Origin of the sequence: Bartonella doshiae NCTC 12862 = ATCC 700133 (assembly GCF_000278155.1) — a bacterium.
Lineage (GTDB): Bacteria > Pseudomonadota > Alphaproteobacteria > Rhizobiales > Rhizobiaceae > Bartonella > Bartonella doshiae.
On sequence record NZ_JH725096.1, the window covers coordinates 1 to 57,671 of the forward strand.

At 38.2% G+C, this 57,671-nt stretch carries 39 protein-coding genes, 1 tRNA gene and 4 pseudogenes (1 of these 44 running past the window's edge); 20 read left to right on the forward strand and 24 right to left on the reverse strand.

Annotated elements, in window-relative coordinates:
- Both MCS_RS04810 and MCS_RS04815 read left to right on the forward strand, forming a co-directional pair.
- The coding region (locus tag MCS_RS04810; RefSeq protein WP_004856119.1) for a type ISP restriction/modification enzyme at positions 1-3,851 on the forward strand (3,851 nt) is incomplete at its 5' end.
- Positions 3,852-4,500: 649 nt separating this feature from the next.
- Positions 4,501-4,903, forward strand: a pseudogene (locus MCS_RS04815) (hypothetical protein).
- 1,634 nt (positions 4,904-6,537) lie between these two features.
- On the opposite strand, the gene ilvD reads toward MCS_RS04815, so the two are convergent.
- From ilvD to MCS_RS04830, 3 genes are all read right to left on the reverse strand, one after another.
- Positions 6,538-8,376, reverse strand: coding sequence for a dihydroxy-acid dehydratase (ilvD, locus tag MCS_RS04820; protein ID WP_004856121.1), 1,839 nt, complete (start codon positions 8,374-8,376; stop codon positions 6,538-6,540).
- Positions 8,377-8,890: 514 nt separating this feature from the next.
- Positions 8,891-8,966: transfer RNA gene (locus MCS_RS04825), tRNA-Ala, on the reverse strand.
- A gap of 117 nt (positions 8,967-9,083) precedes the next feature.
- Positions 9,084-9,464 carry a TIGR02300 family protein gene (locus MCS_RS04830; RefSeq protein ID WP_004856122.1) on the reverse strand — a complete coding sequence of 127 codons (381 nt, stop codon included), beginning with the start codon at positions 9,462-9,464 and terminating at the stop codon, positions 9,084-9,086.
- A 186-nt stretch (positions 9,465-9,650) separates the two neighbouring features.
- Between MCS_RS04830 and aroA the strand changes: the two genes are divergently transcribed.
- From aroA to pncB, 5 genes and pseudogenes are all read left to right on the forward strand, one after another.
- Entirely contained in the window at positions 9,651-10,979 is a 1,329-nt protein-coding gene (gene aroA, locus MCS_RS04835; RefSeq protein WP_004856123.1) for a 3-phosphoshikimate 1-carboxyvinyltransferase, read from the forward strand.
- Positions 10,976-11,623 (forward strand): (d)CMP kinase, encoded by a 648-nt coding sequence (gene cmk / locus MCS_RS04840; RefSeq protein ID WP_004856124.1) that lies wholly within the window; start codon positions 10,976-10,978, stop codon positions 11,621-11,623. The genes aroA and cmk overlap by 4 nt, the downstream gene beginning before the upstream one ends.
- A 132-nt stretch (positions 11,624-11,755) precedes the next feature.
- Positions 11,756-13,456 (forward strand): 30S ribosomal protein S1, encoded by a 1,701-nt coding sequence (gene rpsA, locus MCS_RS04845; protein WP_004856125.1) that lies wholly within the window; start codon positions 11,756-11,758, stop codon positions 13,454-13,456.
- A 232-nt stretch (positions 13,457-13,688) separates the two neighbouring features.
- Positions 13,689-22,236: pseudogene (locus tag MCS_RS04850) on the forward strand (glycoside hydrolase family 94 protein).
- Positions 22,237-22,367: 131 nt separating this feature from the next.
- Positions 22,368-23,672 carry a nicotinate phosphoribosyltransferase gene (pncB, locus tag MCS_RS04855; RefSeq protein WP_004856137.1) on the forward strand — a complete coding sequence of 435 codons (1,305 nt, stop codon included), beginning with the start codon at positions 22,368-22,370 and terminating at the stop codon, positions 23,670-23,672.
- Between the two features lie 322 nt (positions 23,673-23,994).
- Here pncB and MCS_RS04860 read toward each other — a convergent pair whose 3' ends face one another.
- The 10 genes from MCS_RS04860 to nth all read right to left on the reverse strand — a co-directional run bounded on the left by MCS_RS04860 (position 23,995) and on the right by nth (position 33,710).
- Positions 23,995-24,381, reverse strand: a complete 387-nt coding sequence (locus MCS_RS04860; protein WP_024864141.1) for a YbaN family protein — start codon at positions 24,379-24,381, stop codon at positions 23,995-23,997.
- 384 nt (positions 24,382-24,765) lie between these two features.
- A complete protein-coding gene (locus MCS_RS04865; RefSeq protein WP_004856139.1) occupies positions 24,766-25,671 on the reverse strand; it encodes a metal ABC transporter permease in 906 nt (301 codons plus the stop codon).
- Positions 25,668-26,534 carry a metal ABC transporter permease gene (locus MCS_RS04870; RefSeq protein WP_004856140.1) on the reverse strand — a complete coding sequence of 289 codons (867 nt, stop codon included), beginning with the start codon at positions 26,532-26,534 and terminating at the stop codon, positions 25,668-25,670. The genes MCS_RS04865 and MCS_RS04870 overlap by 4 nt, the downstream gene beginning before the upstream one ends.
- Positions 26,531-27,361 (reverse strand): manganese/iron ABC transporter ATP-binding protein, encoded by an 831-nt coding sequence (locus MCS_RS04875; protein WP_004856141.1) that lies wholly within the window; start codon positions 27,359-27,361, stop codon positions 26,531-26,533. Before MCS_RS04875 ends, MCS_RS04870 begins: the two co-directional genes overlap by 4 nt.
- The gene (locus tag MCS_RS04880) at positions 27,358-28,266 is read right to left on the reverse strand and encodes a metal ABC transporter substrate-binding protein (protein ID WP_004856142.1); all 909 of its coding nucleotides are present in this window, start codon (positions 28,264-28,266) and stop codon (positions 27,358-27,360) included. Before MCS_RS04880 ends, MCS_RS04875 begins: the two co-directional genes overlap by 4 nt.
- 279 nt (positions 28,267-28,545) lie before the next feature.
- Entirely contained in the window at positions 28,546-30,969 is a 2,424-nt protein-coding gene (gene pheT / locus MCS_RS04885) for a phenylalanine--tRNA ligase subunit beta (RefSeq protein WP_004856143.1), read from the reverse strand.
- 42 nt (positions 30,970-31,011) lie between these two features.
- Positions 31,012-32,085, reverse strand: a complete 1,074-nt coding sequence (gene pheS / locus MCS_RS04890) for a phenylalanine--tRNA ligase subunit alpha (RefSeq protein WP_004856144.1) — start codon at positions 32,083-32,085, stop codon at positions 31,012-31,014.
- 95 nt (positions 32,086-32,180) lie between these two features.
- Positions 32,181-32,582, reverse strand: coding sequence for a 50S ribosomal protein L20 (gene rplT, locus MCS_RS04895; protein ID WP_004856145.1), 402 nt, complete (start codon positions 32,580-32,582; stop codon positions 32,181-32,183).
- Positions 32,583-32,615: 33 nt separating this feature from the next.
- Positions 32,616-32,819, reverse strand: coding sequence for a 50S ribosomal protein L35 (rpmI, locus tag MCS_RS04900; protein WP_004856146.1), 204 nt, complete (start codon positions 32,817-32,819; stop codon positions 32,616-32,618).
- A gap of 150 nt (positions 32,820-32,969) precedes the next feature.
- Positions 32,970-33,710, reverse strand: coding sequence for an endonuclease III (gene nth / locus MCS_RS04905; RefSeq protein ID WP_004856147.1), 741 nt, complete (start codon positions 33,708-33,710; stop codon positions 32,970-32,972).
- A gap of 116 nt (positions 33,711-33,826) precedes the next feature.
- Here nth and MCS_RS04910 point away from each other — a divergent pair, with 116 nt between their 5' ends.
- Together MCS_RS04910 and MCS_RS04915 are read left to right on the forward strand one after the other, a co-directional pair.
- Entirely contained in the window at positions 33,827-34,258 is a 432-nt protein-coding gene (locus MCS_RS04910) for an Hsp20 family protein (protein WP_004856148.1), read from the forward strand.
- Between the two features lie 30 nt (positions 34,259-34,288).
- On the forward strand, positions 34,289-34,540 hold the full coding sequence (locus MCS_RS04915) for a BQ00720 family protein (protein WP_004856149.1): 252 nt from the start codon (positions 34,289-34,291) through the stop codon (positions 34,538-34,540).
- Positions 34,541-34,891: 351 nt separating this feature from the next.
- Here MCS_RS04915 and MCS_RS04920 read toward each other — a convergent pair whose 3' ends face one another.
- Complete coding sequence (locus tag MCS_RS04920) at positions 34,892-35,479, reverse strand: transglycosylase SLT domain-containing protein (protein ID WP_004856150.1); 588 nt, start codon at positions 35,477-35,479, stop codon at positions 34,892-34,894.
- Between the two features lie 103 nt (positions 35,480-35,582).
- Positions 35,583-36,767 (reverse strand): DNA recombination protein RmuC, encoded by a 1,185-nt coding sequence (locus MCS_RS04925; RefSeq protein ID WP_004856151.1) that lies wholly within the window; start codon positions 36,765-36,767, stop codon positions 35,583-35,585.
- A 90-nt stretch (positions 36,768-36,857) separates the two neighbouring features.
- On the opposite strand from MCS_RS04925, the gene def reads away from it, so the two are divergent.
- The 3 genes from def to truA are packed head-to-tail and all read left to right on the forward strand — an operon-like array spanning position 36,858 to position 39,065.
- On the forward strand, positions 36,858-37,391 hold the full coding sequence (gene def, locus MCS_RS04930) for a peptide deformylase (RefSeq protein WP_004856152.1): 534 nt from the start codon (positions 36,858-36,860) through the stop codon (positions 37,389-37,391).
- Positions 37,391-38,320: a methionyl-tRNA formyltransferase gene (gene fmt / locus MCS_RS04935; RefSeq protein ID WP_004856153.1), complete on the forward strand. Its 930-nt coding sequence runs from the start codon at positions 37,391-37,393 to the stop codon at positions 38,318-38,320. Before def ends, fmt begins: the two co-directional genes overlap by 1 nt.
- Position 38,321: 1 nt before the next feature.
- Complete coding sequence (truA, locus tag MCS_RS04940) at positions 38,322-39,065, forward strand: tRNA pseudouridine(38-40) synthase TruA (RefSeq protein WP_004856154.1); 744 nt, start codon at positions 38,322-38,324, stop codon at positions 39,063-39,065.
- A gap of 32 nt (positions 39,066-39,097) precedes the next feature.
- Here the strand turns inward: truA and MCS_RS04945 are convergent, their stop codons facing one another.
- Positions 39,098-39,961, reverse strand: a complete 864-nt coding sequence (locus MCS_RS04945; protein ID WP_004856156.1) for an LOG family protein — start codon at positions 39,959-39,961, stop codon at positions 39,098-39,100.
- A gap of 106 nt (positions 39,962-40,067) precedes the next feature.
- On the opposite strand from MCS_RS04945, the gene dapD reads away from it, so the two are divergent.
- Positions 40,068-40,916 (forward strand): 2,3,4,5-tetrahydropyridine-2,6-dicarboxylate N-succinyltransferase, encoded by an 849-nt coding sequence (gene dapD / locus MCS_RS04950; protein WP_004856157.1) that lies wholly within the window; start codon positions 40,068-40,070, stop codon positions 40,914-40,916.
- Between the two features lie 79 nt (positions 40,917-40,995).
- On the opposite strand, the gene lepA is transcribed toward dapD, so the two are convergent.
- The 5 genes from lepA to dnaK form a co-directional block, all read right to left on the reverse strand.
- Positions 40,996-42,801 (reverse strand): translation elongation factor 4, encoded by a 1,806-nt coding sequence (gene lepA / locus MCS_RS04955; protein WP_024864142.1) that lies wholly within the window; start codon positions 42,799-42,801, stop codon positions 40,996-40,998.
- A 111-nt stretch (positions 42,802-42,912) separates the two neighbouring features.
- Entirely contained in the window at positions 42,913-43,827 is a 915-nt protein-coding gene (locus MCS_RS04960; RefSeq protein WP_004856159.1) for a DMT family transporter, read from the reverse strand.
- A 34-nt stretch (positions 43,828-43,861) separates the two neighbouring features.
- Positions 43,862-44,767, reverse strand: coding sequence for an acetylglutamate kinase (gene argB / locus MCS_RS04965; protein WP_004856160.1), 906 nt, complete (start codon positions 44,765-44,767; stop codon positions 43,862-43,864).
- A 900-nt stretch (positions 44,768-45,667) separates the two neighbouring features.
- On the reverse strand, positions 45,668-46,810 hold the full coding sequence (gene dnaJ, locus MCS_RS04970) for a molecular chaperone DnaJ (protein WP_004856161.1): 1,143 nt from the start codon (positions 46,808-46,810) through the stop codon (positions 45,668-45,670).
- 157 nt (positions 46,811-46,967) lie between these two features.
- Positions 46,968-48,866 (reverse strand): molecular chaperone DnaK, encoded by a 1,899-nt coding sequence (gene dnaK / locus MCS_RS04975; protein ID WP_004856162.1) that lies wholly within the window; start codon positions 48,864-48,866, stop codon positions 46,968-46,970.
- Between the two features lie 696 nt (positions 48,867-49,562).
- Between dnaK and MCS_RS04980 the strand changes: the two genes are divergently transcribed.
- The gene (locus tag MCS_RS04980) at positions 49,563-50,111 is read left to right on the forward strand and encodes a copper chaperone PCu(A)C (protein ID WP_004856163.1); all 549 of its coding nucleotides are present in this window, start codon (positions 49,563-49,565) and stop codon (positions 50,109-50,111) included.
- Positions 50,112-50,237: 126 nt separating this feature from the next.
- Here the strand turns inward: MCS_RS04980 and lysM are convergent, their stop codons facing one another.
- A complete protein-coding gene (gene lysM / locus MCS_RS04985; protein ID WP_004856164.1) occupies positions 50,238-50,693 on the reverse strand; it encodes a peptidoglycan-binding protein LysM in 456 nt (151 codons plus the stop codon).
- 375 nt (positions 50,694-51,068) lie between these two features.
- On the opposite strand from lysM, the gene MCS_RS04990 reads away from it, so the two are divergent.
- From MCS_RS04990 to thpR, 6 genes and pseudogenes are all read left to right on the forward strand, one after another.
- Positions 51,069-51,791, forward strand: coding sequence for a response regulator transcription factor (locus tag MCS_RS04990; RefSeq protein ID WP_004856165.1), 723 nt, complete (start codon positions 51,069-51,071; stop codon positions 51,789-51,791).
- Positions 51,792-51,830: 39 nt separating this feature from the next.
- Positions 51,831-53,614: pseudogene (locus tag MCS_RS04995) on the forward strand (stimulus-sensing domain-containing protein).
- A gap of 23 nt (positions 53,615-53,637) precedes the next feature.
- Positions 53,638-54,102 (forward strand): HPr kinase/phosphatase C-terminal domain-containing protein, encoded by a 465-nt coding sequence (locus MCS_RS05000; protein WP_004856167.1) that lies wholly within the window; start codon positions 53,638-53,640, stop codon positions 54,100-54,102.
- 142 nt (positions 54,103-54,244) lie between these two features.
- Entirely contained in the window at positions 54,245-54,634 is a 390-nt protein-coding gene (locus MCS_RS05005) for a PTS sugar transporter subunit IIA (RefSeq protein ID WP_004856168.1), read from the forward strand.
- Positions 54,635-54,657: 23 nt separating this feature from the next.
- A complete protein-coding gene (locus MCS_RS05010; protein WP_004856169.1) occupies positions 54,658-54,963 on the forward strand; it encodes an HPr family phosphocarrier protein in 306 nt (101 codons plus the stop codon).
- 646 nt (positions 54,964-55,609) lie between these two features.
- Positions 55,610-56,131: pseudogene (thpR, locus tag MCS_RS08705) on the forward strand (RNA 2',3'-cyclic phosphodiesterase).
- A gap of 129 nt (positions 56,132-56,260) precedes the next feature.
- Here thpR and grpE read toward each other — a convergent pair.
- Entirely contained in the window at positions 56,261-56,911 is a 651-nt protein-coding gene (gene grpE, locus MCS_RS05015; RefSeq protein WP_004856170.1) for a nucleotide exchange factor GrpE, read from the reverse strand.
- 119 nt (positions 56,912-57,030) lie between these two features.
- Positions 57,031-57,671, reverse strand: the 3' portion of a protein-coding gene (hrcA, locus tag MCS_RS05020) for a heat-inducible transcriptional repressor HrcA (RefSeq protein ID WP_004856171.1). Its footprint extends 430 nt past the window's final position; the window shows 641 of its 1,071 coding nt (coding positions 431-1,071); its start codon lies off the right edge, out of view; it ends in the stop codon at positions 57,031-57,033.

A 57,671-nucleotide genomic window follows, 5' to 3' on the forward strand; every position in this document is an offset into this window, starting at 1 on the left:
CTCGTATCTTTAGTGACAATGCTAAAAAACAAGCTAATGAGATTGATGCTGTTCTGGCTTCTATGGATGATGAAGAGCTTTATGGCAAAATCCTTTATTCTTATAGTTTCTCCCATGCTGTAAAGAATGGACTTTTAACGCCTTACAAGATTATCGTTTTAGGTGTTGATGAAGGAGAAGTGAGTAAATCTATCCAGCATCTGATGACAGATGAGAATTATGAACTTATTCTTGATGATAGAACAAAGATCATGGGTTGTTATCAAGCCCTTACCAAAATGGATCTGAAAATTGATCTTGGGGACGATACAAGACCCATGCATCGGGCTTTGGCTTTTTGTAGAGATATTGATACTTCTGAACGCATATGTAGAACATTCAACGATGAAGAAGTTAAGAAAGATTTACTTGATCTTCATGAAAACCATAAAAATATTCCCCCTCTTAACTGTCAAGCAGATCATATTAATGGAAAATCTGGTGCCAAAGACCGTACGATAAAACTTGATTGGTTGAAAGAAGATGCGGGTGAGAATATCTGCCGTATATTAACCAATGTACGCTGCCTTTCAGAAGGTGTTGATGTTCCTTCCCTTGATGCGGTTATGTTTTTACACCCGCGTAAAAGCCAAGTGGATGTGATACAGGCGGTAGGACGTGTGATGCGTCGTGCAAAAGGCAAAAAGATGGGCTATATCATTTTGCCGGTTGGTGTTCCTGCTGGTGTTTCACCAGAAGAGGCATTAAAAAACAATAAGAGATACAGCGTTGTCTGGCAAGTTCTCAATGCTTTGCTTGCCCATGATGAGAATTTTAGCAAAACCCTTAACCAGATGGTCTTAGGACAAGACGTGAGCTCTATCATCGACATTGTTACAGTTTCTAAAAAGACCGAATTAGAAAATGTCACCACGGTTATTGACGAAATCCCGCTACACGAAAAATCGGAAAAATCCGGACTTCATATTGGGACACAAGCTCATGAACCGCAACATAGTCATAGCGTAACAGGAAGATTACCCTTTTTTGTTGAGTTTCCCAATGCTCTCAAAACACTGATTGTTAAAAAATCTACCATGAGTGATTATTGGGGCATTTGGGCGAACAATGTTGCTGAGATTGCACAAAACCATATCACACGCCTTCAAACTATGCTTTCTGATCAGACAAGCGAAGCTTATCATGCCTTTGATGCGTTTTATAAGGAATTAAAAAACAACTTAAACAGTGAGATAAAACAAGAAGAAGCAATTGAGATGTTAGCGCAACATCTTGTAACGCGTCCTGTGTTTGAAGCTTTGTTTGAGGGCAATGAATTTGTGCAAAACAATGCCATTTCTCAAGCAATGGAAAAAATCTTAACAGAACTCGACAAAACCAATATCGAGGAAGAATCCAAAGAATTACAAGAGTTTTATGACAGCGTAAAGTTCCGTGCCTCTGGTATTACCGAACCACAGGCAAGACAAAATCTTATTATCAAACTTTACGAAGATTTTTTTACCAAAGCTTTTAAGAAGACAACGGATAGGCTTGGCATTGTTTATACCCCCGTTGAGGTTGTTGATTTTATCATTCATTCTGTTGATGATGTGTTGCGCAATGAATTTGGAAAAAGCTTGGGGTCACGTGGTGTCTCTATTCTTGACCCTTTCACTGGAACGGGAACCTTTATCACAAGGCTTTTACAATCAAAGCTCATAAAACCAGAGGATATGGAATATAAGTTCCGTCATGATATCCATGCCAACGAGATTGTCTTGCTAGCGTACTACATAGCAGCCATTAACATTGAATCGACTTATCATAGTTTGAAGAAAGGAGAGTATATTCCTTTCAAGCATATCGGTTTGACCGATACATTCCGGATGCTTGAAAAACAAGATCTGATGAGAGGTTTACTAGAGAAAAACAGTGAATATTTAGAACTTCAGAAAAACCTCAATATTGAAGTTATTTTTGGGAATCCTCCTTATTCAGTAGGGCAAAAAAGCGAAAATGATAATGCAAAGAACAGCCCTTATCCTATATTAGATGAACGTATCCGTAAAACTTATGCTGCTCAATCGAAAGTAACGAATATACGAGCACTTTATGACAGCTATATCCGTGCCATTCGTTGGGCAAGTGACCGTATTAGTAATGCTGGGGTAATAGGCTTTGTTTCTGGTTCTGGTTACATAGAAAAGCCAACAATGGATAGCTTACGAAAATCTTTAGCCAAAGAGTTTACGAGTATTTATGTGCTTAATTTACGGGGGGATATTCGTAAAAATATGTTAAGCGATGGGAAAGCTCAAGAAGGTGAAAATGTTTTTGGCAATGGTAGTATGACTGGTATTGCTATAACATTGTTTATCAAAAATCCCAATGCTTCCGGAGATTGTAAAATTTACTATCATGACATTGGTAATAATTTCACGACAAAAGAAAAACTTACAGCTCTTGAATACTTTGGTAGTATTGATGGCATTACACGTAAACAAAGTTGGCAAATGATCACGCCGGATGAACATGGTGATTGGATAAATCAACGTGATGAAAGTTTCAAAACATTCCTAGCCCTAGGTGATAAGAAAAGTCATGGTAAAAAGCTGTTTGAAAATTTTTCGTGCGGTCTAAAAACTAATCGTGATGTTTGGGCATACAATTCAAGCCGTGAAGCTCTAGCGAAAAACATGAGTAACATGATTGCTTTCTACAATAGAGAAGTAGAACGCTTTAATGATGCCTATCAACATATTGATCATAAAGCACATGCAAATGCTGTAAACAATTTTATTAATACAGACGAAAGAGAAATCAGTTGGAGCCGTGCTATCAAAAAACAGTTAGCTAGAAGCAAGGTTTTTGAGTTTGAAAACGCGTGCCTTACACAAAGTTTGTATCGTCCTTTTACACGACAATGGCTTTATTATAATCGTACCTTTAATGAAATGGTTTATCAAATGCCGCGTATATTCCCTATGGGACAAGTGGTTGAAAATAAGGTAATACAAGTTACAGGTATAGGAGCAATGGCTGGCTTTTCTGTTATTATGGCTAAAAATTTGCCTGATGTTCACGCAATGGATACTAGTCAATGCTTTCCAAGATATGTTTATGAAGATGTCGTAATTTCAAAAGATAAAAATGAAAAACAGTCACATTTGTTTGCAAATGCTACAGAAGAAAGCAAAACAGCTGGTTTACAGAGGCGTGATGCCATTACGGATGAAGGATTAGCACATTTTAAAGCGGCTTATCCGAATGAAAAAATCACTAAAGATGATTTGTTCTATTACGTCTACGGATTGTTACATTCGGAAGATTATCGTGCTCGTTACGCTGATAACCTTTCTAAAGAGTTGCCTCGCATCCCTTGTGTTAAGAGTGCCGAAGATTTCTGGTCATTTGTTAACGCGGGGCGTAAACTGGGTCATTTGCATGTAAATTATGAAGATGTGGAACCTTATCCCGTGACCTTTAAAAAGGGCAATCCAAAACAGGCAGACATTCCTAATCCCGAAAAATTCTATTATGTGACTGAAATGAAATTCGCAAAAGCAGGTAAAGAGAAAGATAAATCGACTGTTATTTATAACAGCAATATCATCATGACAGATATCCCTCTTGAAGCTTATGAATATATCGTCAATGGTAGACCCGCTCTTGAATGGGTTATGGGGCGTCAATGCGTCAAGACTGATAAAAAGAGCGGCATTGTGAATGATGCCAATCGCTATGCTGTTGAAACCATTGGCAACCCTGCTTATCCATTAGAATTGTTTCAAAGGGTTATTACTGTAAGTTTAGAAACAATGAAAATCGTTAAAAACTTACCAAAATTAGAAATGAGAGAAACCGAATAGACTTATGAGGTTAACACACCTCATAGAGGTCTCTTGTGTATTAGTTTAAACGATAATCTATAAACGCATTATCTTGTAAACTGCTTACATACAATCTTACAAAGAAAGATTTATCATGTGTTATTCTAAAAGATAAGACTTTGCACTTTTAAACACTCTAATTTGGATTGCTTTTAAAAGACTATATCGTAATCTAAAATGATAGATGTATACTTTTCAAAAGCTCTGTTTAAAGAGATTTTGATAATCTCTTTAATTATCAGTTTCTCTTTAGATGTTTTATAACAAATAAATCATATTATCATCCTTATCATTTCTCTTATGAAAATGAAAAATGATGCGGTAGCTATAAAGAAGATAACAGCTATAGAGCATGCGTAAAAACAGCAGTTTTGAATAAAGAAAAATGCAAATGAAAGCTTTGATTATAAAGGAAATATCTATGCGCTATAAAAGAAATTAACAGAAATCTTAAAAACCATTTAGTAAAAAAACTGATAGGTTATAAAGATAAAAATACGCATGATGAGAGCGTTTTTAAATCTTATGAATGTATAGATTCAAAAAACAACGCGATCATTTCATAAAGCTTATGGTATAGTTTTAAAAATACATCATAACAAATGAAAACAAACAAATTAAAGATCGGATGGCTAAACAGATTACAAACCTCTATCGCATTAAAGCTCTAAAAGATTTTGATGATGTCAAAGCAGGTATCTTAGGGGGTTTTATTGAAAAGGAAGTCAACCTCTCTCATGATGGCAATTGCTGGGTTTATGATGATGCATGGGTTTATGGGCATGCTCAGGTTTCGGGTTGTGCCTGCGTTTATAGCCATGTTAAGATTTATAATTATGCTGTTGTTAATAGCTGTGCAAAAATTTATGGTAAGTTTATGGCAATGCCAAGATCTCATATTATACAAAGATCTGGGGTAGAGCTTATGGCAAGGCAAAATTAAACAGACAAAGTAAAATAAGGTCGGTACCAAAAAATTGTGAGGTTTATGAAGCGATAATGTTGTCAAGATTGTTGATACAGAAGAGTAAAAAACAAGCGTGGGGGCGCTTTTCTTATGGCTATAAACGCATCATAAAAGAGAGAATTCAAAAAAGAAAGCCGTGTCATTTACGTGACGAAGCTTATGAATGAAGATATAATGAATGACTCATAAATATGAATTTACCAATAAATGGTAATGCCTATATACAAAACGTATACTATTGCAAGCACTCCATTGTCTTTATTAAAACTTACCAAAAGAAATGTAAATGATAAGTATGATCTTAAATATCATTCATTTGAATGAAAGAGACTGTAAACTCTTTTCGTTGCTATAAAACCTATTAAGAATAATGCCCTCATATTTGAGCCGTTCCATTTAAAACAAAGCACATGATCAAAATGCTTTTTTAAAACGTTTCATATACTGACCTTAAAATTGAGTTGAGTGAATTGAAATAACGCATTTTCTAAAATAAAAACCTATCAAATAAATCAAAACGCTTGGTAGGTTTATCAATATAATTAAGCAAATGTGTCTTAAGTAAATGTCTACAACAAAACCCATTTTTACATTTACAAGCGTTGGTTTTTAAAACAACCTCTCATAAGGATAAAAGCAGCGTTTTCTTGACAACTGAAAGGATAATAAGCTTATAATTGCTTATAAAATAAGAGATCTCATTTTGAGTCTTCAATTGTTTAAACGTTCATTTAAAAAGGCTCTCATAAGCGTATTCTCACTTTGCACTAAATATAACTTCTCTGCAAATAAGCAAGCTCAATGTTTGAATTGGCAAAATTAACCAATTCAATTTCGGAGCCGTTAACTTTAGAATAGAGCATCCTTTAAACACTATCATTTTTGACTCAAAATTGAATAAAACCCGATGCCTTTGCGCCATGGTTACAATTTTTTGAAATTTACCTGCTCATCTTTATCTCAATAGATTTCCTTAAATTTGAGGGGACTAAAATCATTCAATCCAAATTTGGGCTCTGTGCTTTTAAACTATAACTTTTAAAACGTTTTTTGCTTGCTTACATTATATCATTAAAAGGCTTTCGATCTTACACGATATAACATTGTGATTTTCATACCAATATTGTGATGATAATGTCTATATAATGCCTGCCTATTATTTACTGACTTTTTAGTAAGCGCTTTAAAAGCGATCTTGTCTTTAAATTTTTTTATGTGCCCTTAATGAATGAAAATCTGTAGCTCGTATGATAGTTTCAAATGATTATTCCTTTTAAGGTTTAGCTCAAAAAAGAGCAAAACCCATACCATTCTTTAAACGCATGCAATTTATGTTATCGATAATTTCAAAACGATTGCATCTTTAACAATGCGATTTGTATGTGATAAAACGTATCACAAAATTTATGAACCGTTATGAATGGTAGCTGCTTTTCATTTCATTTGAACGTTTACATGCGTTAATATTTGCATCATGATTTGCTTTTTATGATCTGTTTATAGATGGCAATTGTTTATAAAAAATAGTCAAATGAATCACATATAAAAGTGTGGATTCTAAATGGGATTAATATAAAATAATTTCATATAACCTATTGACTTTATTGTATTTTTACTTACAAAATCCTTTCTATCATGTAAAAGATATACTCAAAACACGTAAACTTTGTGTTTTTTACAAGGTCTATTTTTTATTAATCAAAGATTCCGCACGGCACCTTTTGCAGCAGAAGTTGTCATAGCTGCATACGCCTTGAGAGCCTTTGAAATCTTACGCTTACGCTCCTCAACAGGTTGCCAAGCTGCTTTTTCTTTTGCCTCCATTTTGGCACGACGATGCTTCATCTCAATATCATCAACCAAAATATGAATGCTACGATTTGGGATATCAATTTCTATGACATCACCCTCTTCTACCAAAGCAATTGCTCCTCCTTCAGCAGCTTCCGGTGAAACATGTCCAATAGAAAGGCCTGAAGTTCCTCCTGAAAAACGGCCATCGGTTATCAACGCACAAGCTTTTCCTAAACCTTTAGATTTGAGATAACTCGTAGGATAAAGCATTTCCTGCATTCCAGGTCCACCTCGTGGACCTTCATAACGGATTACAACAATATCACCTGATTTAATTTTATCATTTAAAATAGCTGAAACAGCTGAGTCTTGGCTTTCAAAAATTCTTGCTGGACCTTTAAAAGTTAAAATTGATTGATCAACACCCGCTGTTTTCACAATACAGCCATCTTTCGCAAGATTTCCATACAGAACCGCCAATCCTCCATCCTGCAAATATGCATGTTCCCTATCACGGATCACCCCCTTTTCACGATCAAGATCTAGAGCATCATAGCGACAAAATTGACTAAAAGCTGTCTGTGTTGGAATACCTCCTGGGGCTGCGCGATAAAATTTATGAACCAATGGTTCATTGGTTCGTTTCACGTCCCAATGACGTAGAGCTTCTTTCATCGTTTTTGCGTGTACTGTATAAGTGGATGTATCAATAAGTCCAGCCGCATCTAATTCTCCTAAAAGCCCCATAATACCACCAGCACGGTGTACATCTTCCATATGTATATTCGCTACAGAAGGTGCAACCTTGCACAAAACAGGAACACTGCGCGAAAGACGGTCAATATCCGTCATAGTAAAATCCACCTCGCCTTCTTGCGCCGCAGCTAAAATATGCAAAACAGTATTGGTTGACCCTCCCATAGCAATATCCACAGTCATTGCATTTTCAAAGGCCTTGCGCGAAGCAATGGAACGCGGCAAAACTGTCTCATCGCCTTGTTCATAATAACGCTTGGCCAATGCAACAATTCGTCGTCCAGCTTCTTCAAAAAGCATCCGACGATCTGCATGAGTCGCTAATACTGATCCATTTCCGGGAAGAGAAAGCCCTAATGCCTCGGTCAGACAATTCATCGAATTCGCAGTAAACATTCCTGAACAAGAACCACATGTAGGGCAAGCTACACGCTCTATTGCATTAACTTCTTCTTCCGAATTGTGCTCTGAAGCAGCTGCAATCATAGCATCAACTAAGTCAACAGCGAGATCTTGATCTTTCCATTTAATCTTGCCTGCTTCCATAGGACCGCCTGAAACAAAGATTGTTGGAATATTCAACCGTAAAGATGCCATTAACATACCAGGTGTAATTTTGTCACAATTGGAAATACAAACAAGGGCATCAGCACAATGAGCGTTGACCATATATTCAACAGAATCAGCAATGATTTCACGGGAAGGCAAAGAATAAAGCATTCCATCATGTCCCATAGCAATTCCATCATCTACAGCAATTGTATTAAATTCCTTCGCGACACCACCAGCAACAGCTATTTCTTGTGCAACCAGTTGCCCAAGATCTTTTAAATGAACATGCCCTGGTACAAATTGTGTAAAAGAATTCGCAATCGCAATAATGGGTTTACCAAAATCAGCGTCTTTCATCCCTGTTGCGCGCCAAAGCCCACGGGCTCCAGCCATGTTGCGCCCATGAGTCGATATTCTTGAACGATAAGAAGGCATTATTTTTTCCCCTCAATAATTCCATTTTTTCTGTTGTGCTGTAATTTCATCTTAAAAACAAGAGCTCTCATATGAGAAATCAAAAATGCCTCTTATTGAAACATTTAAATCTCAAAATTGAAAACTCCTCTTAGCTGTATAAAACCTTAATGCAAGGCTAGAAAAAATGTCTGCTTCATAGAAGTGATTGATCATCATCATATAAACGTCCCTTATCGATGATATTTTTCTAATCTAGTAAAAACTCTTTTTCTATGCATGATGTCATAAATGATAAACAGCGTTTTTTCTTTTAAAATGTACGATAAGAAAAATACCAACCTGCTTGTTCACACTTTTCTTACAATAAAATTCCATGAATATTACAAAAAAGCACTATGAAGCAACGAATAAGCATAGCACTTTTTAATCAGCGCATAAATCTTCCTTTAATAAAGGTAGACGCCCTCTTTCTATAAAGAGCAATGGCTTTTATAAACACACATGCCTTATTGGAATAACATTTTGGTCTTTTTGGTGGAGCTAAGCGGGATCGAACCGCTGACCTCTTGCATGCCATGCAAGCGCTCTCCCAGCTGAGCTATAGCCCCACATAAAGACGGATTCTTTCTTAAAAGAATAGTAAACAATGTTAGAGAAATTCTGTAGAACGATAAAAATCGAAGATCAAGAAGAATTTATATTCTAGAAAAGAATATTCTTTTTTCTTAAATATCGTCATCGTTAGAAACACCACCTCCGAGAATATCGGCAACGTCATCATCCTCATCGTCTTCATCATGAGATAAAAACGTATCATCATCATCACCAAGATCTACATCGCTATCTCCCAAATCAGGAAGATCATCATCTTTGGAATCATCAACATCCTCCTCAAGAAGCATAAAAGCAGATTTTTCAAGCGCTGTATCAAGCTCTTCAGTATCAACTTCTTCTTCACCACTTGCTTCAGCTGCCGCAACTTCAAAGTAAGAACGCGGATAAGAAATTCCTGTATAAGGCGACACAATAGGGTCGCGATTAAGATCATAAAACTTTTTCCCCGTTTCTGGATCAACACGCTTAGTTCCAAGTTCCTGTTTTGCCATGAACCGTGCCTCTTTGTTAACTCTAATCTCATTAAAAAACGAATTTTATGGTGCTTAATCGAAAAATAATGCCTTTGTCAAAGATAAATACATCGTTCCACATGGATTTTCTCATGACGCCTTTCAAAGCATGTGCTAAGAGGTGCTTTATTCAATCAAATTCAAACAAAGTTAAATAGAACTTCTATGCAAAAAGCAATACCCATAACTGCCTATAAATCTACCAATCTTTCTGGAAAAATAAAAATACCAGGAGATAAATCAATTTCTCATCGCTCCCTTATATTAGGAGGGCTAGCAAGTGGTGAAACACATATTCATGGACTCCTTGAAAGTGATGACGTCCTCAATACAGCAGCTGCTATGCAAGCTATGGGTGCCTGTATTCATAAAACGAATGATCTCTGGATTATTCGTGGAACCGGTAATGGTTGCCTCTTAGCTGCAGAAACACCTTTAGATTTTGGGAATGCTGGAACAGGTGTTCGTTTGGTTATGGGATTGGTTGGTTCTTATCATATGAAAACAACCTTTATTGGTGACAACTCTCTCTCCAAACGCCCAATGGGACGTATTCTCGATCCGCTACGTCTAATGGGTGTTGAAGTTGAAGCAACGCACGGTGACCGTCTCCCTTTAACGCTCTATGGTCCTAAAATGACAAACCCAATTCGTTACCGTATTCCAATGGCTTCCGCCCAAGTGAAATCAGCAATCCTCCTTGCCGGCCTCAATACGGCCGGTACCACAACTGTTATTGAGCCCATTCTCACGCGAGATCATACGGAAAAAATGTTAAAAGCGTTTGGTGCTGAACTTGAGATAGAAACAAATGCTGAAGGTACGCGTTTTATTCATCTCACTGGTCAACCACACCTTACTGGACAAACTCTTGATATCCCAGGCGATCCCTCTTCTGCAGCTTTTCCGCTTATCGCCGCGCTTCTTGTGGAGGATTCTGATATCACCATTGAAAATGTTCTTATAAACAACTCTCGAATGGGACTTATCAAAACATTGTGGGAAATGGGAGCTCAAATTGAACTTTTGAATCAACGCAAAACAGGTGGAGAAGATATTGCTGATCTACGTGTCCAATCATCAACGCTAAAAGGTGTTACTATACCCAAAGAACGTGCTCCATCAATGATTGATGAGTATCCCGCTTTGGCAGCAGCAGCAGCTTTTGCTGAAGGCAAAACTGTTATGCTAGGGATTGAAGAGCTGCGCGTTAAAGAATCAGATCGACTGTCTGCACTTGCTCAAGGTTTAAAAATCAATCACGTAAACTGCGAAGAAGGGGAAAATTTTCTTATTGTTCACGGAAATAACTCTGCTAAAGGATTGGGTGGTGGACATGTCACCACACATCTTGATCATCGTATCGCCATGTGCTTTCTTGTCTTTGGACTCGCATCAGAAAAACCTGTAACTATTGATGATAAACGGATGATAGCTACAAGCTTTCCAGAATTTATCCTTTTTATGCAACAACTTGGGGGAAAAATTTCTTGAAACCTTTTGTCATCGCAATTGATGGACCAGCAGCCTCTGGAAAAGGAACATTAGCACGCAAAATTGCTGCTCATTATCATCTTCGCCACTTAGACACCGGTCTTACTTATCGCGGCGTTGCCTATGCACTTTTACAACAAAAATTAGCTCTTAATGATGAAAAAAGTGTCCTTGATTGTGCAACAAAACTTGATGTTAACACCTTAAATCCAGCCATTCTCTCTTCTCATGAACTTGGTGAAGCAGCTTCAAAGATAGCAGTCAACCCTACTGTACGTAAAATTCTTGTCACCAAACAACGTGACTTTGCTAAAGTTTTGCCCGGTAGTGTGCTTGATGGACGCGATATTGGTACTGTCGTCTGTCCTGATGCCGATATTAAGTTTTATGTTCTTGCCAATGTTCAAACACGTGCAAAACGTCGCTATCAAGAAATTTTACAAAAAGGATATCAAGTAGATTATCATGAAATTCTGGCTCAAATTGAACAACGTGACAAGCGCGATATAACCCGCAAACAAAGCCCTCTAAAACCAGCACAAAACGCCCACTTGCTTGATACATCAGAATTGGGTATAGAAGCAACATTCACAATTGCATGCACTTTTATTGATCCAATCATAAAAGTGCGTATGGTTGAATGAAGCAGTTAAGGTGATTTCCAGCCTAGCGCTAATCTTTCTTCCTGTATTAAGGAAAAAGGCAGGAAGTTGCCTCGTATTAACACTAACCTAGCGCTTATACCTTTTACTATAAGGTATGTATCAGGAGTTCTTATGTCACAATACAATCCCACAACGGCGGATTTCGAAGCTCTTCTCATGGAATCTTTCCAAACCAATGATATCAATGAAGGGGCTGTTGTTAAAGGTCGCGTCATTGCAATCGAAAAGGACATGGCAATTATCGATGCCGGTCTCAAAGTCGAAGGACGTATCCCCCTTAAAGAATTTGGAATTAAAGGAAGAGATGGTTCCTTACAGGTTGGCGATGAAGTTGAAGTTTACATTGAACGCATTGAAAATGCGATGGGCGAAGCTGTTTTATCGCGTGAAAAAGCACGACGTGAAGAAAGCTGGATCCGTTTAGAAGAAAAGTTCAATGCTGGCCAACGCGTCGATGGGGTTATCTTTAGCCAAGTAAAAGGAGGCTTTACAGTCGATCTTGATGGTGCTGTTGCTTTCTTGCCTCGCAGCCAAGTTGATATTCGCCCCATTCGTGATGTTTCACCTCTCATGCATAATTCACAATCCTTTGAAATTTTAAAAATGGATCGTCGTCGTGGTAATATTGTTGTTTCACGTCGTACCGTTTTAGAGGAAAGCCGAGCCGAACAGCGTTCAGAAATCGTTCAAAATCTTGAAGAAAATCAAATCCTTGAAGGTGTGGTGAAAAATATTACCGATTATGGTGCCTTTGTTGATCTTGGGGGAATTGATGGCCTTTTACACGTCACAGATATGGCATGGAGACGTGTTAATCATCCCTCTGAAATCCTCACAATTGGTCAAACAATTAAAGTTCAAATTATTCGTATTAATCAAGATACACACCGTATTTCCCTTGGCATGAAACAGCTTGAAAGTGATCCTTGGGAAAGCATCAGCGCTCGGTATCCGGTTGGTAAAAAAATTACTGGGGCTGTTACCAACATTACTGATTACGGTGGTTTTGTTGAAATCGAGCCAGGAATCGAAGGATTAATCCATGTTTCCGAAATGAGTTGGACAAAGAAAAATATCCACCCAGGAAAACTTCTCTCTACGTCACAAGAAGTGGAAGTGGTTGTTCTTGAAATTGATCCATCTAAACGGCGTATTTCTCTTGGTTTAAAACAAACATTTGAAAATCCATGGGTTGCTTTTGCTAATAAATTCCCTGTAAATTCACAAATTGAAGGGGAAGTTAAAAATAAAACAGAGTTTGGTCTCTTTATTGGCCTTGAAGGTGATGTTGACGGTATGGTTCACCTCTCGGATCTTGATTGGAATCGTCCTGGTGAACAAGTTATCGATACCTATAATAAAGGGGATGTCGTTAAAGCTGTCGTCCTTGATGTTGATGTTGAAAAAGAACGTATTTCTCTTGGGATTAAGCAACTTTCTAACGATAAAGTTGGAGAAGCAGCAGCATCTGGTGAACTCCGCAAAGGCGCTATCGTGACGTGTGAAGTCACTGCAATCAATGACAATGGTGTTGATGTAAAATTGATTGATCACAATCTTGAAACAACTATTCGCCGTGCTGATTTAGCTCGTGATCGTGATGAACAACGCCCTGAACGTTTCGCAATTGGTCAAAGAGTTGATGCCCGCATCACCGCATTCGATAAAAAAACTCGTAAACTTTCAGTATCGATCAAAGCTTTAGAAATTGCAGAAGAAAAAGAAGCTGTTGCGCAATATGGATCAACAGATTCAGGAGCTTCTCTTGGCGATATTCTTGGTGCAGCTTTGAAAAAACAAGAACAAGATTAATTTTAAAACATTTAAACAGTTGTTAAAATTAAGGTCGCTTGTTTTTAGCGACCTTTTTTGTTTTTCAAAGAAATTGTCTATTTTCTCTTAAACTGTATGGTCAAAAAATGGCAAATACTCTCAAAGAAAAGAAAAAAGTTCATTTTTTCCTTTGAACTGCTCATTATTAAGATAAAGTGTTCACAGCCTATTAAACATAAAGAAACCGCGTAATTGAATAACAAAGAATATTATGGCACGCACAATATCCTTCATGAAGTGTTTTTTTCTCAACAAACAGAACACCTTTATCTTACTGAAACCAACTTTCCTATTCGCTCAACTTATAAGCTGTAGAAAGAACTCTATAAATTAGGCCATGATATAGCTTCGAAAAGAGAAATCCCACTTCCTGAATATAAAGGAGAAAATAATTTTCACAAAAGGTTGAGAGAAAGTGCCAAAATTATTCTCCACGCCTTTCATATCAGCGATATTGCAGCTCACAACGATAAAACTATTACACCATCTGCTCAATGGCTCATTGATAATCATTATACCATTGACAAAACTATACAACAACTACGCCATGACTTATCCAAATCCTTCATCAAGCAACTTCCTCTTTATAAACAAAAGATAGACATACCACGTATTTTTGCTTTAGCTTGGCTTTATATTGCTCACACAGATAGCGAATTTTTACAAGAAACACTCACAGCTACAATCAATGGATTCCAAAAAGTTTGCACCCTTGAAATTAGTGAGTTATGGGCACTCCCTTCTGTCATGCAAATGTTATTAATTGAAAATATCCGTCGTCTTTCATTACGTATTGAGCAAACACAATATATGCGTCATTTCGCTCATACAGTAGCTGATAAAATTTCTCTCGCAGACAATGAAACAAAATTACACACTCTTTTTACGCAATATAAACCATTCACTGCTGATTCAACCTTTTCTGCGCATTTATTCTACCATCTACGTGGTGCATCTATCGATTCCACAATAGCACTCTCTTGGCTTGAAAAGCAATTACATAGCCAAAACAGTAGCTTAGAAATTGCAAAAGCCGACGAACATGCTAAACAAGCTTCAGATGGTGTAACCATGGGGAATATGGTTTGAAACAGTTAGTTCTGTAGACTCTATTTTGCATGAAAACAGTGATTTTTTTTGCATGAAAACAGTGATTTTTCCGAAATTGATTCTCACTCACGCAATATCTATCGGCAAGTGATTGAAAAAATTGCGCGCCTTTCACCTCTCAATGAGCTGGAAGTTGCACGAAAAGTTGTAGAAATGGCATCTTCTTCCTCTAAAGAGTCCTCTCATCATAATAATCCCTCCTTTGTTGGTTGCTATCTCGTTGATGAGGGACGACATATTCTTGAAAAGGCTTGTAGATACACTCCACCCCTTTTCATAAAATGGATCCAAGCCCTTTGTTGTTCAAAAATAAGAATTATTGCAATTCCTGTTTCTCTTTTAACCTTTGCTATTTTACTTGCTGTTTACGCTTTCTTAGAAACATCTGGCATAACACCATGGATAATCTTTCTCTTTACTGCATTGGCGCTTTTTTCTGCTATGGATGCAGCTTTTGCTTTCTTTAACACTGTTGTTTCATGGTTTATCCCATCAAAACAGCTCATTGGTTATGAATATAAAGAAGGTATTCCCCAAAATGCACGTACAATGGTTGTCGTTCCTACTCTCATCACATCACGCGATTATATTGATGAACAAGTGCGCAATCTTGAAGTACACTACCTTTCCAATCCCAAAGGTGCCATTCATTTTGCCCTCATTACGGATTGGGTAGACTCTCCCTTCGAACAAACGCAAGACGACCTTGATCTATTGCACTATGCACAAAGGGGTATTGATAAACTCAATAACCGTTATCATCGTGATGATATTCCTCTCTTTTTTCTTTTACACCGCCGGCGCCTTTATAATGCTAACGAAAAATGTTGGATGGGATGGGAACGCAAGCGTGGTAAACTTCATGAACTTAATCTGCTATTAAGAGGCGATAAAAATACAAGCTTTTATCCCTCCAATCCACTCCTTCCCATGGATTGTCGTTTTGTGATGACTCTAGATTCAGATACACGTCTTACCCCTGAAAGTGTTACAAAACTCGTTGGAAAACTTAACTATCCGCTCAACCATCCCATTTTTGATCCACACAATGAAACAGTTGTAAAAGATTATAGCATTTTGCAACCGCGTATTACACCTTCTCTTACAACAGGAAAAACAACATCAATTCTGCAACGTTTTTTTCTACCAATCGCGGCATTGATCCTTATGTTTTTGCTGTTTCTGACACTTATCAAGATCTTTTGGGAGAAGGAACTTTTATTGGCAAAGGTCTTTACAATATCGATGCATTTCAACAGGCACTTAAAAGTAAAATTAAAGAAAATACTGTTCTTAGTCATGATCTCTTGGAAGGAGGATATGCACGCACTGCATTAGTAAGTAATGTAGAAGTGATTGAAGATTATCCAACAGCTTATAACGCTGATGTTGTGCGTCATCATCGTTGGATTCGTGGCGATTGGCAACTCTTGCCTTATCTCTTGTTTCCCCATAAAATTAGCTCCATTACGCATTGGAAAATGCAAGATAATCTGCGCCGTTCTCTCACACCACTTATGTGGTTGATCGCAGCAATCACAGGATGGTTTCTTTTACCATTAAAAAGTGCAATTATTTGGCAAACATTCTTACTGCTTAGCCTCTTCGTCTCACCAATTTTAGGCGTATTACAAACTTTTATTCCCTCCAATATTGATCATTCTTTACGTGAATATCTTCGATTAATTTTGAACAAAAGTATCTTTACGCTAACAAATATATTTCTTCAAACTACGTTTATTGCTCATTCTGCTTATTTTATGACTGATGCAATTGTTCGCACACTCTATCGTATAGGAATTTCAAAACAGCACCTCCTTGAATGGAAAACCTCCTCCTCAACAAAAACCATGCCTAATAGTTTGGGTTTCTATATTCTTACAATGTGGCCAGCATCGCTCATTGGTATTCTTGCTATAGCACTGCCTTTTTCTTTTTATAGTCTTACAAGCTTTCTTGCTTTGCCCTTTGGACTGGCATGGTTTTTTTCACCCTTGATTGCATGGATTGTCAGACAATCCTCAACATTTGAAGATACTCTTCATATATCTTCAGGAAATAACAAAACACTGCGATGCATTGCACGACGGACATGGCTCTATTATGCAACCTTTGTTAATGCGCAAAACAATTATTTACCACCCGATAATTTTCAAGAAGATCCAGAACCTCTTGTTGCCCAGCGTACATCCCCTACAAATATTGGAGTTTATCTACTTTCTATTATCGCTGCTCGTAATTTTGGTTGGATTGGTTTTGCAGAGGCTATTACACGCATTGAATGTACATTACGCTCTCTTGAAAAAATGGAAAAATTCCGTGGTCATCTATACAATTGGTATGAAACGGATACACTCAAACCGCTCTTACCAACTTATGTATCAACGGTTGATTCAGGAAATCTTGCTGGCCATTTGGTAACGCTCTCTTCAGCCTTAAGTGAATGGGCTGAAAAACCGCATCTTTTTTTCAAAGTAATTTAGCCGATTTATTTGATGTTAATGCTATTCTTGAGGAAACTGTCAAAGAAATTCCAGATAATCAATATATTCGACATCCCCTACGTCAACAAATCGAAGAACACATCACCAAATTTCACCACTCCATCAGTATTTTCATCAAAAAACCAGATACAAACACTTTTTACACCACTAACCTTTCTCTCGCAGCCTATGATATTTTATACTTAATAGAAGAGCTCGATCAAAAAATCCAAACAATAGAATCCGCTCGTGCACTCTCTTGGGCCAAATGTCTTGTAGAAACCTGTGAAGCCCATCATCATGACGCTACTAGCGATTACGACAGCGAAAAACTACATAAAAAAATTAAACACTTTAGCTGTAAAGGCACGACAAATAGCTTTTGATATGAAATTTGACTTTTTAGAACAACCTAAAAGGCATCTTTTGTCCATTGGATATCGTGTTCAAGAAAACAAACTCGATGAAAGTTGTTATGACCTACTGGCTTCAGAAGCACGCCTCGCAAGCCTTTTTGCCATTACGAAAGGCGATATAAAACTTAAACATTGGTTCCATCTTGGCCGACTCCTCGTCCCCATTGGTTGGAAGGGCGCTCTCTTATCATGGTCTGGTTCCATGTTCGAATATCTCATGCCGTCTCTCGTTACGTGCGAACCTATAGGGTCTCTTTTAGATCAAACTAATAGGCTTATTATTCACCATCAAATACAATACGCTCATAAAAAGAGATTACCTTGGAGTATTTCAGAAGCGGCATTTAATGCTCGCGATCACTTAATGAATTATCAATACGCAAATTTTGTGCCCCAAACCTCGGACTTCAACGTGGTCTCTCACGCAACACTGTTATTGCTCCCTATGCCAGTCTTCTAGCAGCACAATACGTACCTACCCAAGCTGTAACTAATTTAAAACGGCTGCGAGATCTTGGAGCTTTAGGCACATATGGCTATTATGACTCTGTTGACTTCACCCCTTCGCGCGTACCAATGGGAAAAAAATACGCTGTTGTGCGTAATTATTATGCGCACCATCATGGCATGTCCATTCTTGCCATTAACAACGTTATTTTTCAAGGGCGAATGCGCGATCGCTTTCACCGTAATCCTGTCATCGAAGCTGTACAATTATTATTACAGGAAAGAGCTCCGCATCAAATTCCCATCATTCATACCAAAGTTATGAATCACATGCGCAGTAACTCTCGAAACTTTGATAATGCCCCTTTACGTATTATTACTAACCCGCTACTCAAACCACGTGCGACTTTGCTCTTATCCAATGGTTTTTACTCTACAATGTTGACAGCTAATGGTTCTGGTTACAGCCGTTAGCATGATTATGCAATTACGCGCTTTATTCCTGATGCTACAGAAGATCAACAAGGCACTTTATTTTTCCTCCGTGATACACATAGTGGACGCTGGTGGTCTGTTACCGGTGAACCAACACGCGTTGTCGAAGAAGAAGCGATCTGCATTTTTACAGATGAAAAAGCTGAATATACGAAAATGGTTGATGGCATCAAATCAACACTTGAATGTCTCATTACATCTGAAGGATGCGGCGAAGGCAGACGTATTCAACTTATGAATATAACAAACAAAGATCGCCTTATTGAAGTGACCTCTTATGGCGAACTAGCACTTGCAACAATGGATACGGACTGCGCTCATCCTGTTTCTTCTCGGATGTTTATAGAAACAGAAATTACTGAGGAAAGAAGAACGATTTTTGCCAAAAGGCGTAAACGCTCGCCTAGTGACCCTGAGATTCATATTGCCCATTTTGTTACAGATACAACAGGTACTCTCCAAGAGGCAGAGGCTGAAACTGATCGTTCTCTGTTTATTGATCGGGGTCGATCCATTCATCGACCTGCTGCATTTGATCAAAATGCTCGTTTTAGCAATAGTCAAGGTTGTGTTCTTGATCCAATCATATCGCTCCGATGCCGTAAAAAATCCCAGCACATGAAAAAGCAGAGCTTATTTTTTGGACTTTTGCTGCCAATACAAAAGAAACACTGCACAATTATATTAATCATTATCGACAACCTAATATATTCCAGCAAGAATTTTCAATGGCGTGGACACGTTCACAGGTCTCGCTGTATCAAAGTGGCATCAACCTTAAAGAAGCTATTACGTATCAAAAATATGCAACACCCCTTATCTATCCCGACGGAACATGGCGTCTTTCTTCCACAATATTAGCGAAAACTCTTGGTAAACAATCTGATCTTTGGCCCATGTCTCTTTCAGGAGACTACCCTATCTATCTCCTTAGATTAGATAATAAGGGAAATATAACTGTCTTATGCGAACTGCTTAAAGCACATGAATATTGGCGTATGCGTGGGCTTATTGTTGATCTGGCCATTCTCAATGAACAAGCATATTCTTATTACAAGATACGCAACGTACTATTGAATGGATGCGCGAATCTTATCGCCACTACACTCATGACACGGATGAACACCAACATATTTTCACGCTTCAACATGATCAAATAAATGACCAAAGCCTTAAAACACTTCTTGCGTCAGCACGCATCATTCTTGATGCTCAAAATGGCTCTTTGTCTGAACAACTCAAACGACTTGATGAAAGTGATTTTCATCTAGCAATCAATAGTCATCAAGAATCTCATTATCAATTAAACTACAAAAAGTGCAATGAGGGAAGACAAGTTACGACACAAACAAAACAAAGCCTTTTTGCTTCCATTGGTCTTATCAGTCATCAAAAAGATTCTATTCTCCCTGTTGATAAAAAAGACCTACAATATTGGAATGGTTATGGCGGATTTAACCAGCATAACTATTATGTGTCACGTCTTCATGGACACACCACCACACCACATCCATGGATTAACGTCATTGCTAACCATAATTTTGGTTTCCATGTTTCTGCTAAAGGTGCACTTTTTACTTGGGCAAACAATAGCCGCGATTATCAATTAACCCCTTGGAGTAATGATCCCATTTCTAACCGTCCAGGGGAAGCACTTTACCTTGTAGATCGCTTATCTTTAAAACGTTTCTCGCCCGTTTCTGCCGTTGAATGCGATGAAAATGTTATCTATGATAGCTTGCCATGGTTTTTGATTCTCAACCTTTAAATCCACACATTCAGAGATCACATTAGAACTTACCCATACTCTCGATCGAGAAAAATCCGTTCGCCTTTCACGTCTCATCCTTAAAAATGAGGGGAAAAAACCGCGATACTTACGTCTTTATAATTATGTTGAATGGGTATTAGGAAACATTCGTACAAAATATGCACCCTTTATAATTGCCTCTTATGATCCTAAACGTGGAGCACATTTTATTCGAAATCCCTATCATATCGAAAAATCCCAACACGTAGCATTTTTATCCGCATCCCAAATACCATCCAGCACCACCACCAATCGCACTGAGTTTATCGGTCCAACAGGAACAGTTACACATCCTAACGCGATCCGTAAAGCTGACGCGCTTTCAAATACGATTGAAACAGGATGTGATCCTTGTTCAGCATTAGCCTATGATATTGATCTTCTCCCAGGACAAACAAAAGAAATCATCTTCTATCTTGGCAGCGCGGAAAATATACAAGAGGCTGAAAAATTACTAGACCAAGTACGTGCACGTGATTTTGAAATTCTGCTCACACAACAAAAAAACAATGGAGTCATTTCGTTTCCCCCCTACAAGTAAAAACACCTGATCCCTCATTTGATATTATGGTCAATCATTGGCTCCCTTATCAAGTCTACGCTTGCCGTATGATAGCGCGCACAGCTTTTTATCAAGCCAGTAGTGCATTTGGCTTTCGCGACCAATTACAAGACAGTTTATCTTTGTTATTGCTAGAACCAAAACTGGCGCGTGAACAACTGTTAAACGCTGCAGCGCGTCAATTTCCCGAAGGTAATGTACAGCATTGGTAGCTCCCTCATACCAATGCGGGTGTTCGCACACTCATTTCTGATGATATCGTCTGGCTTGCTTATGGAACAGCTCTTTATATCAACACGACTGGCGACTACGCATTTCTCGATACTCCAATCGCTTTCATTGAAGGAGCTGCCCTCAACGATGGACAGCACGATGCTTATTTTCAACCCACACAATCTTCAAAAATTGCAACAATTTATGAACATTGTTCTTTAGCTTTAGATCTTGCCATCAAACGCTGTGGACAACATGGACTTCCGCTTATTCTCTGCGGTGATTGGAATGATAGTATGAATTTGGTAGGTGTTGAAGGAAAAGGCGAAAGCACTTGGTTAGGGTGGTTTCTTGGAACAACACTACAAGCATTCATTCCCCTTGCTCAAAGCCGTGGTGATAACAACCATGTGCAAGGCATGGAGTGCATACCTTGAACGTTTGACAAATGCTCTAGAAGACCACTATTGGGATGGTGCTTGGTATCAACGAGGGTATTTTGATGATGGAACCCCTCTTGGTTCTAAAACAAATGATGAATGCCAAATTGATACTATTGTGCATCTTGGGCTGTCATTTCTCAAATGGCTTCTCTTGAGCGTTAAAAACAAGCAATGACATCCATGCTTGAACATCTGTGTGATGAAGACGGCGGACTTATACGTCTTTTTTGGCCACCTTTTGATAGAAGTATTCTCGAACCTGGTTATATTAAAGGCTATCCTCCTGGAATACGAGAAAATGGTGGTCAATACACGCATGGTGCTATTTGGAGCATTTTAGCGCTTGCTGAAATGGGTGAAAGAGACAAAGCCTACAGTTTGTTTTCTATGATCAACCCCATTATCCATGGACAAAATCCTGAAACTTATCGTGTTGAACCTTATGTTATGTCTGCAGATATTTACGCTACCCAACCACGTCGTGGACAAGGTGGTTGGACATGGTATACAGGCTCAGCAAGCTGGTTCTACCGTGCTGCAACCCAAAGCATTCTTGGGATTAATCGCTAAGCTAATAAATTATTTTGCGTCCCAATTTGCCTTCCTTATGGCCAGAATATGAAGCACAAATGAAATTTCATGATGCTGTTTATACCATTAAAGTGAAATGGGAATCTGAAAATACGCTCAGTGTTAATGGTAAAAAATATGCCGAAGTTCATACAGGGATAAAGTTAAAAAACGGGAAAACATGAAATCATACATACTGTTAAATCTTAAAAACAGAAAAGTTAAAAGAATTTTTTATTCTTGCCCAAAACCATAGAGTTGTTATCATTCCTGTATTACCTATATTGATCGTGTTAGTGTACAGTAAGTTTAGACTCCACGAAACTGAAAGAAAAAGGGTTATGAATCATCCAGATATTGCGAGACGTGTTTATAATCATGCTTGGAAACTCGATCCTATTATTCGTTCACTTTTGGATACGGATTTTTATAAACTTCTTATGGTACAGATGATTTGGGGGCTTTATCCCAATGTCAATGTTACTTTCTCCCTCATAAACCGTACCAAAACAATACGTCTGGCTGATGATATTGATGAAGGTGAGTTACGTGCTCAACTTGATCACGCCCTTAGTTTACGCTTTACGAAAAAAGAAATGATCTGGCTTGCTGGTAATACATTTTATGGACGTAAACAAATTTTCGAACCAGATTTTCTTCATTGGCTCGAGAACTTTCAACTGCCAGAATATGAACTCACCCGCAAAGATGGTCAATATATCCTCCATTTTCATGGTTTATGGTCCCATAGCTCCATGTGGGAAATCCCCGCCCTTGCTATTATCAGTGAATTACGTTCACGTGCTGCTATGAAAAAACTAGATCGTTTTGCTCTTGATGTGCTTTATGCACGTGCTAAAGCAAAAATGTGGAGTAAAGTTGAACGGCTCAAAAAATTACCTGATATTAAAATATCTGACTTTGGTACAAGGCGTCGCCATTCTTTTTTATGGCAACGCTGGTGTATAGAAGCATTAAAAGAAGGCATTGGCGATTCTTTTACTGGAACTTCCAATGTTCTTCTCGCTATGGATACAGATTTAGAAGCTCTTGGAACAAATGCACATGAATTACCCATGGTCATTGCTGCTCTTGCTAATAATGATAACGAATTATGCAAAGCGCCTTATAAAGTTCTGCAAGATTGGAACCGTTATTATGGTGGAAATCTTCTCATTGTTTTGCCTGATACCTTTGGTACAGAAGCATTTTTACGCAATGCACCAGATTGGGTAGCGGATTGGACAGGTTTCAGACCTGACAGTGCTCCACCCATTGAAGGTGGCGAACGCATTATCCAATGGTGGAAAGAAAAAGGAAAAGATCCACGCGAAAAATTATTGATTTTTTCTGATGCTCTTGATGTCAATACAATTGAAAAAACCTACCATCACTTTCATGATAAAGTGCGTATGAGTTTTGGATGGGGAACAGATCTTACCAATGATTTTGTAAGTTGTGCACCCCAAGAAATTGCAGCCTTTGATACCATTTCTCTTGTGTGTAAAGTAACCCATGCCAATGGTCGACCAGCTGTAAAACTCTCGGATAATCCTGAAAAAACCATCGGTAATCCGCAAGAAATAGAACGTTATCTCAATTTTTTTGGTAATGCAAATCGCATTTCTATACCCATAAAGGTATAAAAAACATTTTTTGTTTTTAATAATCTTTTGTTTCTTCATCTTATTTTTAGAGAAAGAATGCGCAAATTAAAAAGAAAAATGGAAATCTTAAAAAAATATCTCTTATCTTACCAAAATCATCAAAGCGTAATACAAATGTATCTTTGATCTCTTTGAAAAGATATCTCTATAAATAAAATTATCTTATTCAATAATGTTGCTAGCAGCAATAATAGTATGTTTTATGAAATACAAGAAATTAAAGAGAATACACCTTCTAAAACATTCAAAAATCAGCAAAATAAAAAAGAAGTTAGCTCACAAAGTCTTTTATTTTTTGTTATTACGAAGATGGGCGTGTTATAATATAAATGATAATCAATAGCAAAATAACAGCAACCAACAACGCAAACCATAAAACTGGATGTACCATCACCAAGAATGATAAAAAGCCTCCCGTCATGCTCACCACCGCAAAAACTTTAACAAATGGTGGAATAGCTCTCTTTTCTTCCCATTGTTTAATAGGCGGACCAAAAACGCGGTGATTATTCAACCAATGGTGAAAACGTGGTGATGAACGCGCAAAACACCATGAAGCAACTAATAAAAAGGGCACGGTTGGCATAATAGGGAGCACTATGCCGATGATACCTAATATAACCATCACCCATCCTAATATATAATAAAAAATCCGCAAAGGGTAGGATATCTTAAAATTTTTTTCCATCCTATTTTGCCTTTTTCCTCTACGAGATTAATATATTTTCCCGCTTTCTATATGCTTTAGCACACAATTATCCCGCAATATTGCTGGTGAATATTTTCGGGATTATTTCTCCCAAAGTATAGAATAGCTTACGCTATATGATGATCATTTCAAAACTTTCAAGCAATAAGAACAGATTCCTAGAAAAACAAAAAATAAAAAGGCTGCAGAACAAATCAATGCAGCCTTTTAATCACGAATGCAGTATTGGGGAGAATATATACTGCACCCATCAGCTAGATATTAGGAGGAAATAACCTAGCGTCTCGCTATCTATTTAAAACAAACCAGAGAGACAATACATAAAAATGCATATCTGATATGCATCAAATATATTATATATGCTCAAATTTCCTGAACCGCGCTTTTACGAAAGAAAATAGACGTAAAAATAGTTATAAAGATAAGCGTTAAAATCAATACAATCGTAGACGCAGAATCAGAGCCGATAAATAAGCTTAAATACACTCCTAAGAAACCAGAAAAAGCCGCTGCAAGTATAGCAATTATTAACATAAAAGAAAATCGTTTAGTAACAAGATAAGCAATCGCTCCTGGTGCTATCAATAAAGAAATAACAAGAACAATTCCAACCGCTTTCAAAGCCGCGACAATAGTAAGAGAAATCATCGTTAAAAGAGTATAGTGAAGTACTGATATTCGTAATCCCATTGCACGACCTTGAACTGAATCAAAAATATACAGCATAAAATCACGCCATTTTGCCCCTAAAATAAAAGTGACAATAGCAGAAATGATTGCTGTCTGTGTAATATCAAGCCAGTTAACACCCAAAAGATTCCCGAATAAAATGTGATTTAAATCTAGACTGCTATAAATAGAGGTTGCCAAAACAAGCCCTAAACCAAACATCGATGAAAAAACAACACCCATTACTGTATCCTGCTTGATACGGCTATTACTCCCTAAAAAACCCGTAACAAGCGCACAAACCATGCCTGCAACAAAAGCACCCAAAGTAATCAAAGTCATCGTCACATTAGCCGGACGCACATTTTGAAACCAAGCAAATGGCAAAGAGGTCAAAAATGCTATCACCCACGGCGTTGTCATATAACCAACAACAACACCAGGAAAAACTGCATGAGAAATTGCATCACCTAAAAGCGCCCATCCCTTCAAAATAAGAAAACAAGAAAGCATCGCCATTGGAACGGAAAGGATCATGACAATAACCATGCCCTTAAGCATAAAAGAAAACTGAAAAGGAAGTAGTAATTGATCAATCATAATATCATCACACTTTTTTTTGCTGCATTTATACGTAAACGCGCAGCAATAAACCCATGTTTAGGAGCAAAAATAAAAGCCATCATAAACAAAAATGCCTGAAAAAGCACAACAACACCACCCGTTTGTGCATTCAAAAAATAACTCACATAAACACCTAATACGCTTGTAAATGTCCCAATTATAACTGCAATAAGCAAAACATTCACAAAGCGATCACTTAAAAGATAAGCTGTTGCTCCAGGCGTCACCACAAGACAAATGACCAAAAACGCTCCAACCGTTTGCATAGCAGCAACAGTACAAGCAGCAAGCAATGTGAAAAAGAGAATCTTTAAAAACTTGACGTTTAATCCAAGAGCACGCGCGTGCGTCTCATCAAATAAAGAAACAAGAAGATCTTTCCACTTCAAAAGTAATATAAGCAAAGAAAAAAAACCAATAAAAGCTAGTTGTATAATATCTGATGAACTAACGGCTAAAATATTTCCCAAGACAATCGTATCAATATTAACAGCCATCGGTTTTAAGGATTTGAGAAACAATCCAAAAGCAAAAAAGGAAGAAAAAATGAGACCAATAATGGTATCTTCTTTCAACTTTGTTCGTTGGTTAAAAAAGAGCATAGCCGCCGCAGCAAGCCCACCAGAAAAAAAAGCTCCCAGCGAAAAAGGTAACCCTAAAAGGTAAGCCCCTGCTACGCCAGGAACAATCGAATGGGAAAGCGCATCGCCAATCAACGACCAACCTTTTAACATCAAAAACGCAGAAAGAAAGGCACAAACGCACCCCACTAATCCAGAAACCCACATCGCATTAACCATATATTGATAGCTTAGCGGTTCAAGCAACCAAGAAATCATGCAACGTGCTCCACTCTTTCAATATTCTCAAAAACAAAAGGCTGTTTGCCTTCCATGAAAAGATCATTTTTTTTTACGCCTTGAAGATCAAAAAGATGATGATGCAAAGCTCCACCAAAAGTTTGTTCAAGATTTTTCTGTGTAAAGACTATTTCTGTTAACCCAGAAGCTAAAACAGTTCCTTTTATCAAAACCGTATGATCACAAAATTCACGAACAGAACCTAAATTGTGGGTGGAAACTAATATTACAGCCCCCTCTTTACGAAGCTCTCGCAACAAAGCAATGATTTTATCTTCTGTTGTAACGTCAACCCCTGTAAAAGGCTCGTCTAATAAAATAGCTTTTGCTTTCTGTGCAAGAGCACGCGCTAAAAAAACACGCTTTTTCTGCCCACCAGAAAGTTCACCAATTTGACGCTTGGCAAATGCCAACATATCGACGCGTTCTAATGCAATACGAACAGCTTCATAATCTCGTGCCCGTGCATAACGAAAAAAATTCATGTGGCCATACCGCCCCATCAAAACAACATCTTCAACCAAAACAGGAAAATTCCAATCAACATCCTCACTTTGAGGAACATAAGCAATAAGATTTTTTTTCAAAGCTACCTCAACGGGCAAATCAAAAATGCGAACTTTCCCCTTTGAAGGTCGTACAAATCCCATAATAGCTTTAAATAATGTTGACTTTCCTGATCCGTTAACGCCAACCAACGCAGTAATAGAACCTGCTGGACTCTCAAAATTCACTTCCCGCAAAGCTGTATGTCCATTCCGATAAGTTACTGTTACCCCTTGGGCGAATATTCCAGATCCCATCATTGACTTTTTACTCCATCTGATAAAGCATTAGTAATTCGTTCACTTGTAACGCGTAACAAATCAATATAAGTAGGCACCTCACCATTTTTCTCACTCAGAGAATCCACATAAAGAACACCACCGTATTTAGCCCCTGTTTCTCTCGCAACCTGCTTGGCAGGTGCTGGGGAAATAGTGCTTTCAGAAAAAACTGCTTGGATATTGTATTTGCGAACCATATCGATAACATGCTTCACTTGCTGTGGTGTCCCTTGCTGATCAGCATTAATTGGCCACAAATAAAGTTCTTTCAAACCAAAATCACGCGCCAGATAGCTAAATGCACCTTCACTGGTCACAAGCCAACGCTTGTCTTCTGGCAATGTCTCTAATTCAGCCCTGATTGGATCAATCATTGAGCGAATCTTTTGCTTATAAATTTCGGCATTTTCTTTATAAATAGCAGCATGTTCAGGATCGTATTTTACGAAAGCATCGCGAATATTATCAACATAAATCAAAGCTGAGGTTGGCGACATCCACGCATGAGGATTTGGTTTTCCACTGAAAGGCCCCTCACCAATTGTAATCGGCACAATGCCTTCTGAAACAATGGCACTTGGAACATCCTTGATATTTTGAAAAAACTTTTCAAACCAGAGCTCCAAATCTAATCCATTCCACAGTATAAGATTTGCTCCTTGCGCACGCATAAGATCACGAGGCGTAGGCTGATATTCATGAATTTCAGCACCTGGTTTGGTGATTGATTCCACATCAGCGGCATCACCTGCTACATTACGCGCCATATCAGCAATGATGGTGAATGTCGTAACAGCTTTAAATTTACCAGCACACAAAGCTACATTAGGTGTGAAAAAAATAACACTCCCCAAAATTATGGTAAAAAACGTTTTTACGTTCATTGATCCTCTCTCTCGTTCACAGCTTTTATTGCTAATGATTTGCATTATTATTTAGCAATAGCAGCTCTCCTCCACCTTTGCAATGAAAGATTTATTAAAAAAGATTAACTTTTTCAGTTATTTAAAAATTGCCTTCTTCGCCTTAAAAAGGCTGATATTAAAAAAAGATCTACTTGAAAACCTCTTTCAAAAAGCTCTACAGACCTTGAATTCAAAAAAGTAAAGGAGCACTCAAAAGTGCTCCCGCTTTATAAAAAATTCGATAGAAGAGAATAATACTTAACGGCGTAAATATGCGCCCGTTGTCTTGGTAACATTTTCCACCACCTTTGAAGCAAGCTCTTCTAAATCCTCATCGGTCAATGTTTTTTCAAAGGGTTGAAGAGAAACTTCAATTGCAACAGATTTTTTATCTTCACCAAGGTTTGGATCTTCAAAAACATCAAAAACCCGTATTGAATGAATAAGTTTTTTATCCGCTCCATTTGCAGCACGAACGATAAGAGAAGAAGCAACTGTTTTATCAACGACAAATGCAAAATCACGCCGCACTATTTGAAAAGGCGATAATTTCAAAGGAGAACGGCTTTTCGTTGCCTTTTTCCTTTGCTCTGGAATCCGATCAAGAAAAATTTCAAAACCGCATACAGGACCACTCACATCTAACTTTTCTAATGTAGCAGGATGAAAAACACCAAAAAAACCAAGAATAACCTTTGATCCAAGCTTCATAACTCCTGATCGACCAGGATGATACCAATCGGGTGCCCCAACCTCAATCTGTACTTTGCTGATATCCATACCGCATGCTTCTAAAACAGCCAATGCATCCGCTTTGGCATCAAAAACATCAACCGCTACAGCATTGCCATTCCAAAAGCGCCCTGCTCCTTCAAATCGTTCTGTTCCACGGCGGATTCCACTAGCAATGCGCTGTTGTTTATCAGGTGTATCACCTTCATAGATGTTAGAAACTTCAAACAAAGCAAGATCTGGAAAACCACGATCAGCATTTCGCTGTGCCGCCATAAGCAAACCTGGTAAAAGAGAAGGACGCATTACTGACATATCAGTAGCAATAGGATTTATTAATTTAAGATGCGCTTGACCACCCCCAAAAGCAAGTGCCTGAATTTCAGAAATAAAAGACCACGTCACAGCCTCCCTCATACCACGATGTGCTAAAGCCAAACGAGCAAAGCGTGAGCGGATTTGTGAACATGTTAAAACTTGTTCTTTTCCCTCTGCAAAATTTTCTAACGGTATGGGTTTAATCGCATCTAGCCCATAAATCCTCATAACCTCTTCCACTAAATCAGCTTTACCAGCAATATCAGGACGCCATGTTGGCACTTTAACTGTTATCACATCTCCTTCCCCTTCGATGCTAACGGCGCTAAATCCAAGCTGTGTTAAAATAGTAAAGGCTTGCTCACGCTCTATTTCCAAATTTGTCAAACGTTTAATTTCAGAAAAGGGAAAAGCTATCTGTTTGATTTCTGGCTGCTGATAACCAACAACCTCTGTTTTTGAACATTCACCACCACAAAGACGTAAGACCAGTTCTGTTGCAATCTCAAGCCCTTTTTCCATAAAAGCCGGATCAACACCCCGCTCAAACCGATAGCGTGCATCACTGATAAGTCCCAATGCGCGACCCGTCTGCGCAATGCTCTTTGAATCCCAAAGCGCCGATTCAATAATAACGCGACGTGTGGTCTCATCACAGCTTGTCCTTTCACCACCCATAATACCGGCAATGGAAACAACGCCCTCTTCATCTGCAATGACACAATCATTAGCACCTAAATTATAGATTTTTCCGTTAAGTGCCTGCAAGCTTTCCCCTTCACGAGCGCAACGTACACTCAAATTTCCTTTTATCTTATCGGCATCAAAAACATGAAGCGGACGTCCAAGATCAAAACTTATATAATTGGTCATATCAACCAGTGCATTAATCGGTCTTAAACCAATCGCACTCAAACGCTGCTGCATCCATTTGGGCGATGCGCCATTTTGAACATTGCGTACTTCACACCAAGCAAAACCTAAACATAACGATGGACTTTGCGAAAAATCTAAAGAAACATGAAGTGGTGTTTCAAAAGCAGTGTCAAATTGTGATAAAGATAATTCTTTTAATCGTCCGATTCCAGCAGCAGCAAGATCACGTGCAATACCGCGAACACCAGTACAATCAGAACGGTTTGGGGTCAAACCAATATCAATGACTGGATCATCTAAACCTGCATAAGCTGCAAATGACGTTCCAATAGGTGCATCTTCTGGAAGCTCGATAATCCCGTCATGTTCATTCGATAACTCAAGCTCCGCTTGTGAACACATCATCCCAAAACTTTCAACACCGCGGATTTTGCCTACAGATAATGTCACATCAAGTCCAGGTATGTACGTACCTGGCAAAGCAAGAACACCAACAAGTCCAGCACATGCATTTGGTGCGCCACATACAATTTGTATAGGTTTACCAGCCCCCGTATCTACCGACAAAACCTGTAATTTATTTGCATCAGGATGTCTCATTGCCGTTAAAACTTTTGCAATCACAAAACCTTTTAAAGAGGAACGATCATCCACATAATCAACCTCAAGGCCAATCGCTGTTAGTTTATCACAAATTTCTTCCAAAGATGCATCTGTCTCTAAGTGATCTTTTACCCATGACAATGTAAATTTCATTTTAAAACCTCACATGAAAACTGTGATAAGATCACACTTTGCCTAGGCTTGGAAAAAAGCAGGCATGTCAAAGCAACGAAAACCGTAATGGTCTAACCAACGTAGATCAGCATCAAAAAATGCCCGCAAATCAGGCATACCGTATTTTAACATAGCAATACGATCAATACCCATTCCCCATGCAAATCCCTGATACTCATCGGGATCTAAACCAATATTTTTTAATACATGAGGATGCACCATTCCGCATCCTAAGATTTCCAGCCAATCCTGTCCCTCACCGAATTTTACTTCTGAACCAGACCGGTCACATTGAATATCCACTTCCATAGATGGCTCAGTAAAAGGAAAAAAAGATGGACGAAATCGCATCTTTACAGAAGGAACTTCAAAAAATGCTTTACAAAAATTCTCGTGAAGCCACATCATATGTGCAATGGTAGAAGTTTTATCAATCACAAGACCTTCCACCTGATGAAACATCGGCGAATGAGTCGCATCTGAGTCCATACGGTAAGTTTTTCCAGGAATAATGATGCGTATTGGTGGTTTTTGTTTTTCCATCGTGCGGATTTGTACAGGTGATGTATGGGTACGTAATAATTTTCGCTCTCCCGTTTTATCAACATCAAAAAAGAAGGTATCATGCATTTCGCGTGCTGGATGACCTTCAGGAAAATTCAATGCTGTAAAATTATAATAATCTGTTTCAATATCTGGTCCCTCTGCAAGTGAAAAACCCATTTTTGTATAAATAGCTATAATTTCTTCAATCACTTGTGAGATGGGATGAATACGCCCCCGTTCTATAGGCGAAGAACGAACTGGCAAGCTTACATCAACCGTTTCGCTAGAAAGACGTGCATCCATTGCTTGGCGCCTTAGGAGATCACGCTTTTGTGCCCATAATTCTAAAACGCGATTTTTTAATCCATTAAGAGCAGGCCCGACTCTTTGGCGTTCTTCAGAATTCATTTTTCCTAATGTTTTTAATTTTTCAGAGATACTGCCTTTTTTACCTAATGCCGCAATACGCACTGTTTCGAGTGCCTGTTCATCATTAGCTGCTTCTAAAGCTAAACAAATTTCTTGTTCCAAACGCTCAATATCGCTCATATTTTTGCCTATTTTTTGAATAGAAAAAAGCCCGCACTAGTAACAACCAGTACGGGATCCCGAATAAATGAATGCTTTAAGAGAACACGACTGGCTTATTTGACAGCTCCCTCAAAAGCATTAGGTGTTGTGTCTTTCAAATACTCTAAAGCCTTCTTTGCCGAAGCAACTAAAGCAGAAAATGCTGCTGCTTCATGAATTGCTATATCTGAAAGAACCTTACGATCAACCTCAATACCTGCTTTCGATAAGCCATCAATAAAGCGCCCATATGTTAAGCCTTCTGCACGAACAGCTGCATTAATTCTCTGAATCCACAAAGCACGGAAAGTCCGTTTTCTATTTTTGCGATCACGATACGCGTACTGTTTTGAGCGATCAACGGCTGCTTTAGCCGCACGAATAGTATTTTTACGACGACCGTAAAAACCTTCAGCCTGTTTAAGAACCTTCTTGTGTTTAGCGTGTGCCGTCACACCTCTTTTTACACGTGCCATGTAATATTCTCCTAAAAATCAAAAGCGCAAGGTTTATAAACCATTTGGCAAATAATACTGAACAACTTTTTGAGCATCTTGTTCACACAAAACCATCGTTCCACGCGCATCACGAATAAATTTATTCGAACGCTTAATCATGCCGTGGCGTTTGCCTGCAGCTGCTACCTTTACTTTGCCTGACGCAGTGATTTTAAACCGCTTTTTAGCGGATGATTTGGTCTTCATCTTGGGCATTTTGCTACTCCATACATATATTCATTAAAGTGGATTATTCATTCAAGCGGACCAACGCTTGAACAAGCACCTAAACAGCCACGGCATGCCCTGCCGGGCGGCTTCAAAAGCACTCTCATAAGCTAGTATATAAAAAATAGCAAGACCATATCAAAAAAAAATCGGAGGGCCATTGCCTTGAACTTCAACCAAAGGTGCTGGAATTGTATTTGTTTTTATGGTAGCTTTACAAAGATCAGCAATAATGCATTGCGCACATTGTACTTTACGTGCTTGGCAAATATAACGCCCATGTAAAATAAGCCAATGATGCGCATGACGAAGATAACCAACTGGTATAATCTTTAGCAACTTTTTTTCGACAATCTCTGGTGTTTTGCCGGGTGCCAAACCAAGACGGTTTCCAAGACGAAAAATATGTGTGTCCACCGCCATCGTAGGACGACCAAAAGCAACATTTAAAACAACATTCGCTGTTTTACGCCCCACACCAGGAAGTGCCATAAGGGCTTCACGATTATCAGGCACTTGACCACCATATTGATTAATTAAAAAGTTGCAAAGTGCATAAACATTGCGTGCTTTTGCTCGCCAGAGACCAATTGCACGGATGTGACGTGCAATTTCTTCTTCTCCCAATACAATCATTTTTTCCGGTTTATCAGCAAGACGAAATAATTCTTTTGTTGCTTTATTAACACTCGCATCTGTCGCTTGAGCCGAAAGCACAACTGCAACCAAAAGAGTAAAAGCATTGGTGTAGATAAGATCACTCTTGGGAAACGGGCGCTGAACAGAAAAACGACGAAAGATTTCTTCTATTTCGTCTTCACTATACAATATTCCAGCAACTTTTCTTGCTTTTGATGATTTTATTATACTTTGAGTCATTAAACTCTCTTATCTTCTCTCTTGAAGTTATCATTCATGCTCGCCATATGAAAGAAATGCAGCGAACATTTTTAGAAGTTTAATCTGGTAAAGCCGCTTTGAAGAGGATACGCACAATGACACATGTGACGCCTTTCTCCAATCCCTTTCTTTTAGGATTTGAAACGGTAGAGAAAACATTGCAACGTATTGGTAAAGCTGATGAAGCTTATCCAGCCTACAATATTGAGCGTTTGAATAAAAATGATGATGATGCAAGCCATATCCGCATAACTTTGGCTGTTGCTGGATTCAAAATCAATAATCTCAGTATTATGCTAGATGATAATCAACTAATTATTCATGGTAAACAAATAGACAATCAAAACCATCAGTATTTATATCGCGGCATAGCGGCACGCCAATTCCAACGTACCTTTGTTCTCGCTGAAGGAATGAAAGTCACAAATGCTGAGTTGAAAAATGGTCTCTTATCGATTAACTTACATCAACCGAAATTAAAAAAACAAGTGGAGCAGATTCCAATCAATGTCAGCAGTGGTGAGTAAGAGAAATTAAGTCATTAAAGGAACAGTAAAATGGGAGAGCATAAACAAAATTTATCATTGCAGGATATGACTCGCTCTGACGCGGGACAGATTGCCTATTTAAAACAAGTTTGTACAGACGACCTCGCCAAAAACTTTCCAGATCTTCCACCAATGACCCCAGGAATTACAATATGGGCTCTCTTTGGTGAGACCGGTTACCCTATAATTTTGTCCGATGAACGCTCTATTGCTCTTGCTGGCGCTAACGAACATGAGTTACACGTTGTAACTTTACACTAAGGCCTCTTACAAAAAATAATAAATCCTTTTATGGATGAATTAAAAGAAAACTTTTTCGATTTTAGAAACACCATAACTCTTTTCAGTAGGAAAGTGTAATCGTTTTTAATTTTGTGTTATCCTCACACGATATTTTCGCATTAAATATTCTTTTTTGCTTCTTTTCTTTTGTAAAAGGTAAAGCCTTTATACAAGCATCCTTTACATAACACATATTACAAAAGCTTTCTGCTATATAAATGTGCTTAATTTGTACAATCCAATGAGAGCACGACTCTTCACTAGTTATGAGGAATTCTCAGATTATCTGCAAAACAAATACAATTCTTGAGAGAGATTTCCCTCATTCTCTTAACGCCGCCCACATGCTTTTAATTGTTGTGCATATTGTCTAGATATCTTAGCCATACGCTGTGCTTTCTCTGAAAGTACACCTGTAACACGTCCCCCACTACGCGCATAAGCACCATGCCCCATATGATAATTTAAATAAAGGTTATATGCATCATCAAACCTCACTCCATTGTGTTGAACAGTTTGACGATGATACCAAGCAACAAAATCAGCAGCATCTGCAAAATTACTACGCCGCGCAAAAGACTTTCCTGTAGAACGAAGATACATATTCCATGTGCTGTCAAGTGCTTGAGAATAACCGTATGCAGATGACTGACGTTTCCATGGAATAAAACCAAAAAGTTTTGTGCGTGGAGGGCGTGCATTGTGACGAAAACTCGATTCCATATTAATGGTTGCAAGAATAATAGGCATGGGAATCCCGTAGCGCATTTCTGCTTTTTTAGAAGCCTTCCCCCAATTATCAAAAAAACCATCTTTTTGCGCCAAAATAGCACAGGCATTATTTGTATATTTTGGGGTAGTCGTTCCACATCCCCCCAGTAGAAACACCAATGCCCCTAAAAACAAAAGGCGTCTCATACTTTCTCTTCCTTTCATTGAAAAATAACGGGATATGGATACTAAAAAATGATTACCAATCAATAAAAAATATGCTCTCACTTATTGTACAAAAAGCTTTGCTTTATTCCTCATCAACTAGACGTAATGTTTGCGGCTGAATAGGAGTTTTTATTTGCGCTGGCATAGCGCTATTTTCTTTTAATTCAAATGCTTCAATTCGATCAGCCCGTTTTATAATTTTAGAGGATGATATTAAAATAGCCTCAATATCTTCACCTGCTTTATGAAAATGCTTCTGTAACGCGCGAACACGCATATCCATTCGTCCAAAATCGTCCATCAATTTTGCTACTTCCGATTGAATCAAATGCGCTTGTTCACGCATCCGCGCATCTTTCATAATAGTTTGTACAACCTGAATAGATAACATCAACAAAGACGGTGATACAATAATCACATGTGCCCGATTGGCTTTTTGTACTAATGGCTCAAAATCTTCATAAATTGTCGCAAAAATAGATTCCGAAGGCACAAAGAGAAAAGCAGTGTCATGGGTTTCTCCAGGAATCAAATATTTTTGCGCTATATCACGAATATGAACTTCCATATCTGTGCGAAATTGACGTTCTGCTTCCTGTCGTTCCTGAGCTGTTGCTGCTTTACGCATAGCATTCCAAGCCTCCAAAGGAAATTTTGCATCAATAACAAGAGAAGGAGTCTTATTCGGCATATGAATGAGACAATCTGGTCGCTTTCCATTTGAAAGAACAGCCTGAAAAACATAGGCATTCGCTGGTAGAGCATCAGCAATAATTGCTTCCATTCTCCCCTGACCAAAAGTACCGCGCGTCTGCTTATTACTCAGAATAGCTTGTAACTGAACAACTTGTCCGGTAAGAGACTGAATATTATTTTGCGCTGCATCAATTACCGCTAAACGCTCTTGCAAACGAGTCAGATTTTCATAAGTAGACTTGGTCTGCACCTGAAGCGTTTGACCTATATTCGCTGTCATTCCATTGAGTTGCTCACTGAGTGATTTATTCAATTCTGCTTGCCTTTGACCAAAAATTTCGGCCATAGTCTGCATCCGTCCTTGCATTTCAGCTTGTGCTTTTAATAATGCAGCCATTTGCTCTTGTGCCTCACGAGTACGTTCAGCAATTTCATTTTCCAAAAGTGCCTTTTTTCGCTGAGAACGTATTAGCATGAAAAATGCCAAGCAAATGAGTACAAGTAAAAGCAGAACTACCAGTTGCGCAAAAAGCTCGCCAAAGAGCTGAAAAGAAAAAAACGAATCAGACATAAAAAGTAATATAACGCTCTTATTGTAAAAAATTGCAAGAATCTGTTATCCTATGTTGACCCATAACAAACCATTGATTAATTTATACTTATGCCAATAAGACCTTTAGTTACTTTACCTGCCCCTATTTTACGGGAAATCTCCAAACCAGTCGAGCATATCGATCCAACGATCCAAAGGCTTGCTGATGATATGTTGGACACAATGTATGATGCTCGAGGTATTGGTCTTGCTGCTATTCAAATTGGAATACCGCTGCGTATGTTAGTTATAGATGTCTCCGGAAATGATACTACAAAAGATCCACTTGTTATTATCAATCCTGAAATCTTATGGCTTTCAGACGAACGCAATCTTTACAAAGAAGGTTGTCTTTCTATTCCTGAATATTATGCGGAAGTTGAGCGTCCTAAACGCCTCTGTGTTCGTTATCAAAATCGTGAAGGAAAACAGATAGAAATTGAAGCAGATGACCTCTTGGCTACTTGCTTACAACACGAAATAGACCATTTAAATGGTCTCCTTTTTATTGATCATATTTCGAAACTCAAACGTGATATGGTGATACGAAAATTTAAAAAACACGCAAAAAAAGAAAAAGATACACAGAAAGAAATTTTGTAATGGCATTGCGATTAAGTTTTATGGGAACGCCTGATTTTTCTGTTCCCATTTTACATGCTTTGTTGGATGCCGGTCATGATATTGCAGCTGTTTATACCCAACCCCCTCGCCCAGCAGGACGTCGTGGTCTTAAGTTGATCCCCTCACCGGTTCAAAATGCAGCGCAAGCACAATCTCTTCCCATATTTACGCCTCAAACGCTTAAAACAGCCGAAGAGCAAGCTCGATTTGCAGCACTTTCTGTTGATGTCGCTGTTGTTGTTGCTTATGGATTACTTCTGCCAAAAAATATTCTTGAAATACCACGCTTTGGTTGTTTTAATGCCCATGCTTCATTGTTACCGCGTTGGCGTGGTGCAGCACCTATTCAGCGCGCCATTATGGCTGGTGATACAAAAACCGGAATGATGATTATGAAAATGGATGAAGGACTTGATACAGGGCCTATTGCTCTCTCTCAATCTATCTCTATCACTGATAACATGACGAGCTGTGAACTTTCAAATAAACTTTCACATATAGGTGCAGAACTTATGATAAAAACTCTGTCAATTCTTGAAAAGGGTCAGCTTAAACTTACCCCACAATCAGGGGAAGGCATAACCTACGCTTCCAAAATCAAAAAAGAAGAGACCCGCATTGATTGGACAAAGTCTGCAGAACTTATTCATAGGTATATTCGCGCATTTTTTCCCTCTCCTGGCTGCTGGTGCAACATGAATATCAGCGGACGAGAAGAGCGCGTAAAAATTCTTGGAAGTCGCTTAACAACGGGTCCTTCTCTTGAAATTGGTCGGATAGAACCAGATTCTTTGGTTGTCCATTGCGGACAAGGACGTTTAGAAATAACCCATCTCCAAAGATCTGGTGGTAAAATTCTTGATAGCGCCACATTTTTGCGAGGTGCTCATATTTCTACTGTTTTTTAACATGCCACGTTTTAAACTCACCCTTGAATATGATGGCTCAAATTACGCCGGCTGGCAGCGCCAAGCGGAACTCCCCACCATACAAAGAGCTCTTGAACAAGCTATTTTTCACTTTTGCAGCCAACAACTAACCATTACGACAGCCGGTCGAACTGATGCTGGTGTGCACGCTACGGGGCAAGTTGCACATGTTGATTTTGAAAAAAACTGGCATACACACACTGTGCGTGATGCGCTCAATGCGCATTTACAAAAACAAGGGGAAAATATTTCGATCTTAAATGTACAAAATGTCCCCGATGACTTTGATGCACGTTTTTCCGCAGTTAAACGCCATTATCTTTTTAAAATTCTCAATCGCCGCTCACCACCAGCTCTAAACGCCAAACGCGTGTGGTGGTTGCCTAAACCCCTCAATGCTGAAGCCATGCATGAAGCTGCCCAAAAGCTTGTAGGACAACATGATTTTACCACTTTCCGCTCAGCTCATTGCCAAGCCAAAAGCCCTATTCGCACCCTTGAACGCCTTGATGTTCAACGAGAAGGAGAAGAGATTTTTCTCTATGCACAAGCCCGCTCTTTTCTTCATCATCAAATCCGTTCATTTGCAGGAAGTCTCATGGAGGTAGGAATCGGACGCTGGACAATACAAGATCTTGAAGCAGCTCTACACGCTAAAGATCGGACACGTTGTGGTGTTGTCGCACCACCTTCAGGACTTTATTTGACCAAAGTGGAATATTAACTATCCTGCAAAAATTACTTCTTCAAAAGTAATTAAGAAAGCTTATAAAAGGAACGAATTTCTTCAAAAGCTTCCGCTGCTGTACTAACAAATGTCATCAGTGTGAGATCGAAAGGAGAAATTGCACCTTGCGCAGATAAATACTCAAAATTTATAACATTGTTCCAAAATTCTTTGCCAAACATCAAAATTGGAACTTTTTTCATCCGTCCTGTTTGTATTAAAGTTAAAGTTTCAAACAACTCATCTAAAGTGCCAAATCCTCCAGGAAAAATAACTAATGCTTTTGCACGCATTAAAAAATGCATTTTGCGCATCCCAAAATAATGAAAATTAAAACACAATTGTGGCGTCACATAAAGATTAGGCTTTTGCTCATGTGGTAAAACAACATTTAAACCAATCGTTGGTGCACCAACATCAGCAGCACCACGATTTCCTGCTTCCATTACCCCTGGACCTCCCCCTGTGACAACAACAAATTCACGATACTTAGTCGTAGCAGAATAGCATGAGCACAAACGCGCAAACTCCCTTGCCTCATCGTAATAATGAGACATTGCATGCAAATTTTTCTTTTGCGTTTCATTTTTCGCGGCCCATGCTGCTTGCCCAGGTTCAGGAATACGTGCTCCACCAAATAAAACAACTGTTGACTGAATGTCATATTCCTGAAGTATTATTTCTGGTTTTAAAAACTCAAGACCAATACGCTGTGAACGAAGTTCAGGACGCATCATAAAATCCTGATCAACATAAGCCAAACGATAAGTAGGCGAACACATTTGCTCTGTATCAGAAATTTCATCTATCTGTTGTATAATATCCTTTGCATGAATAAGTGGCGTCCAAACCGTTTTCTTTTCTCTTCTTTTTTTCTTATTGCCTTTTTTCATGCACCTCTCCTACTGCCTCATCGTTTTATTGACTGAATGTATTTCTTAGCGTAGGTCATAAAGAATAAATCTTGAAGCTTTCAACTTGTTTAACGGAATTCTTGTTATGACCACTCTCACACAGCTTGAAATGATTATTGAAAAGGCATTTGATGATCGCAATTCTATAAATACCATCACAAAGGGTGAAGCCCGTGAAAGTGTTGAACATGCATTAAACCTTCTTGATAAAGGTGAAGTCCGTGTAGCAGAACGTCAAAAAAATGGACAATGGCATGTTCATCAATGGTTAAAAAAAGCCGTCCTTCTTTCTTTTCGGCTCAATCCTATGCAAATTATTGCCGGTGGGATAAATGGAACATATTGGTGGGATAAAATCCCTTCAAAATTTTCTGGTTGGCAAGAAGCTGACTTTACAAAAGCTGATTTCCGTTCCGTTCCCGGAGCAATTGTACGCCATTCTGCCTATATTGCTCCCAATGTTATATTGATGCCATCCTTTGTAAATCTTGGTGCCTTTATCGATGAGGGAACAATGGTTGATGCGTGGGCTACCGTTGGTTCTTGTGCACAAATTGGCAAACATGTTCATCTTTCTGGCGGTGTTGGTATTGGAGGCGTATTAGAACCGCTACAAGCAAACCCAACGATTATTGAAGATCATTGTTTTATCGGTGCACGCTCTGAAGTTGTTGAAGGCTGCATTATCCGTGAAGGTGCAGTTTTAGGGATGGGAGTTTTTATTGGAAAATCCACAAAGATTATTGATCGTATAACAGGCGAAGTTTTTATAGGTGAAGTACCTGCCTATTCTGTCGTAGTCCCAGGCTCCCTCCCTGGAAAACCATTACCAAATGGTGAAGCTGGTCCCAACCTTTATTGCGCTGTCATCGTAAAACGTGTTGACCAAAGAACGCGAGAAAAAACATCTATTAATGACCTGTTGCGCGATTAAAAAGTATTTTTAGAAATTTGAACCAGGTCATAAAATACAAAAGCCCACTCAAAGAGGGAGAATTCTCCTTCTTTTTTCATTATTTGTTCATTTTAAGTGCTTCAATAAAAGCTGATTGCGGAATTTCTACTTTCCCAAATTGACGCATTCGCTTTTTGCCTTCTTTTTGCTTTTCTAAAAGTTTGCGCTTACGCGTCACATCTCCCCCGTAACACTTAGCTGTTACATCTTTACGCAAAGCACGAATTGTTTCCCGCGCAATGATTTTACCACCAATCGCTGCTTGAACTGGAATCTGAAACATATGCTGAGGAATAAGATCTTTCAGTTTTTCGCACATAGAACGTCCACGCTTTTCTGCAATAGTACGGTGAACAAGCATCGATAATGCATCAATAGGCTCTCCATTCACCAAAATAGACATTTTAACTAAATCGCCCTCTGCATAATCCGTCATTTGATAATCAAAAGAAGCATAACCCTTTGAGATTGACTTTAAACGATCATAAAAATCAAAAACGACTTCATTCAGTGGTAAATCATAAGTCACCATTGCACGTGTACCAACATACGATAAACCAACCTGTAACCCACGTCGTTCTTGGCAAAGCTCTAAAATCGATCCAAGATAGTTATCAGGAGTCATGATTGTCGCCCGAATCCATGGTTCTTCAATAGTAGAAATTTTAACAATATCAGGCATATCCGCTGGATTGTGTAATTCCTTAACAGAACCATCATTCATATTCATGCGATAAACAACCGAAGGTGCTGTCGCAATTAAATCCAAATTAAATTCGCGTTCTAATCGTTCTTGAACAATTTCAAGATGGAGAAGCCCTAAAAAACCACAACGAAAACCAAAACCCAGTGCTGCCGATGTCTCCATTTCAAAAGAAAAACTAGCATCATTTAAACGTAATTTGCCCATGGCTGTACGTAAATCATCAAAATCAGCAGCATCAATGGGAAAAAGCCCACAAAATACAACTGGTTGCGCAGGTTTAAACCCAGGTAATGCTTCTTCACAAGAGCGGCGTTCCTCCGTAATGGTATCACCAACCCGTGTATCAGCAACTTCCTTAATAGAAGCCGTTATAAAGCCAATCTCTCCTGGTCCTAATTCATCAACTTGGATCATTTTTGGGGTAAAGACTCCAACACGTTCAACTGGATATTTTACCCCTGTACCCATCATACGAATGATTTGACCTTTTTTTAAGATCCCATCTATTACGCGTACTAAAACAATGACACCAAGATAACTATCATACCAACTATCAACCAACATTGCTTTCAAAGGTTTTGTAACATCTCCAATATGTGGAGCAGGCAATTGTGTTACAATTGCCTCTAAAACATCTGGAACCCCCAATCCTGTCTTGGCCGAGATTTCTACTGCTCTCGATGTATCAATGCCAATCACATCTTCAATTTGTTCTTTAACACGCTCAGGTTCTGCCGCAGGAAGATCAACCTTATTGAGCACAACAACCAGCTCATGAGAATTATCAATAGCTTGATAAACATTCGCCAACGTCTGCGCCTCTACACCTTGGCTTGCATCTACCACCAAAAGTGAACCTTCACAAGCTGCCAATGAGCGCGAAACCTCATAAGCAAAATCAACATGACCAGGTGTATCAATAAGATTTAAAATATAGGTTTTACCATCCCTTGCTTTATAATGTAAACGTACCGTTTGTGCCTTAATAGTAATCCCACGTTCACGCTCAATATCCATGGAATCAAGCACTTGCTCTTTCATCTCTCGTGTTTCAAGCCCCCCTGTCATTTGAATCAAACGATCAGCCAAAGTTGACTTTCCATGATCAATATGAGCCACAATGGAAAAATTACGGATATAATTACGATTTATTGTCATAGGAGGCGATTTAGCAAAGAATAGTACAAAACGCAAAGACCAATTCTCATAACCTAAAAAATGAAGCTTTTGTTCGCTCAAAAATAAAATTCCAACAAGAAAAATGCCAAATTAATCAATTTTTTCAATAATTTTATCTTTTTTACGCCATTGTGAAGGTTGTAATTCAGCTACAATAATCCCAATCAGAATCAATAACCCACCAAATAAAGCTAAAGAAGATAAACGCTCACCAGCTAAACGCCCAACTATACCAGCCCATACAGGCTCACCTGCGTAAATAAGTGTTGCACGCGTAGGCGAAATAGATTTTTGTGCCCAATTCATTGCCAATTGAATGATAGCACTCATCAATGCCAACCCTATACCAATACTCAACCATATCCATGAAAATTCAGGAATGCTTTCACCCATCAAAGGCATAAAAGAAAATGAAAAAAGACCACCAAAAAATAACTGTATAATTGTTATGCGCCGGCTATCAACCTTGCTGGCAAAAAATCCGATGAGCATAATTTCTCCAGCAATTGCTAAAGCGCCTAACAACGTTAAAATTTCACCTCTTGAAAAATCAAGCCTATCTAATTTTTGTCCAGAAATAAACATAAGCCCAATAAAAGCAAAAATAATTCCAACCCAACTAGCTAAACGGGGAGGTTTCTTAAAAACAATCCATTGCAATATTGGAACCATTGGCACATAAAGCGCAGTGATAAAAGCCGACTGACTACTGATAATTGTTTGCAACCCTGCAGCTTGCAAAGCATATCCAAGAAACATGCCAAAGCCAATAGCCATTCCTGCAAAAATTTCATAAGTTGTTAAACCTTTCATAGAACGTCCAAAAATTATCCCACACATAAGCGAAGCAACAATAAAACGAAATCCAACAAAAAAGAGGGGACCACTATAGCCTACTGCAATATGAATCACTAAAAATGTAATGCCCCACAATATTGTTGCTGCAAATAATGCCAATTCCTGTTTGCTTAATAAAGGGTATTTCAACTGTTTTATATTAACCATGAAAGATTTTATCCTCCAATTTATCCTGTACATCTCATGAAACGATAAGCGTTCCGACTCCCTGTTCAGTAAACAGTTCTAACAGGACAGAATGGGGAGTTTTACCATTTAAGATAACCACACCTTCAACGCCATTTTGAAGAGCCTGTATACAAGTCTGTACTTTTGGAATCATACCATTTGAAATTGTTCCATTTTTTATGAGATTTTCAGCTTCCGAAATGGTCAATTCCTTTAAAAGATTTCCGCCACTATCCAATACACCAGGCACATCCGTTAAAAATAAAAGGCGTTTGGCTTCCAAAGCACCGGCAATAGATCCAGCAAAAATATCCGCATTGATATTATAAGTTTTGCCATCGCGACCCGGAGCTACAGGAGCGAGAACAGGAATCATTTCAGAACACGCTAAAAGATCTAGCAATGTGCGATCAACTTCAACAGGCTCACCGACAAATCCCAAATCTAAAACACGTTCAATATTCGAATCAGGATCAACCACAGTTTTATAAGCCTTTTCAGCAAAAACCATATTGCCATCTTTACCACACAGCCCTATTGCCCATTCACCTTCAGCATTAATAAGAGCAACAATTTCTTTATTGATGGAACCCGCCAAAACCATTTCAACAACTTCAACGATCCTCTCATCGGTTACGCGTAAACCATTTTCAAATCGTGATTCAATTCCCATTTTCATTAAAATTTTAGCAATTTGAGGACCTCCACCATGAACCACAACGGGGTTAATGCCTGATTGTTTTAACAGGGCAACATCACGCGCAAATGCACGCCCTAAAGCAGGATCACCCATAGCATGACCGCCATATTTCACAACAACCGTTTCATTTTCGTATTTTTGCATGTATGGCAAAGCAGACGATAAAAATGCTGCTTGTTGTTTAAAAACATCTGCAGCACCATTTTTCACATCATCCATTAAATAGAATCTCCTTATCGCTCTTTAGCATCTCTCAAATGGAGTTTAAAAAAGTGAAAATAAATTCTACTCTATCCATCCTCGAAAATCGTCAATTTTCCTTAAAATCACAAACAAAATAATAAAAAGATGAGGCAAAGATTGATTCTTTAAAAATTAAAATCGAAACATTGAACAAAATAGGCGTACAAAACGTTATCATCCTATACCCTTAGATATAAAATTTCAGCAGAATTTATTAAAGAAACTTTTAAGCTATATCACATTTTCAATTAAATAGTCCTATCCTATAGGAGAAGCTTTTACAAGAAGACGAATCTATACAACTTCCAGTTTTGGAAGATAAAAGCTAAATTTCTTATCATAGTAAATAATTAACTGCCATATTGCTAAAATAAGACAAAAATTCCCCCATAATACATACTATGGAAAACAGAAATACTTCAAAGGAACTTGCCAGCATAAATTTAGCATCGCCCCCTTACTCGAACATACAAACTTACTTAAAGTCATCTACAACATTACTAAACATACTGAACTTTCTCGTGATAATGAAAACTATCCATTGATAGCACTAACAAGACATAATAAAAAACTAAAATACTCTTTAACAAAATTCATCTGATCATAAAATGAAAATTACCATTTCTGTTAATAACACTAAGAATATTGTTTATATTTTCAACGTCTTATCACAAAAATAAACTATCATCTAAATCTCATAGCTCCCTAAAAAAATCTTTCCGTGGAGCTATGAAATAAAACATACAAATCAACACAAAAGAGAATGTTAAGCTTTCCAAAAACTTTTGCACAATAAGCAATTTTTTTTAATAGTCTTTCAAGTGCACACTTTCCACCTTATTCATTTTAACGAGCATTCATCCTGATAGGCTTTTATTAATTTTGACCAGAAATATTTTCAAAAAATTCTTTCATACGTGCAAAAAAACCATGCGATTGTGGCGAGTTTTCGTGATTTGAAATTTTCTCGAATTCTTGCAACAATTTACGTTGTTCTTCCGTCAATTTTTGCGGTGTTTCAATCGTGATATGAATATAAAGATCACCTCTTGCTTGTTGGCGTAACATGGGCATTCCCTTGCCTTTAAGGCGAAACTGGCGACCATTTTGAGTCCCCTCTGGAACTCTAACACGCGCTTTAACACCATCAAGATCGGAAACCTCAAATTCGCCTCCCAAAGCAGCTGTAACCATTGAAATAGGAACACGACAGTGAAGATCTGCCCCATCTCGTTGAAAAAATTCATGTGGTTTAATGGAAAGAAAAATATAAAGATCACCACTAGGTCCACCACGAATGCCGGCATCTCCCTCACCAGAAAGACGAACACGTGTACCATCTTCAATACCAGCTGGAATGTTCACGCTCAATGAACGATTTTTTTCTACTCGTCTTGTCCCTTGGCATTTTGGACATGGATCGGTAATTGTTTCACCACGTCCATGACATGTAGGGCATGTTCTCTCAATAGAGAAAAAGCCTTGCGCAACACGCACACGTCCAGCCCCATGACACATCCCACAAACTTGTGGTTTAGAGCCCTTTTTCGCCCCCGATCCTTCACAAGCATCACAAATAACAGAACTGGGAATAGTAATTTCCGCGGTTTTTCCCGAAAATGCTTCTTCTAAGGTTACTTCCATATTATAGCTCAGATCTGCACCACGCTCACGGCCATCACTGCGCTTACGATGCCCTCCCCCCATAATTTCGCCAAAAAAGTCTTCAAAAATATCGGCAAATCCACCACCAGAAGCAAAACCACTAAAGGGATTTGCTCCCTCTCGGCCACCATTCTCAAAAGCTGCATGGCCAAATCGATCATAAGCAGCGCGTTTTTGAGGATCTTTGAGAACTTCATAGGCTTCACCAATTTCTTTGAACTTACGCTCTGCTTCTTTATCCCCCGCATTCCGATCAGGATGATATTGCATCGCCAACTTACGAAAAGCAGATTTTAGTTTTTTATCATCACATTCACGGGTCACGCCAAGAATTTCATAATAATCAATCTTCATCATGTATTCCTGATAAATTTATTGTCATCCGTTTTAAGAATAACATTTGCTTTCAATTTATATTTTAGCAAAAAAATTGCAACTAATCTCACATAATAAAGCCCAGCCTTATATTTCAAAGGCTGGGTTTATCAAGTAATTAACGCATTTACTTACACTACTTCTTCTTATCATTAACTTCTTCAAAATCAGCATCAACAATATCATCATTCTTTGTAGTATCATCTGCTTCAGTACTACTTGTTTCTGCTTGTGAAGATTCATACATAGCCTGTCCAAGTTTCATACTGACTTCTGCTAATTTCTGCATTTTTGTAGTTACTTCTCCAGTATCTGCGCTATCAAGTGCAGACTTCAAATCAGATATCGCGGTTTCAATCTGTTCTTTATCTTCAGCAGATACCTTATCGCCATATTCTGTCAACGATTTTTCCGTTGAATGAATAAGAGCTTCTGCTTGATTTTTCACCTCAACACCTTCACGACGCTTTTTGTCCTCAGCCGCATGCTCTTCCGCATCCTTTACCATTTTTTCAATGTCAGCATCACTCAAACCACCCGATGCTTGAATACGAATCTGATGTTCTTTACCTGTCCCTTTATCCTTGGCAGAAACATTTACAATACCATTCGCATCAATATCAAAAGTAACCTCAATCTGAGGAACACCACGTGGCGCCGGTGGAATACCAACAAGATCAAACTGAGCCAATAGTTTGTTATCATTAGCCATTTCACGCTCGCCTTGGAAAACACGAATAGTTACAGCATTTTGATTGTCATCAGCCGTTGAGAAAACTTGTGATTTTTTAGTTGGTATAGTGGTGTTTCGTTCAATGAGACGGGTAAAAACTCCACCCAGCGTTTCAATACCCAAAGACAAAGGTGTCACATCCAAGAGTAATACGTCTTTTACATCGCCCTGCAAGACACCCCCTTGGATAGCAGCACCCATTGCAACAACCTCATCAGGATTAACACCTTTGTGTGGATCCTTACCAAAGAAGCTTTGCACCACTTCCTGAATTTTGGGCATACGAGTCATACCACCCACTAAAACAACTTCATCAATTTCACCAGCTTTAAGTCCTGCATCTTTTAGTGCGGCCTTACAGGGCTCAATAGTACGCTGAACCAAATCATCAACCAGAGATTCAAATTTTGCTCGAGTCAATTTCATTGTTAAGTGCTTGGGACCCGATTGATCTGCTGTAATAAATGGCAAATTAATTTCTGTTTGCTGTGAAGCAGAAAGTTCAATCTTTGCTTTTTCTGCTGCTTCTTTTAAACGCTGCAACGCCAGCTTATCATTTTTCAGATCAATCCCTTGCTCTTTCTTGAATTCATCCGCAAAATAACCAACCAAACGCATATCAAAGTCTTCACCACCTAAAAATGTATCTCCATTGGTTGACTTTACTTCAAAAACGCCATCTCCGATTTCAAGCACAGAAATATCAAATGTACCGCCACCAAGATCGTAAACAGCAATGGTTTTTCCATCTTTCTTATCCAAACCATATGCTAAAGCAGCAGCTGTAGGCTCATTGATAATACGCAAAACCTCAAGCCCAGCAATTTTACCCGCATCTTTAGTTGCTTGACGTTGTGCATCATTAAAATAAGCGGGAACTGTAATAACCGCTTGCTCAACTTTTTCACCAAGATAAGATTCAGCCGTTTCTTTCATTTTTTGCAAAATCATAGCTGAAATTTGCGACGGAGAATATTTCTTACCTGCTTCTTCAACCCATGCATCACCATTATCACCTTTTACAATTTTGTAAGGTACAAGCGTTTTATCTTTTTCGACCATAGGATCGTCAAATCGCCGCCCAATTAGACGTTTAACTGCAAAAACTGTCCCTTCAGGATTTGTAACTGCTTGCCGTTTAGCCGGTTGCCCAACAAGCCGCTCACCTCCATCAGTAAAAGCAACAACAGAAGGTGTTGTCCGCGCTCCTTCTGAATTTTCAATAACCTTTGCGTTTTTGCCATCCATAACAGCAACACAAGAGTTAGTGGTTCCCAAATCAATACCAATTACTTTTGCCATATTATAATCTCCATTCAGCAAACTGCCTCAACCTTCATCAAGCATCTTACCAGACAGCTCCTTGATCAAACTCAAAGCCCGTTTTTCATTTTACACAAACAATAAATTGAAAGTCGTAACAAGCTCTGTTGCTTGGTATATAAGAACCGGTTCTTATCCCTACAAGAGAATAATGAGAGAAACATCTCTAAAATAAAATTTTTCTTCAAAATAGGCATTTTATTTGTGTACCAACATTCCATTTACGAAAGGAAAACATGGGATCATAACATAGCCTTCTTAAAATTCTCATCAACATACCAATCTATAAAAACTAAAAATAATAAAAGTCCATAAACAAACAGCTTCCCTAGTCCTTAATCTCTCAGCTCCATGAGATATTTACATGATAGCTTTTAAAAAGTTTTATCTATCAATATACTCTTAACAGTTCTGTTCTTCATTGCTTCATTGTGCACTGCTGATCAAAAGTTACGCTTTAACATAGATCTAAACAAATCTTCTTATCTGAATACTTTTTAAATTTGCAAATACATGACATATTTAGGCTTTCTCTTTATCCTCTAAACAAATAGACTCATAAAAATCTATCCGCATATTATGATGCAAGCAATTCTCCCTTTTATTTTGAACAAAAACTCTGCTAAAAATAAACAAAGCATTCAAACAATGAATCTAAAAAAGGAGGGTAGATCAATGATAACATTTATCGCTAAAAGAATCAGAAATTTTATGTCTAAAGATCCTGTTCATGCATACCATCCACTCAAAAAGATTATCACAAATGTCGCATGGGCTTTTCTCTTTTCTTTCATGTCCCTACCCGCAGTAGCACAACAATATAAAGTTGGTGACATAGAAATTATTAACCCTTGGACACGTGAAACACCTAGAGGGATAAAAATTGGTAGTGGTTATTTGTACATTATTAACCACAGCAATACGCCGGATCGTTTGGTATCCGTCTTAGCAAATGGAGTACATACAACAGAAATTCATTCCATGGAAGTTGTGAATGATATTATGAAAATGGAAAAAATGCACAATGGTATTGAAATTCCAGGAAATGGTGAAATTACACTCAAACCCGGTGGAAATCATATCATGTTCGTAGGACTTGCACAGCCACTTAAATTAGGAGACAAAATTGGCGCAAAATTAGTATTTGAAAAAGCTGGTACAATTGATATTGAATTCTCTGTAAAAGCTATGAAAACATCTCCCAAGTTTGTTCCTACTGACTAAACTTTTTCATCACAATTAAATCAACTTTGTAACATAATAAAATGAGAAGTGTGGAGAAATTCTCACGCTTCTCATTTTTATCTAACACCGCAGAACATACACCATAAAAAATTATCTTCTGCTTGATTAAGATCTGTCAATTTCAGGAATACGTAAAACTTGACCAGGATAAATTTTATCTGGCGATTTCAGCATCGGCTTATTGGCTTCAAAAATGAATGTATTTTTATCACCATGCCCTTTTCCGTAAACTTCTTCAGCAATTTTCCAAAGATTATCACCAGATTTTACCTCATAAAAGTGAGAGGCTTTCATAGGTGTACTATCCACAATCTTTAATTGATCAATATCAACAGACGAAATACCTTGCGAATTGCCAACAACTAAAAGCGCTTTTTCAAGTGTTTCCCTGTCTGGAACCTCGCCACTCAAAATAGCTTTACCATTTTCAACCCGAATATTCACTTTTTCTGCACCAAGCTTAAAATTATCAAACGCAGTCTTAAAATCTTTTTCGTCTGGCTCATGATCCCCTATACCAAGCTTTTCACCAACCGTTTTAATAAAATTAAAAAATCCCATTATAACCTCCTTTCGTGTAGTGGAGGCAAATTCTTTGCACATATGTCACCACACTATTTTCTTTGCTCTTAAAACAGATAGGAGAGTTTCTTAAACTTCAACAATCAACAACAAACATGTTCAATTTTGGGACAGTAACTATCATAAATCTTGATAAAAAGTGCCTAAATGAAAATTTTATCCTGTATGAAGGGATCTTAATGCAGGCAAAAGCATTATAAAATTACAAATATAAAACAAGCTTTTATCATAAAAATGAAAGGTTTTTTATTCTGCTATTATTTGTATCACATTTGTTTTGCAAAAAAAATGTGAACTCCCATATAAATAGTGTAGGTGATTTGCTGCTATAGCAATAGAAAGGTCTAAGAAGCCATGAAGGATAATCCAACAATCACACAAACGATTGTACTTGTTGATGATGACCGTAATATTTTGACATCTTTGTCTTTTGCTCTTGAAACAGAAGGCTATCGCGTTGAAAGCTATACAGATGGAGCATCTGCACTCAAAGGCCTCACGCTACATCCTCCACACTTAGCTATTTTTGATATTAAAATGCCCCGAATGGATGGTATGGAGCTTTTGCGTCGATTACGTCAAAAATCTGATATTCCTGTTATCTTCCTTACTTCTAAGGATGACGAAATTGATGAACTGTTTGGTCTTAAAATGGGAGCTGACGATTTTATCACTAAACCTTTCTCTCAACGTCTTCTTATTGAACGAGTAAAAGCTATTTTACGCCGTTCCAATGCGCGTAATCAACCACTCGCAACGGGAGCCTCTCCTGCTTCTTCGCTTAAGCGTGGAGATCTTGTGATGGACCAAGAACGCCATACTTGTACATGGAAAGATAAACCTGTTATCTTAACTGTTACAGAATTCTTAATTCTCCAAACATTAGCACAAAGACCAGGAGTTGTGAAAAGTCGTGATGCTTTAATGGATGCTGCCTATAGTGATCAAGTCTACGTAGATGACCGTACCATTGATAGTCACATCAAACGTCTGCGTAAAAAATTTAAACAAGTGGATGATGATTTTGCAATGATTGAAACACTTTATGGTGTAGGTTATCGTTTCCACGAGGTGTAAAACTGTTTTGTCGCAAAAATTTGAATGGCAATCAAATCAATGACAAAAAATACGCAAATGGAAACTCTACAAAAAAAACATCAAAGGGCACTTCTTCAAGGCTATTTTCTACGCTTGTACGCTTTCTTTTTCGGATACAACGCCTCCTCAGACAATTACTTTTTTCTAGTTTGACGCGCCGCATTGTTATTTTAAACATTGCAGCTCTTGCTATTCTAGTTACAGGAATTTTATATCTTAATCAATTTCGCGACGGTTTGATTGAAGCGAAAATCAAAAGTTTATGCACCCAAGGAAAAATTATTGCTGGAGCCATTGCTGCTTCTGCAACAGTGGATAAGAATTCTATTCTCATTGACCCCCAAAAACTTCTAGAATTACAAGCTGGAGAAAGCATAACACCCGCACCTCAATCAATTGATTCTTGGGATTTTCCGATTAATCCTGAACAAGTTGCCCCTCTTTTACGACGCCTTATCACACCAAAAACAACAAGGGCACGTATCTATGATCGTGATGCCACCTTGATTCTTGATTCGCGTGTTCTTTATTCTAATGGCGAAGTTTTCAGCTATGACCTACCTCCACTTAAAACTGAACAGAACCTATGGGAACGTACCTATTCATGGTTTTCAAGTGCACTGTACGGTAATGACATTACTCTTGATAGAGAACAAAAACAAAATAATGATATTGCTTATCCAGAAGTTTACCGAGCACTTAATGGATCTCTTGCTACCGCTAAACGACGTAATAAGCAAGGTCATTTAATCGTTTCTGTTGCTGTACCGGTTCAACGCTATCGTGCTGTAGTAGGAGCTCTTCTTCTTTCAACAATTGGATCAGATATTGATAACATTGTACAAGGTGAAAGACTAGTTATTTTTAAAGTCTTTTTCGTTGTTGGAAGCGTACTTTTAGTACTTTCCCTATTTTTAGCCCATACAATTGCTCACCCATTAAGTAAATTATCTGCCTCTGCTATCCGTGTACGCAATGGCAACAATAAGCGCGTAGAAATTCCTGATTTCTCAAAACGCGAAGATGAAATTGGCCATCTTTCTGCTTCTATACGTGATATGACCAATGCCCTTTATATGCGTATTGAAGCTATTGAACGTTTTGCTGCTGATGTAAGCCACGAATTAAAAAATCCGCTAACCTCACTTCGTAGTGCTGTTGAAACTCTCCCGCTAGCTAAAAATGAAGAAGCACAAGAACAGTTGTTAGAAATTATTCAACATGATGTGCGTCGTCTTGACCGTTTGATTACCGATATTTCTGATGCCTCACGGCTAGATGCAGAGCTTGCACGTGAAACCGCGCAGATTGTCGATATGACATTGCTTTTAGAAAGTCTTGTGCACGCTGTTCATGAAATATACCGTAATAGGCAAACCATTGATATTAGCCTTAATATTATTCCACGTCCTCATGGAAAAGCCTATCTTATTATGGGACATGAACTCCGTCTCGGTCAAGTGATTTCCAATCTCATTGAAAATGCACGTTCTTTTATTCCCCACGATAGTGGTAAAATTTGTATAACTATGAAGAGCCATGCTTCAACCCTCATCTTAACCATTGAAGATAATGGTCCTGGTATTCGTTCAGAGAATGTTGAGCGCATTTTTGAACGCTTCTACACTGATCGACCAAACGAAGATCCTTTTGGACAAAACTCTGGACTCGGCCTTTCTATCAGTCGGCAAATCATTGAAGCGCATAATGGGACAATTACAGCTGAAAATATTGTTGACCCAGAAATTGAAAATAGTAAAACTGGTGCACGTTTTATTATCAGACTTCCCTTTGCAAAATAAACCTTTTATCCAAAGCAAAAGGCATGACAACAAAAAATGAAATACTGCATGCAAATTGCCTCCAATTAGGAGGGAAAGGGCTATTGATTATAGGACCATCTGGTTCAGGAAAGTCAACTCTTACTCTTTCTTTGCTTGACCGTGCTGGTTGGTCAAACCGTGAAGCAAAACTTATCAGTGATGATTATACAATGCTCTGTGTGAAAAATGGAAAACTTTACGGATACACTCCAGAAGGTTTGCAGGGTGGTATAGAAATTCGCGGCGTTGGGCTTTATACAATAGAGTTTGAAAAACAAACAGTTATTGATTGTGTTATTCTTCTTGGTCCTGAGTATGAACGTTTTTCTACAAATCAAACGTTCCAATTTGCAGATATACACATTCCTCTTTTAAAACTTCCTAGCCTTCATGAGGCAGATTGTACGGCTATTTGTCAGGCCATTGAAGCATTCTTTTTTAGAAAAATATGGTTGAAATCTGTCTAATTTAAAAAAAAAGAAAAAAAATCACTATTTTTGCCTTTTTTTTGCAAATTTTTCTTGGCAGCAGAGGAAAGCCTTGTAAAATACCCTTTCCACCATATGCTCACTATATGTTGGATCTTTAGTTAACAGGAGTTTGTGTAAAATGATTGGACTCGTGCTTGTAACGCACGGTGAGCTGGCTATTGAATTTCTACATGCTGTGGAACATGTTGTTGGAACACAGGAAAAATTCGCAACAATATGTGTCCACCCTGATGATGATATTGATCAACGCCGAGGTGATATTGCAGCCGCAGTTTCCTCTACAGATACAAATCATGGTGTAATCATATTAACGGATGTGTTCGGTGGAACACCATCAAATATGGCTATTCCTGTTATTGAAAAAGGACGCGTTGAAATGATTGCAGGTGTTAATTTACCAATGCTCATTAAACTGATTTCTATTCGCCAATGCCCTGATATTTCCTTAACAGAGGCTTTAAGAATAGCACAGGAAGCAGGGCGCAAATATATTAATGTTCCAGTATGATTTTATAGCGGAAATTAACATTGATGCTTTATAAAGACACTCTTCCATCTACACTAACTACACTAAGTCGCCATTTCAATATCTGTAATAAACGTGGATTGCACGCACGTGCTTCTGCGAAATTTGTACAAACAGTTGACAATTTCAACGCCATTGTTGAAGTTGAAAAGGATGGAAAAATTGTTGGCGGCTCATCGATTATGGGACTCATGATGTTAGCTGCTTTACCTGGTTGTTACGTAACTATTCACGTTTCTGGACCAGAAGCAATTGATGCTCTCGACGCTATTGAAAAACTTATCAACAATAAATTTGGAGAGGAAAATTAGAACTTTTCGCAAAAAACATGATTGCTCTAGGGGAAAAAGAGTGTCTTTTTTATGTTATTATTGTGATTGGTTTCTCGTTTTTCTGCTAGTAACACTAGTACTTGTACTCATTACGAATAAGATGCTTTTAGCGTTACAATTCTCGTAGATATAAGAGTTGGTGGTCGTTATGTTGTGCATAAATGTCTCACTTAACTTCCTTTCTCAGCAGAATTAATTTCATTCAAATGGTTTGTTGAACATTATAACTATCACTGTACTATGCCCCTCATACTACACAATACTAATTATAGAAAAAAGATAACTATAATATATTAGAACAACTTAAAATCTGCTTTTGATAAATGTAAAATGATCTCATCATAACCCTATTTGTTTTTAAGCTATATCTACAACATTGAAAATAAAAGCTACTAGACAACCCTCTCATAGCAAATTTGACCATATAATTCACACAAGCGCTACTCTCATTGACATTGTGATCACTCTCTTAAGATTAGCTTTATGAATTCATATATATAATTATGCTAGCCATTTTATAGACATTTTTTATCTGCACTATCACCTTACTCTTAGCGATGTACTTCATTCTTACCTTATTGGCTGTCGCATTCGCAGTGGCGTCTTTTCATCGTAAGGAAATATCATATCCCGTTTTTTTAGTGCTCTTCAGATCCCTCAAAGAATGATAAACACACTCATATCGCTGCAAACCAGCCTACCAAAACGCAGTGGATTAATTCACAAAACTTTCATATTATATTATCTTTTTTTGGTGATATTGAAAATGCTATAGAAAGTGAACTTATATCTGCTTTTGACACAATAAAGCTCTCCTTTTTGTGCTATGTGGAAATCGTTTTGAAATTTTTAGTTCAAAAGAAGCTCACCATTCTCTTGTTGTCTGGGGTGAACCTTGTAAATTCTCAGCTCTTTTCACGAAAAAATTCAATCTATTCAAAGCTGTTTAGGATTAACTCCTGATGAAAACGCGTTTATTTCACATATCACAATTGCGCAATTACTCAATATTAAACCTGAGAATCTTCTCTCTTACCTGTCTTCTCCAGGCAATTTTTCATTTTCTCCTTTTGAAATCAATCATCTTGTTTTATTGTTATTGCCACCTACCATGAGCGATGACCCCTATATTGTAAAAGAAAGATGAAAACTTCAGCTATAGAGGGACTTTTAAATACCCTTTTGCACTCTTTCTGCTAAATACTCTGAAAATGTGAGGCTACACATCAGTATCATAGCCTCACGGTAAAACTGTATATTTAAAACCGAATCAAATTCATTCGGCAGAGGATTCTTTCACGCCCCCTTTGGCTACACCAACTATAGCGGGACGAAGAACGCGTTCACCAATAATATATCCTGCCTGAACAACTTTCTGAACAGTATTATCTGGCATATCAGAATTAGGAATTTCAAACATCGCTTGATGAAAGTGAGGATCAAACTTTTGCCCCTCTGGATAAATTTTCTGTACCCCGTGACGTTCCAGCGCTGCTATCATTGCACGCTCAGTCATCTCAACACCTTCAGCTAATGTTTTTAAACCAGCATCATTCTCCCGCGCACCTTCTGGAATAGCTTCCAAAGCACGATTAAGATTATCAGAGACAGATAACATATCACGCGCAAAATTTGCTATTGAATAAGCCTTTGCATCAGCTACATCACGCGCGGTACGACGCCGGAGATTTTCCATATCCGCAGCTAAACGTAAAAGCTGATTTTTCAGTTCTTGATTTTCCCCCCGCAAAACAGTTAAGGGATCAACACACTCATTGCCTTCCTCTTCAATCTCTGTACAAGTTTCTGCTTCATGCGCTTTTAACAATTCATCAGCAGCTTGTTTCAGAGCACTACGATCAGCTGAATTTTTTAAATCGCAATTCTCCAATGAAGCGTCAGTAAATTTGTTTTTTCCATCAGACATAAAATTCCATTCCTTCATAAGATTTGTTACTCTCGATATCGAAATTTTACAAACAAAAATCAAGAGGTATTTATGTATCTTATACAATGAGTATCTACATAAAATATCACTTAGTCGTTTTAACGCAATAACTGTGATACAAGTTGAGCTGTGTAATCAACCATGGGAACAATCCTTGCATAATTAAGTCGTGTTGGTCCAATGACACCCAAAGCGCCAATAACTCTTTGTTGTGAATTACAGTAAGGCGCCACAACTAAAGAGGAACCAGAAAGCGAAAACAATTTATTTTCTGAACCAATAAAAATACGAACCCCTGAACCTTCATCCGTCAAATCAAGCAGTTGTGCCATACTTTCGCGTGTTTCAAGATCATCAAACAAATGCCGTAATCGCTCTAAATCTTCTTCTGCCTTTACATCTTCAAGCAAATTGCTCCGTCCACGAACAATAAGATGTATTTTATGATGAGCATCTTCTCCTCCCCAAAGAGCTAACCCCGTTTCAACAAGATTATGAGATAAATCATCAAGTGCTGCACGCGTTTCTGAGCATAAACGTGCAATTTCCTCTTTTGCTTCACTTAACGTACGCCCTTGAATATGAGCATTGAGAAAATTCGTTGCTTCTGTCAATTGAGCATGAGTAACACCTTCTGGTAAATGAACAATACGATTTTCAACCTCACCTTTTTGCGTCACTAAAACTGCAAGAGCATGCTCCCTATCAAGACGTACAAATTCAATATGCTTCAACGTCC

Coding starts and splice junctions, on each gene's coding strand:
- ilvD (WP_004856121.1), bottom strand. CDS start 8,376: ATGCCTTCTTATCGTTCAAGAATATCGACTCATGGGCGCAACATGGCT.
- MCS_RS04830 (WP_004856122.1), bottom strand. CDS start 9,464: ATGGCAAAACAGGAACTTGGAACTAAGCGTGTTGATCCAGAAACGGGG.
- aroA (WP_004856123.1), top strand. CDS start 9,651: ATGCAAAAAGCAATACCCATAACTGCCTATAAATCTACCAATCTTTCT.
- rpsA (WP_004856125.1), top strand. CDS start 11,756: ATGTCACAATACAATCCCACAACGGCGGATTTCGAAGCTCTTCTCATG.
- pncB (WP_004856137.1), top strand. CDS start 22,368: ATGAATCATCCAGATATTGCGAGACGTGTTTATAATCATGCTTGGAAA.
- MCS_RS04860 (WP_024864141.1), bottom strand. CDS start 24,381: ATGGAAAAAAATTTTAAGATATCCTACCCTTTGCGGATTTTTTATTAT.
- MCS_RS04865 (WP_004856139.1), bottom strand. CDS start 25,671: ATGATTGATCAATTACTACTTCCTTTTCAGTTTTCTTTTATGCTTAAG.
- MCS_RS04870 (WP_004856140.1), bottom strand. CDS start 26,534: ATGATTTCTTGGTTGCTTGAACCGCTAAGCTATCAATATATGGTTAAT.
- MCS_RS04875 (WP_004856141.1), bottom strand. CDS start 27,361: ATGATGGGATCTGGAATATTCGCCCAAGGGGTAACAGTAACTTATCGG.
- MCS_RS04880 (WP_004856142.1), bottom strand. CDS start 28,266: ATGAACGTAAAAACGTTTTTTACCATAATTTTGGGGAGTGTTATTTTT.
- pheT (WP_004856143.1), bottom strand. CDS start 30,969: ATGAAATTTACATTGTCATGGGTAAAAGATCACTTAGAGACAGATGCA.
- pheS (WP_004856144.1), bottom strand. CDS start 32,085: ATGAGCGATATTGAGCGTTTGGAACAAGAAATTTGTTTAGCTTTAGAA.
- rplT (WP_004856145.1), bottom strand. CDS start 32,582: ATGGCACGTGTAAAAAGAGGTGTGACGGCACACGCTAAACACAAGAAG.
- rpmI (WP_004856146.1), bottom strand. CDS start 32,819: ATGCCCAAGATGAAGACCAAATCATCCGCTAAAAAGCGGTTTAAAATC.
- nth (WP_004856147.1), bottom strand. CDS start 33,710: ATGACTCAAAGTATAATAAAATCATCAAAAGCAAGAAAAGTTGCTGGA.
- MCS_RS04910 (WP_004856148.1), top strand. CDS start 33,827: ATGACACATGTGACGCCTTTCTCCAATCCCTTTCTTTTAGGATTTGAA.
- MCS_RS04915 (WP_004856149.1), top strand. CDS start 34,289: ATGGGAGAGCATAAACAAAATTTATCATTGCAGGATATGACTCGCTCT.
- MCS_RS04920 (WP_004856150.1), bottom strand. CDS start 35,479: ATGAGACGCCTTTTGTTTTTAGGGGCATTGGTGTTTCTACTGGGGGGA.
- MCS_RS04925 (WP_004856151.1), bottom strand. CDS start 36,767: ATGTCTGATTCGTTTTTTTCTTTTCAGCTCTTTGGCGAGCTTTTTGCG.
- def (WP_004856152.1), top strand. CDS start 36,858: ATGCCAATAAGACCTTTAGTTACTTTACCTGCCCCTATTTTACGGGAA.
- fmt (WP_004856153.1), top strand. CDS start 37,391: ATGGCATTGCGATTAAGTTTTATGGGAACGCCTGATTTTTCTGTTCCC.
- truA (WP_004856154.1), top strand. CDS start 38,322: ATGCCACGTTTTAAACTCACCCTTGAATATGATGGCTCAAATTACGCC.
- MCS_RS04945 (WP_004856156.1), bottom strand. CDS start 39,961: ATGAAAAAAGGCAATAAGAAAAAAAGAAGAGAAAAGAAAACGGTTTGG.
- dapD (WP_004856157.1), top strand. CDS start 40,068: ATGACCACTCTCACACAGCTTGAAATGATTATTGAAAAGGCATTTGAT.
- lepA (WP_024864142.1), bottom strand. CDS start 42,801: ATGACAATAAATCGTAATTATATCCGTAATTTTTCCATTGTGGCTCAT.
- MCS_RS04960 (WP_004856159.1), bottom strand. CDS start 43,827: ATGGTTAATATAAAACAGTTGAAATACCCTTTATTAAGCAAACAGGAA.
- argB (WP_004856160.1), bottom strand. CDS start 44,767: ATGGATGATGTGAAAAATGGTGCTGCAGATGTTTTTAAACAACAAGCA.
- dnaJ (WP_004856161.1), bottom strand. CDS start 46,810: ATGAAGATTGATTATTATGAAATTCTTGGCGTGACCCGTGAATGTGAT.
- dnaK (WP_004856162.1), bottom strand. CDS start 48,866: ATGGCAAAAGTAATTGGTATTGATTTGGGAACCACTAACTCTTGTGTT.
- MCS_RS04980 (WP_004856163.1), top strand. CDS start 49,563: ATGATAACATTTATCGCTAAAAGAATCAGAAATTTTATGTCTAAAGAT.
- lysM (WP_004856164.1), bottom strand. CDS start 50,693: ATGGGATTTTTTAATTTTATTAAAACGGTTGGTGAAAAGCTTGGTATA.
- MCS_RS04990 (WP_004856165.1), top strand. CDS start 51,069: ATGAAGGATAATCCAACAATCACACAAACGATTGTACTTGTTGATGAT.
- MCS_RS05000 (WP_004856167.1), top strand. CDS start 53,638: ATGACAACAAAAAATGAAATACTGCATGCAAATTGCCTCCAATTAGGA.
- MCS_RS05005 (WP_004856168.1), top strand. CDS start 54,245: ATGATTGGACTCGTGCTTGTAACGCACGGTGAGCTGGCTATTGAATTT.
- MCS_RS05010 (WP_004856169.1), top strand. CDS start 54,658: ATGCTTTATAAAGACACTCTTCCATCTACACTAACTACACTAAGTCGC.
- grpE (WP_004856170.1), bottom strand. CDS start 56,911: ATGTCTGATGGAAAAAACAAATTTACTGACGCTTCATTGGAGAATTGC.